General features: G+C 64.3%; 57 protein-coding genes (2 of these 57 cut by a window edge). 36 read left to right on the forward strand and 21 right to left on the reverse strand.

The features are described from left to right. The 16 genes from IEW19_RS04995 to IEW19_RS05070 form a co-directional block, all read left to right on the forward strand. Nucleotides 1-818, forward strand: partial view of a tRNA (adenine-N1)-methyltransferase gene (locus IEW19_RS04995; RefSeq protein ID WP_229748344.1) — the 3' portion only. 247 nt of this gene lie to the left of the window's left edge; the window shows 818 of its 1065 coding nt (coding positions 248-1065); its start codon lies beyond the left edge, outside the window; its stop codon occupies nt 816-818. 82 nt (nt 819-900) lie between these two features. Then, entirely contained in the window at nt 901-2652 is a 1752-nt protein-coding gene (gene arc / locus IEW19_RS05000; RefSeq protein WP_188570571.1) for a proteasome ATPase, read from the forward strand. A gap of 50 nt (nt 2653-2702) precedes the next feature. Next, nucleotides 2703-4322, forward strand: coding sequence for a depupylase/deamidase Dop (dop, locus tag IEW19_RS05005; protein WP_188570733.1), 1620 nt, complete (start codon nt 2703-2705; stop codon nt 4320-4322). An 84-nt stretch (nt 4323-4406) separates the two neighbouring features. Then, nucleotides 4407-4610: a ubiquitin-like protein Pup gene (locus IEW19_RS05010; protein ID WP_015937113.1), complete on the forward strand. Its 204-nt coding sequence runs from the start codon at nt 4407-4409 to the stop codon at nt 4608-4610. A gap of 79 nt (nt 4611-4689) precedes the next feature. Further along, the gene (prcB, locus tag IEW19_RS05015; RefSeq protein WP_188570572.1) at nt 4690-5511 is read left to right on the forward strand and encodes a proteasome subunit beta; all 822 of its coding nucleotides are present in this window, start codon (nt 4690-4692) and stop codon (nt 5509-5511) included. Nucleotide 5512: 1 nt separating this feature from the next. Then, complete coding sequence (prcA, locus tag IEW19_RS05020; RefSeq protein WP_188570573.1) at nt 5513-6223, forward strand: proteasome subunit alpha; 711 nt, start codon at nt 5513-5515, stop codon at nt 6221-6223. 9 nt (nt 6224-6232) lie between these two features. Then, entirely contained in the window at nt 6233-7597 is a 1365-nt protein-coding gene (pafA, locus tag IEW19_RS05025; RefSeq protein WP_188570574.1) for a Pup--protein ligase, read from the forward strand. A 114-nt stretch (nt 7598-7711) separates the two neighbouring features. Next, nucleotides 7712-8680 (forward strand): FKBP-type peptidyl-prolyl cis-trans isomerase, encoded by a 969-nt coding sequence (locus IEW19_RS05030; RefSeq protein ID WP_188570575.1) that lies wholly within the window; start codon nt 7712-7714, stop codon nt 8678-8680. A gap of 63 nt (nt 8681-8743) precedes the next feature. Next, nucleotides 8744-9139, forward strand: coding sequence for an FKBP-type peptidyl-prolyl cis-trans isomerase (locus IEW19_RS05035; RefSeq protein WP_188570576.1), 396 nt, complete (start codon nt 8744-8746; stop codon nt 9137-9139). Nucleotides 9140-9235: 96 nt separating this feature from the next. Next, on the forward strand, nt 9236-11221 hold the full coding sequence (locus IEW19_RS05040; protein WP_188570577.1) for a helix-turn-helix transcriptional regulator: 1986 nt from the start codon (nt 9236-9238) through the stop codon (nt 11219-11221). A gap of 10 nt (nt 11222-11231) precedes the next feature. Beyond that, nucleotides 11232-11576, forward strand: a complete 345-nt coding sequence (locus tag IEW19_RS05045; protein WP_188570578.1) for a regulator of G-protein signaling domain-containing protein — start codon at nt 11232-11234, stop codon at nt 11574-11576. 32 nt (nt 11577-11608) lie between these two features. Next, nucleotides 11609-11884 (forward strand): Sec-independent protein translocase subunit TatA, encoded by a 276-nt coding sequence (gene tatA / locus IEW19_RS05050; RefSeq protein WP_188570579.1) that lies wholly within the window; start codon nt 11609-11611, stop codon nt 11882-11884. 48 nt (nt 11885-11932) lie between these two features. Next, nucleotides 11933-12727, forward strand: a complete 795-nt coding sequence (gene tatC, locus IEW19_RS05055) for a twin-arginine translocase subunit TatC (RefSeq protein WP_188570580.1) — start codon at nt 11933-11935, stop codon at nt 12725-12727. Between the two features lie 20 nt (nt 12728-12747). Then, a complete protein-coding gene (locus IEW19_RS05060) occupies nt 12748-15669 on the forward strand; it encodes a DEAD/DEAH box helicase (RefSeq protein WP_188570581.1) in 2922 nt (973 codons plus the stop codon). 62 nt (nt 15670-15731) lie between these two features. Then, on the forward strand, nt 15732-17381 hold the full coding sequence (locus tag IEW19_RS05065) for an amidohydrolase (RefSeq protein WP_188570582.1): 1650 nt from the start codon (nt 15732-15734) through the stop codon (nt 17379-17381). 95 nt (nt 17382-17476) lie between these two features. Beyond that, a complete protein-coding gene (locus IEW19_RS05070) occupies nt 17477-18220 on the forward strand; it encodes a polyprenol monophosphomannose synthase (RefSeq protein ID WP_188570583.1) in 744 nt (247 codons plus the stop codon). A 93-nt stretch (nt 18221-18313) separates the two neighbouring features. Here IEW19_RS05070 and IEW19_RS05075 read toward each other — a convergent pair whose 3' ends face one another. The 5 genes from IEW19_RS05075 to IEW19_RS05095 form a co-directional block, all read right to left on the reverse strand. Further along, nucleotides 18314-18661, reverse strand: a complete 348-nt coding sequence (locus tag IEW19_RS05075) for an RNA polymerase-binding protein RbpA (protein WP_026266052.1) — start codon at nt 18659-18661, stop codon at nt 18314-18316. Between the two features lie 241 nt (nt 18662-18902). After that, nucleotides 18903-19847 (reverse strand): SPFH domain-containing protein, encoded by a 945-nt coding sequence (locus tag IEW19_RS05080; protein ID WP_188570584.1) that lies wholly within the window; start codon nt 19845-19847, stop codon nt 18903-18905. A gap of 22 nt (nt 19848-19869) precedes the next feature. Further along, nucleotides 19870-20343: an NfeD family protein gene (locus IEW19_RS05085; protein WP_188570585.1), complete on the reverse strand. Its 474-nt coding sequence runs from the start codon at nt 20341-20343 to the stop codon at nt 19870-19872. A 129-nt stretch (nt 20344-20472) separates the two neighbouring features. Further along, on the reverse strand, nt 20473-21354 hold the full coding sequence (locus IEW19_RS05090; protein ID WP_188570586.1) for a putative RNA methyltransferase: 882 nt from the start codon (nt 21352-21354) through the stop codon (nt 20473-20475). 70 nt (nt 21355-21424) lie between these two features. Next, the gene (locus IEW19_RS05095; protein ID WP_188570587.1) at nt 21425-22105 is read right to left on the reverse strand and encodes a peptide deformylase; all 681 of its coding nucleotides are present in this window, start codon (nt 22103-22105) and stop codon (nt 21425-21427) included. A gap of 55 nt (nt 22106-22160) precedes the next feature. Between IEW19_RS05095 and IEW19_RS05100 the strand changes: the two genes are divergently transcribed. Then, nucleotides 22161-22574, forward strand: a complete 414-nt coding sequence (locus IEW19_RS05100) for a nuclear transport factor 2 family protein (RefSeq protein ID WP_188570588.1) — start codon at nt 22161-22163, stop codon at nt 22572-22574. 23 nt (nt 22575-22597) lie between these two features. Here IEW19_RS05100 and IEW19_RS05105 read toward each other — a convergent pair whose 3' ends face one another. From IEW19_RS05105 to IEW19_RS05115, 3 genes are read right to left on the reverse strand one after another with little or no spacing between them, the layout of a single operon-like run. Then, a complete protein-coding gene (locus IEW19_RS05105; protein WP_188570589.1) occupies nt 22598-23746 on the reverse strand; it encodes an FAD-dependent oxidoreductase in 1149 nt (382 codons plus the stop codon). A gap of 1 nt (nt 23747) precedes the next feature. Continuing rightward, nucleotides 23748-24443 (reverse strand): class I SAM-dependent methyltransferase, encoded by a 696-nt coding sequence (locus IEW19_RS05110; RefSeq protein ID WP_188570590.1) that lies wholly within the window; start codon nt 24441-24443, stop codon nt 23748-23750. Nucleotides 24444-24456: 13 nt separating this feature from the next. Beyond that, complete coding sequence (locus tag IEW19_RS05115; protein WP_188570591.1) at nt 24457-25695, reverse strand: type III polyketide synthase; 1239 nt, start codon at nt 25693-25695, stop codon at nt 24457-24459. Between the two features lie 579 nt (nt 25696-26274). Here IEW19_RS05115 and IEW19_RS05120 point away from each other — a divergent pair. From IEW19_RS05120 to IEW19_RS05135, 4 genes are all read left to right on the forward strand, one after another. Beyond that, complete coding sequence (locus IEW19_RS05120) at nt 26275-27213, forward strand: tyrosine-type recombinase/integrase (protein WP_229748345.1); 939 nt, start codon at nt 26275-26277, stop codon at nt 27211-27213. Further along, nucleotides 27210-27545: a helix-turn-helix domain-containing protein gene (locus IEW19_RS05125; protein WP_041653706.1), complete on the forward strand. Its 336-nt coding sequence runs from the start codon at nt 27210-27212 to the stop codon at nt 27543-27545. Before IEW19_RS05120 ends, IEW19_RS05125 begins: the two co-directional genes overlap by 4 nt. Then, on the forward strand, nt 27535-29052 hold the full coding sequence (locus IEW19_RS05130; protein WP_188570592.1) for a site-specific integrase: 1518 nt from the start codon (nt 27535-27537) through the stop codon (nt 29050-29052). Before IEW19_RS05125 ends, IEW19_RS05130 begins: the two co-directional genes overlap by 11 nt. 353 nt (nt 29053-29405) lie before the next feature. Continuing rightward, nucleotides 29406-29801 carry a hypothetical protein gene (locus IEW19_RS05135; protein WP_188570593.1) on the forward strand — a complete coding sequence of 132 codons (396 nt, stop codon included), beginning with the start codon at nt 29406-29408 and terminating at the stop codon, nt 29799-29801. 69 nt (nt 29802-29870) lie between these two features. On the opposite strand, the gene IEW19_RS05140 is transcribed toward IEW19_RS05135, so the two are convergent. Then, nucleotides 29871-30146: a hypothetical protein gene (locus IEW19_RS05140; RefSeq protein ID WP_188570594.1), complete on the reverse strand. Its 276-nt coding sequence runs from the start codon at nt 30144-30146 to the stop codon at nt 29871-29873. Nucleotides 30147-30442: 296 nt separating this feature from the next. Between IEW19_RS05140 and IEW19_RS05145 the strand changes: the two genes are divergently transcribed. The 7 genes from IEW19_RS05145 (at nt 30443) to IEW19_RS05170 (ending at nt 35126) form a co-directional block, all read left to right on the forward strand. Beyond that, the gene (locus tag IEW19_RS05145; protein ID WP_188570595.1) at nt 30443-31018 is read left to right on the forward strand and encodes a hypothetical protein; all 576 of its coding nucleotides are present in this window, start codon (nt 30443-30445) and stop codon (nt 31016-31018) included. Then, on the forward strand, nt 31015-31212 hold the full coding sequence (locus IEW19_RS05150; protein WP_188570740.1) for a hypothetical protein: 198 nt from the start codon (nt 31015-31017) through the stop codon (nt 31210-31212). Before IEW19_RS05145 ends, IEW19_RS05150 begins: the two co-directional genes overlap by 4 nt. Before the next feature lie 535 nt (nt 31213-31747). Beyond that, entirely contained in the window at nt 31748-32173 is a 426-nt protein-coding gene (locus IEW19_RS05155) for a hypothetical protein (protein ID WP_188570596.1), read from the forward strand. A 101-nt stretch (nt 32174-32274) separates the two neighbouring features. Beyond that, the gene (locus tag IEW19_RS05160; RefSeq protein ID WP_188570597.1) at nt 32275-32616 is read left to right on the forward strand and encodes a hypothetical protein; all 342 of its coding nucleotides are present in this window, start codon (nt 32275-32277) and stop codon (nt 32614-32616) included. A 1435-nt stretch (nt 32617-34051) separates the two neighbouring features. After that, nucleotides 34052-34312, forward strand: coding sequence for a hypothetical protein (locus tag IEW19_RS24410; protein WP_505592651.1), 261 nt, complete (start codon nt 34052-34054; stop codon nt 34310-34312). Nucleotides 34313-34322: 10 nt separating this feature from the next. Further along, entirely contained in the window at nt 34323-34724 is a 402-nt protein-coding gene (locus IEW19_RS05165) for a DUF3054 domain-containing protein (protein WP_188570598.1), read from the forward strand. A 120-nt stretch (nt 34725-34844) separates the two neighbouring features. Continuing rightward, a complete protein-coding gene (locus IEW19_RS05170) occupies nt 34845-35126 on the forward strand; it encodes an Lrp/AsnC family transcriptional regulator (protein ID WP_188570599.1) in 282 nt (93 codons plus the stop codon). A gap of 14 nt (nt 35127-35140) precedes the next feature. Here the strand turns inward: IEW19_RS05170 and trpD are convergent, their stop codons facing one another. Beyond that, complete coding sequence (gene trpD, locus IEW19_RS05175) at nt 35141-36196, reverse strand: anthranilate phosphoribosyltransferase (protein WP_188570600.1); 1056 nt, start codon at nt 36194-36196, stop codon at nt 35141-35143. A gap of 148 nt (nt 36197-36344) precedes the next feature. On the opposite strand from trpD, the gene ctaE reads away from it, so the two are divergent. The 4 genes from ctaE (at nt 36345) to qcrB (ending at nt 40709) form a co-directional block, all read left to right on the forward strand. Continuing rightward, entirely contained in the window at nt 36345-36983 is a 639-nt protein-coding gene (gene ctaE, locus IEW19_RS05180; RefSeq protein WP_175318541.1) for an aa3-type cytochrome oxidase subunit III, read from the forward strand. An 86-nt stretch (nt 36984-37069) separates the two neighbouring features. Then, complete coding sequence (qcrC, locus tag IEW19_RS05185) at nt 37070-37858, forward strand: cytochrome bc1 complex diheme cytochrome c subunit (RefSeq protein ID WP_188570601.1); 789 nt, start codon at nt 37070-37072, stop codon at nt 37856-37858. Nucleotides 37859-37957: 99 nt separating this feature from the next. After that, on the forward strand, nt 37958-39028 hold the full coding sequence (gene qcrA, locus IEW19_RS05190) for a cytochrome bc1 complex Rieske iron-sulfur subunit (protein WP_188570602.1): 1071 nt from the start codon (nt 37958-37960) through the stop codon (nt 39026-39028). Beyond that, nucleotides 39006-40709, forward strand: a complete 1704-nt coding sequence (gene qcrB, locus IEW19_RS05195; protein WP_188570603.1) for a cytochrome bc1 complex cytochrome b subunit — start codon at nt 39006-39008, stop codon at nt 40707-40709. Before qcrA ends, qcrB begins: the two co-directional genes overlap by 23 nt. A gap of 131 nt (nt 40710-40840) precedes the next feature. On the opposite strand, the gene IEW19_RS05200 is transcribed toward qcrB, so the two are convergent. Further along, on the reverse strand, nt 40841-41611 hold the full coding sequence (locus tag IEW19_RS05200) for a GntR family transcriptional regulator (RefSeq protein WP_188570604.1): 771 nt from the start codon (nt 41609-41611) through the stop codon (nt 40841-40843). Between the two features lie 160 nt (nt 41612-41771). On the opposite strand from IEW19_RS05200, the gene IEW19_RS05205 reads away from it, so the two are divergent. Continuing rightward, a complete protein-coding gene (locus IEW19_RS05205) occupies nt 41772-42065 on the forward strand; it encodes an HPr family phosphocarrier protein (RefSeq protein ID WP_188570605.1) in 294 nt (97 codons plus the stop codon). A gap of 77 nt (nt 42066-42142) precedes the next feature. Here the strand turns inward: IEW19_RS05205 and IEW19_RS05210 are convergent, their stop codons facing one another. The 5 genes from IEW19_RS05210 to IEW19_RS05230 all read right to left on the reverse strand — a co-directional run bounded on the left by IEW19_RS05210 (nt 42143) and on the right by IEW19_RS05230 (nt 47366). Continuing rightward, nucleotides 42143-42544: a cytochrome c oxidase subunit 4 gene (locus IEW19_RS05210; RefSeq protein ID WP_188570606.1), complete on the reverse strand. Its 402-nt coding sequence runs from the start codon at nt 42542-42544 to the stop codon at nt 42143-42145. Then, nucleotides 42541-44268 (reverse strand): aa3-type cytochrome oxidase subunit I, encoded by a 1728-nt coding sequence (gene ctaD / locus IEW19_RS05215; protein WP_188570607.1) that lies wholly within the window; start codon nt 44266-44268, stop codon nt 42541-42543. The genes IEW19_RS05210 and ctaD overlap by 4 nt, the downstream gene beginning before the upstream one ends. 10 nt (nt 44269-44278) lie before the next feature. Beyond that, entirely contained in the window at nt 44279-45151 is an 873-nt protein-coding gene (gene ctaC / locus IEW19_RS05220) for an aa3-type cytochrome oxidase subunit II (protein WP_188570608.1), read from the reverse strand. Between the two features lie 186 nt (nt 45152-45337). Further along, nucleotides 45338-45727, reverse strand: coding sequence for a HesB/IscA family protein (locus IEW19_RS05225; RefSeq protein WP_188570609.1), 390 nt, complete (start codon nt 45725-45727; stop codon nt 45338-45340). Nucleotides 45728-45911: 184 nt separating this feature from the next. Continuing rightward, the gene (locus IEW19_RS05230; RefSeq protein WP_188570610.1) at nt 45912-47366 is read right to left on the reverse strand and encodes a dipeptidase; all 1455 of its coding nucleotides are present in this window, start codon (nt 47364-47366) and stop codon (nt 45912-45914) included. A gap of 92 nt (nt 47367-47458) precedes the next feature. Between IEW19_RS05230 and IEW19_RS05235 the strand changes: the two genes are divergently transcribed. Next, nucleotides 47459-48061, forward strand: coding sequence for a DUF3043 domain-containing protein (locus tag IEW19_RS05235; RefSeq protein WP_188570611.1), 603 nt, complete (start codon nt 47459-47461; stop codon nt 48059-48061). A 103-nt stretch (nt 48062-48164) separates the two neighbouring features. Here IEW19_RS05235 and IEW19_RS05240 read toward each other — a convergent pair whose 3' ends face one another. Then, nucleotides 48165-49235: a quinone-dependent dihydroorotate dehydrogenase gene (locus tag IEW19_RS05240; RefSeq protein ID WP_188570612.1), complete on the reverse strand. Its 1071-nt coding sequence runs from the start codon at nt 49233-49235 to the stop codon at nt 48165-48167. 95 nt (nt 49236-49330) lie between these two features. Between IEW19_RS05240 and IEW19_RS05245 the strand changes: the two genes are divergently transcribed. Further along, a complete protein-coding gene (locus tag IEW19_RS05245; RefSeq protein ID WP_188570613.1) occupies nt 49331-50290 on the forward strand; it encodes an alpha/beta hydrolase in 960 nt (319 codons plus the stop codon). 2 nt (nt 50291-50292) lie between these two features. On the opposite strand, the gene IEW19_RS05250 is transcribed toward IEW19_RS05245, so the two are convergent. The 3 genes from IEW19_RS05250 to leuA form a co-directional block, all read right to left on the reverse strand. After that, a complete protein-coding gene (locus tag IEW19_RS05250; protein ID WP_188570614.1) occupies nt 50293-51144 on the reverse strand; it encodes an isoprenyl transferase in 852 nt (283 codons plus the stop codon). Between the two features lie 2 nt (nt 51145-51146). Beyond that, nucleotides 51147-51899 carry a DNA repair protein RecO gene (recO, locus tag IEW19_RS05255; protein ID WP_188570615.1) on the reverse strand — a complete coding sequence of 251 codons (753 nt, stop codon included), beginning with the start codon at nt 51897-51899 and terminating at the stop codon, nt 51147-51149. A gap of 85 nt (nt 51900-51984) precedes the next feature. Further along, nucleotides 51985-53724, reverse strand: a complete 1740-nt coding sequence (gene leuA, locus IEW19_RS05260) for a 2-isopropylmalate synthase (RefSeq protein WP_188570616.1) — start codon at nt 53722-53724, stop codon at nt 51985-51987. A gap of 254 nt (nt 53725-53978) precedes the next feature. Between leuA and IEW19_RS05265 the strand changes: the two genes are divergently transcribed. Beyond that, entirely contained in the window at nt 53979-55931 is a 1953-nt protein-coding gene (locus tag IEW19_RS05265) for a M13 family metallopeptidase (protein ID WP_308419981.1), read from the forward strand. Nucleotides 55932-56022: 91 nt separating this feature from the next. On the opposite strand, the gene IEW19_RS05270 is transcribed toward IEW19_RS05265, so the two are convergent. Further along, on the reverse strand, nt 56023-57028 hold the 3' portion of the coding sequence (locus IEW19_RS05270; RefSeq protein WP_188570618.1) for an LCP family protein. Its footprint extends 581 nt past the window's final position; only the last 1006 of its 1587 coding nucleotides appear in the window; its start codon lies beyond the right edge, outside the window; it ends in the stop codon at nt 56023-56025.

Below are 57028 nucleotides of genomic sequence, written 5' to 3' on the forward strand. Positions count from 1 at the left end.
TGAACAACGTGGGCCAGCAGTACCAGACCCTCCGACCCCTGCTCTCCGACTTCGTGCTGTCCATGCCGCGGGGTGCCGCCGTCGTCTATCCCAAGGACGCCGGCCAGATCGTTACCATGGCTGACATCTTTCCCGGCGCACGCGTTGTGGAGGCCGGCGTCGGCTCGGGTGCCCTGTCCATCTCCCTGCTCCGCGCCGTAGGGGACAACGGCTACCTCCATTCCTTTGAACGGCGGGAGGAGTTCGCGGACATCGCGCGCGGAAACGTCGAGACCATCTTCGGCGGGCCGCACCCCGCCTGGCAGATTTCCCTCGGCGACTTCCAGGAGGAAGTAGTCAAGGCCGAAGAGCCTGGCTCCGTGGACCGCGTGGTCCTGGACATGCTGGCACCCTGGGAGTGCCTGGATGCGGTGGCCACCGTCCTGGCACCCGGCGGTGTCTGGATCAATTACGTTGCCACCGTCACCCAGCTCTCCCGCACGGCGGAAGCCATCCGGGCAGACGGCCGCTTCACCGAACCGGACGCCTGGGAGTCGATGGTCCGCGGCTGGCACCTTGAAGGGCTCGCGGTACGTCCCGACCACCGCATGGTGGCCCACACCGGATTCCTTCTCGTCACCCGGCGGCTTGCCGACGGCGTCACCGGCATCTCCGTCAAGCGCCGCCCGTCCAAGACCGAGTTCGACGCCGAGGACGTCAACGCCTGGACCCCGGGCGCAGTGGGAGAGCGGGCAGTGTCAGACAAGAAACTGCGGCGCGCCGCCCGTGACGCCATCGCCGGAACGAATGTCGTGGACACTCCGGAGGTCACGAACTAGTCCAGATTTTGGGAGTCTCCATCCCTACCCGGCCTCTTGGGACTAATGTCTTAAGAGAAGCGCAGGAAGGGGCTGATACATCATGGAGACACCAAACCAGGACTCCGGACGTACATCGGCAGAGCAGTCTGCCGCCAACGACCTCTCGGTTGCTGACCGCCAGGTCAACATACTTCGGGACAAGCTCAGGCACATTGACCGCCAGCTGGCAGCGGCAACGCAGAACAACTCCAAGCTGGTCAGCATGCTTGAGACCGCGAAGGCAGAGATCCTGCGGCTGAAAAACGCCCTGGACCAGGAAGGGCAGCCGCCCTACAGCTTCGGCACCATCCTCCAGATCAATCCGAAGCGGCAGCCCGCACCGGGCAACAGCGGCCAGGCCGCCACTGAAGAGTCGGTGGACATCTTCAACGCCGGACGGAAGATGCGTGTGGGCATCAGCCCGCTGGTGAACGTCAACCAACTGGCGGTGGGGCAGGAAGTGCTGCTGAACGAAGCACTGCTGATCGTGGCTGGACTCGGCTACGAGCGCGCCGGTGAACTCGCCACCCTGAAGGAGATGCTGGGACGCGACCGGGCCCTGGTGGTGGGCCGGGCTGACGAAGAGCGCGTGGTGCGGCTGTCCGGCGCCCTCCTGTCCGAGAAACTTCGGGTCGGCGACGCTCTTTCCGTCGATTCGCGGACCGGCTACGCCCTGGAAAAGGTGCCCCGCTCCGAGGTTGAAAACCTGGTCCTCGAGGAAGTTCCGGACATCACGTACGAGGACATCGGCGGCCTTGGACCGCAGATCGAGCAGATCCGGGACGCCGTCGAACTGCCGTTCCTGCACCCGGACCTCTACCGCGAGCACGGCCTGAAGGCCCCCAAGGGTATCCTCTTGTACGGTCCGCCGGGCTGCGGCAAGACCTTGATTGCCAAAGCCGTTGCCAACTCCCTCGCCGCCCGCGCGGCGGAACGGTCCGGGAACGTGGACCTGAAGAGCTACTTCCTGAACATCAAGGGCCCGGAACTCCTTGACAAGTACGTAGGTGAAACGGAGCGGCACATCCGTCTGATCTTCTCCCGCGCCCGGGAAAAGGCGTCCGATGGCAGCCCCGTAGTGGTGTTCTTCGACGAAATGGACTCGCTGTTCCGGACCCGCGGCACGGGCATTTCGTCCGACGTCGAAACCACCATCGTGCCCCAGCTCCTCAGTGAGATCGACGGCGTGGAACGCCTCGACAATGTCATTGTCATCGGCGCCTCCAACCGCGAGGACATGATCGACCCCGCCATCCTCCGGCCTGGCAGGCTGGACGTGAAGGTCAAGATCCAGCGGCCCGACGCTGAAGCAGCCGCCGACATCTTCAACAAATACATCACGCCGGACCTGCCGTTCCATGAATCGGACCTCGCCGAACACAACGGTGACGTCCAGGCCACCGTTGACGCAATGGTCCAGCGCACCGTGGAAGCCATGTACTCCACCGACAAGTCCAACGAGTTCCTGGAGGTCACCTATGCCAACGGTGACACCGAGATGCTGTACTTCAAGGATTTCAACTCAGGTGCGGTGGTGCAGAACGTGGTGGACCGGGCCAAGAAGTACGCCATCAAGGACCTGCTGACCTCACACCAGAAGGGGCTCCGGATCGAGCACCTGCTGCGCGCCGTGGTGGACGAATTCCGCGAACACGAGGACATGCCCAACACCACCAACCCTGACGATTGGGCACGCATCTCCGGTAAGAAGGGCGAACGGATCACCTATATCCGCACCATCGTCCAGGGCAAGGCCGGGCAGGAGCCCGGTAAGTCCATTGAAACCATGCCAACCACAGGACAGTATCTGTGACGGGTGCACAGGGAGCCGCCGACGGGGAAGCCCTCCCCGTCGGCGGAGCCATGCGGGTCATGGGGGCGGAAACCGAATACGGGATCCACGCTCCCTCCGCGCCCTCGGCCAACGCCACCATGATGAGTGCACGCGTGGTCCAGGCCTACGCTCAGGTCACGCGGCAGCGCGCAGCCGGCGGAGCCGAGACCCGCTGGGATTACACGGATGAAGAGCCGCTGCACGATGCCCGGGGCTGGACCGTCGACCGGGGTGCTGCACACCCCACCCAACTGACCGACCAGCCGCCGGTACTTGACGCAGAGGCGGTGGCCCTGGCCTACGGCCGCGAGGAGTTGGAACTCGACGGGCAGGACGAGTCCGGGACCCTCCTGATGAACATGGTCCTTGGCAACGGAGCGCGGCTGTATGTTGACCATGCCCATCCCGAATACTCAAGTCCCGAGGTCACCAACCCGCGGGACGCGGTGGCCTGGGATGCTGCCGGCGACCTGGTGGGGCTGGCCGCCGTACGCCGGCTGGCCGCAGACCCGACCCTCCCGCCGGTCAACCTCTACAAGAACAACACGGACAACAAGTCCGTTTCGTACGGTTCGCACGAGAACTACCTCATGCCCAGGTCCGTGCCATTTGGGGACATCGTGCGCGGACTGACACCGTTTTTCGTCAGCCGCCAGGTGGTTTGCGGAGCCGGCCGGCTGGGGATCGGGCAGGACAGTTCTGCCCCCGGCTTCCAGATCAGCCAGCGCGCTGATTTCTTCGAAGCCGAGGTGGGTCTGGAAACCACCATCCGCAGGCCGATCATCAACACCAGGGATGAACCCCACGCTACCGCCGACAAATACCGGCGCCTGCACGTGATCATCGGGGACGCAAACCTCAGCCAGGTGTCCAACTACCTCAAATTCGGCACCACAGCCTTGGTCCTCAGCCTCATCGAGGCGGGGCTGGCGCCCAAAATCGAGGTCTACGAACCCGTCGCAGCACTCAAGACGGTCAGCCACGATACCTCGCTGACGGCAAAGCTGCGCCTGCTGGACGGCAGGCGCGTCACTGCTCTGGATCTTCAGTGGATTTACCACGAGGCTGCCGCCAAACTCGCCCAGGACACAGGTGTGGGTGACACGGTGGACGGCGACGGGCACACCCACGAGGTCTTGGAGCGGTGGGCATCCGTTCTCACCCAGCTCGACAGTGACAGGGCGGCTGCTGCAACCTCGGTGGAGTGGCTGGCCAAACTTTCCCTGCTGGATGGCTACCGCCAGCGCGACGGCCTGGAATGGAATGACGCCCGGCTGGGGCTGGTGGATCTCCAGTGGGCCGATATCAGGCCCGAGAAGGGCCTCTACTACCGTCTGCTGTCCAGGAACCGGATGCAGCGCGTGGTTGATGATTCCGCCATCGCCGCTGCGGTGGCGCACCCTCCGGCCGATACCCGCGCCTTCTTCCGCGGGAAGTGCATCAGCAGTTTTGGCAAGGACGTGGTCGGGGCAAGCTGGGATTCCGTCATCTTCGACGTGCCGGGCTACGGGCGGCTTCAGCGGGTGCCCACCAGGGAGCCCCTGCGGGGAACCAAAGCCCTGACCGGAGCGTTGTTCGAGCGCTACCGGGAAGCGGCACCGTTCCTCGGGGAACTGCTGGGACACAACAGCACTCCGCCTGCGGCGTAAACCGCGCCGGAGCGCCCGTCCCGTGGCAGGATGGGCATATCGGTGGATCCGCCGGATCCACCGAAGGAAGAAGGAGGGAATCCAATGGCAGGCCAGGAGCAGCAGCAGCCGCAGTCACGCGACAGCCAGGTCGACGAAGACATCCCCGAGGCACCACCGGCGCCACCCGAGGCACAGGCATCGGCATCGACCGAAGGCGTGGATGACCTGCTCGACGAAATCGACGGTGTCCTGGAATCCAACGCCGAAGAGTTCGTCCGGGCATTCGTCCAAAAGGGCGGCCAGTAACCCGGACCGGTAGGTGGCGGAAGCCGCGGACGGCCGGAATCTGTACCGACGTTGAAGTACCACGTTCAAGGAGTGATGAGTGCAGGAATCAACCGCCAACCAGGTAGCCGCCAACGCCACCTCGTCCTTTACCGAGCACCTTCTGCGGGACCGGCCTGAGCTACTGCCCTTCAACCGGTCCCTCCAGGGTGGTGCGTCCGCGGCCGCCCCGATCCAGGTTCCACACGCCACCACCATCGTTGCCATGAGTTACGGTGGCGGTGTCCTGATGGCGGGCGACAGGCGGGCCACCATGGGAAACGTCATTGCCAGCAGGCACATCGAGAAAGTCTTTCCAGCCGACCACTTCTCCGTCCTTGGCATAGCAGGAACTGCCGGCATAGCTATCGACCTCACCCGGCTCTTCCAGGTTGAACTCGAACACTACGAAAAAATTGAAGGAACCCAGCTCAGCCTCGAAGGCAAGGCCAACCGGCTGGGGGCCATGATCAGGGGCAACCTCCCCATGGCCCTGCAGGGCCTGGCAGTAGTGCCCCTGTTCGCAGGTTTCGACACCAGCGCAGGAGTCGGCCGGTTGTTCTCCTATGACGTCACCGGCGGCAGGTACGAGGAACACGAACACCACACCGTGGGTTCCGGTTCCGTTTTTGCACGCGGGGCCCTGAAGAAGCTTTGGCGGCCCAACCTCACCGCTGCCGAGGCCCTGTCCGTTGCCGTCGAATCGCTCTATGACGCCGCCGACGACGATTCGGCGACGGGTGGCCCGGATACGGTCCGGCAGTTATGGCCAGTGGTCTATACGGTGGACAGGACCGGAGCCCGGCGGGTTCCCGAGGCTGAACTCGCCGCTGCCTCGCGCAACGTGATCGAAGCGCGCACCGTCGCCGGACGGGAGGCCTGACATGACCCAGCAGTTCTACGTCTCACCCGAACAGTTAATGAAGGACCGCGCGGATTTCGCGCGGAAAGGCATCGCCCGCGGCCGCTCCGTGGTTGTCATCAGCTGCGCGGACGGCATCGCACTGGTCGCCGAGAACCCCTCGCCGTCACTGCACAAGATCGGCGAAATCTATGACAAGATCGCCTTCGCCGCTGTCGGCAAGTACAACGAATTCGAAAGCCTCCGCCAGGCGGGAGTCCGCTATGCCGATGTCCGCGGATACTCGTACGACCGCGAGGACGTGACCGCCCGCGGTTTGGCAAGCGTGTACGCGCAAAGCCTGGGCGCGGTCTTCACCGCCGAGCAGAAGCCCTTTGAGGTGGAACTTGCCGTCGCGGAAGTAGGCTCCACCCAGGCCGAAGACCACCTGTACCGGCTGACATTTGACGGCTCCATCGCCGATGAGCACAGTTTCGTGGTGATGGGCGGCCAGGCAGAGAAGGTGTCATCGGCCATCGATGCCGGATGGCAGGCTTCACTGGGCTTCGCCGACGCTGTGCGGCTGGCACTGAAGGGACTCACGCCGGCCCGGGAGGGGGACCAGCCGGCACCAGCGCTGCCGCCGAGCGCCCTCGAAGTGGCCGTCCTGGACAGGCTTTCCGAAAGCGCCCGCGGCTCCCGGCGCGCCTTCCGAAGGCTGAACGACGCGGACATTACAGCACTGCTGGCCTAGGAGGACCACATGGACAAGAGAATCTTCGGCATCGAAACCGAGTTCGGGATCTCTTACTCGAGCCCTGACTCGCGGCCTCTTGCTCCGGAGGAGGTGGCGCGGTACCTGTTCCGCAAAGTGGTCAGCTGGGGGCGCTCATCCAACGTGTTCCTCACCAACGGTTCCCGGCTGTACCTCGACGTCGGGTCGCACCCCGAGTACGCAACGGCCGAATGCGACGACCTGGCCCAGCTGATCGCCCACGACCGTGCCGGTGAGCTGATCCTCGATGACCTGGTGGACGAGGCCCAGGCTCGGCTGGCCGCCGAAGGTTTCAACGGCACCGTGTACCTGTTCAAGAACAACACCGATTCCGCGGGCAATTCCTACGGGAGCCACGAAAACTACCTGATTCCCCGCCGCGGCGAGTTTTCCCGCCTGGCCGAGATCCTGATTCCGTTCCTCGTCACCCGCCAGCTGATCGCCGGGGCCGGGAAGATCCTGAAGACGCCCCACGGGGCTACTTATGCCTTCTCCCAGCGTGCGGACCACATCTGGGAGGGTGTCTCGTCCGCCACCACCCGTTCCCGGCCCATTATCAACACCAGGGATGAGCCGCACGCGGATGCAGAGTTCTACCGGCGGCTGCACGTCATCGTCGGTGACTCGAATATGTCCGAGGCGACGGCCCTGATGAAAGTCGGCACCGTGGACCTGGTCCTTCGGATGATCGAGGCCGGCGTGATCATGCGCGACATGCGGATGGAGAACCCCATCCGCAGCATCCGGGAGATCTCCCATGACCTCAGCGGCCGCGCGCTGGTCCGCCTGGCCAACGGACGCCAGCTCACCGCCCTTGAAATCCAGCAGGAGTACCTGACCAAGGTCACGGCCTTCGTCAAGGAACACGGCGCCCACAACCCACACGTTCCCCTGATCCTTGACCTGTGGGAGCGCACGCTCCATGCGATCGAATCCGGTGATACCAGGGGCATTGACACGGAAATCGACTGGGCCATCAAGAAGAAGCTGATGGACAACTACCGCGAACGCCACGGGCTGGGCCTGGAGGCACCACGGATCGCCCAGCTCGATCTCACCTACCACGACATTTCCCGCAGCCGGGGACTTTTCTATCTACTGCAGTCCCGTGGTGCCGTGCGCCGGATCGTTGACGACACCGTCATCAAAGGTGCCGTGGACGCGCCGCCACAAACCACCCGCGCCAAGCTGCGCGGCGACTTTGTCCGCCGTGCCCAGGAACTGGGGCGTGACTACACAGTGGACTGGGTGCACTTGAAACTGAACGACCGTGCACACCAGACGATTCTCTGCAAGGACCCGTTCCGCAGCGTTGATGAGCGCGTGGACGCCCTTCTCGACTCTATGGGCTGACGTCCAGCTTCAGGGTCTATTCTGGATAGGGTCCTTTTAACGGGACCCTCCACGGCACTGTCCGCCGCCAAGCGGAATGTCGTATCCACCCTGCCCCGACGAAAGTTTTCCTACGTGCGCCGACTACTCGCAATACTTCTTCCCGGCCTGCTGCTTTTGACGGCCTGCGGAGGTACCGCCTCTCAGCCCGAGCCCAGCAGCCAGTCCGCAGGGGAGACTGCAAAGTTCGACTCCCTCAAACTGACCGACAACGGGGACAAAAAGGCCCCGGGTGTGGACTTCGATAAGCCGTTGGCCGTCACCGAACCAACGATCAAGGTAGTTTCCCAAGGCAACGGCGACGCCGTCAAGGCAAACCAGGTAGCCAAGATCTCCATCCTCGCCCTGAACGGCACGGATGGTTCCCAGCTGGAGGATACGTTCCCCAACGAGCCTGAAAGCCTCGAGCTGAATGATGAGCTCAAGACGGGCAGCGCCGTCATCTACAACGCTTTCGTAGGTGCCAAAGTGGGATCCAGCCTGGCCCTGGCCGTCCCTGCCCAGCAGAGTGCACCGTCGGCCAGCCCGAGCCCGTCCGACGGCGCCAGCCCCAGCCCGAGCGCCGCGGCTGGACCCACTCAGCTGCTGATCATCAAGGTACTGTCCGCCTCGGACCCCACTCCTGTACTGGACAAGCCCCAGGGTGAGACCGTGACCCCGCCTGCCGGCCTGCCGACTGTGACGGAAAAAGACGGAAAGCCGGAAATCAACGTCGCAGGTGCGGCTGCCCCCACTGCACTCGTGTCCCAGGACCTGATCAAGGGCACGGGCGCCGCCGTGAAGGAATCCGACACGCTGACGGTGAACTATGTTGGCGTGAACCTCTCCGATGGCACCAAGTTCGATTCCAGCTTTGACCGCGGCCAGCCAGCCACCTTCCCGCTCTCCGGTGTCATCAAGGGCTGGACCCAGGGCCTCGCCGGTAAGACGGTAGGGTCCCGCGTCCTGCTGGTCATCCCGAAGGACCTGGCCTACGGAGACGCCGGGCAGGGCCAGGCAAAGGGCGACCTCGTCTTCGTAGTGGACATCCTCGGGGTCAAGTAGCAAGACTTACAGGGACGCCGTGTCCACCGCGGCACCAACAACCTCTCACGCATAGGAGCAAGCATGTCGTTTGGACAGCGGGAATTCGACCGCCAGAAGCCCGAGATCGACTTCCCTGAAGGCGACGTCCCCACCGAACTCGTCATCACGGACCTCATCGAGGGTGACGGCAGGGAAGCCCAGGCTGGGGACACTGTCTCCACCCACTATGTGGGCGTCGCCTGGTCGACTGGGGAAGAATTCGACGCCTCATGGGGCCGCGGCGCACCGCTGGACTTCCGTGTGGGCGTGGGTCAGGTCATCCAGGGCTGGGACCAGGGCCTCCTTGGCATGAAGGTGGGCGGCCGCCGTCGTCTGGAAATCCCCTCCGAGCTGGCCTACGGCTCGCGCGGTGCCGGCGGAGCCATTGCCCCCAACGAGGCACTGATCTTCGTCGTGGACCTGGTCGGCGTCCGCTGACGAAGTCCACAACCCGGAGCGCGGCAGTACGGAGGATAATCCTCCGTACTGCCGCGCTTTCTGCTTTCACGGGTGGAGTTTAGTAACGTAACAAAGGTGTCTGTATCCCGCACTGAACGCCTCCTCAACCTGCTGTTTGCGCTGCTCAACACCCGCTACGGACTGCGCCGCAGCGAGCTGCGGGACAAGGTCTACCGCGACACGTCCGGCAGTGACGTCGCTTTCGGGCGGATGTTTGAGCGGGACAAGAATGACCTCCGGGCGATGGGCTTCGACGTCGAGACGCTGACGGACCTGGGTTGGAGCGAGGATGACCCGGCCACCACCAGGTACCGGATCGGCAAGGAATCCAACCGGCTCCCGGACCTCCAGCTGGGACCGGAGGAATGGACCGTACTCCTGTTGGCCTCCCAGCTCTGGGAGCGCGCCGCACTGGGGACTGCAGCCCAGAGTGCACTGCGCAAACTCCAGGCGTCAGGGCGGCTGGCGGAGGTGGAGCTGCCGGCCGGGGTCCAGCCACGGATCAAACCGGCCGGCCAGGCCTTCGATGACATCGTCGCTGCCATGCATGCCCGGCATCCCGTCGCTTTCACGTACCTTGCCGGCAGTACCGGCAAGGAGGAAGAACGGACTGTGGAGCCCTGGGGCCTGGGCAGCCGATTCGGCCAGTGGTACCTCATGGGCTACGACCGGGCCCGAAAAGCGGCCCGGCATTTCCGTCTCTCCCGCCTCACCAGTGCCGTGACCACCCTGGCAAGGGAGCAGTACGAGCCGCCGGCCGACTTCAGCATCCGGGCGGCACTCGACCGGCTGCCTGAACTGCCGCTGCGCGCCGCCGTCGTCCATGTCAGGCAGGGGCGATTACTGGCCCTGCGCCGCCGGTCCGTTGAAGGCGCCCGGCACCCGGGTCCCGGCCAACCCGCTGACGGCTACGACCGGCTCGTCCTCGAGTACCGGGACCCGGAGGTGCTCGCCGAAGAGCTGGCCTCCTATGGACCCGATGCCGTGGCAGTGGAACCCGTCGAACTTGCTGGGGCAGTCCGGCGCCGCATGCAGGCCGCGGCCGACTTCAGCGCCGCACCTGTCCCGGCCTATGCCTTCACGGACGCCCGCACTCGGACCGCCCGGAAAGGGACCTCTGAGGACCAGCTCAAGCGAATGCTGCAACTGGTCCCGTTCCTGGTCCACAACCAGGGCCTCCACATCCAGGACGTCGCCCACCACTTCGGCGTCACCCGGGAAGAACTTGAGGCAGACCTGCGGATCCTCATCTGCTCCGGACTGCCGGAAGGTTATCCGGACGACCTCCTCGATATCCAGTGGGAAGACGACCACGTCTTCATCACCCAGGACCTCGACCTGAAGAAGCCGGTCCGGTTCACAGTGGCGGAGGCATGCGCCCTGCTGACCGGGCTGGAGACCCTCAATGGCCTGCCGGATCTGCCAGGCGGCGGGGCCTTGGAATCGGTCACCTTGAAGCTCCTGGCCGCAGCCGGTGAAGAAGGACTCCGCGCTGCCTCCATCGCCGGGCCCCAGGTGGCTCCGGCGGACGCCGCAACCCATGCCACGGTACGCCAGGCCATCGAGTCCCGCTCCCAGCTCCGTTTGACCTACCTCTCACCCCAGCGCGATGCAGTTACTGAGCGCGACGTCGACCCGCTGCGGCTGTACTCCTTGGACAACACCTGGTACTTCGAGGCCTGGTGCCACATGGTGGACGGCCTGCGGAATTTTCGCCTGGACCGCATACAGGACGTGCGCCCCAACGGGGCGCCGTCCGGGTTGCACGGTTCAGCGGAGGGCGGGGTGCCGGCCAAACTTTTCACCGCGAACGACGACGACACAACAGTTACGGTCCAGCTCACCCGGCAGGGGAGGGGGCTGGCGGAGGACTATTACGCTGAGCGCACCGCTGAGCTGCCCGACGGGGGCCTGGTAGCCCAGATCCGGTTCGGCAACACGGCGTGGCTGCCGATGTTCGTGGCACAGCACGGCGGCGCCGCCAGGATCCTGGCGCCTTCAGAGGTGGCTGACGCCGCGCGGGACTGGCTGGCGGCATCGCTGGACAGATACGCCGGATAGACTACTCAGCATGCCTTGGTGGTCCTGGATTCTCATATGGGTGGCGCTTGTCGCGGTATCCCTGCTGTTCTATGTCCTGCTGGGCATCCGTCTTTTCCGCCAGTTCATGGCGACTGTGAAGGACCTCAGCGCCGCGGGCGAGAAGCTGGGACACCTGAACCCGGTCGAGATGCAGGAGTCCGCGGCGCCGGAACGGGCCCTGTCCGGGTCGGCTGTTTTTGCCTCACCCGCTGTCATGCGACATGATTACGAGGCATCCAAAACGGCATGGCGCGAAGAACGCCGCCGCCGGCGAGTGCAGCGCAAAAAGGACCGGGGCCAGCCGCAGGCGCTCGGAGATCTCGACTTCACATAGAAGTAGGATGTACTTAGAGGAAAGGAATTCCCGTGGGAAGACTCTTTGATGGCCCCTGGCCAATCGTAATTATCATCGTTGTTGCTTTGCTTCTCTTTGCTGCCCCCAAGCTTCCGGCCATGGCCCGCAGCCTGGGACAGTCCATGCGGATCATCAAGTCCGAGGTCAAGGAAATGAAGAATGACGGCAAAGCCGACTCCACCACTGAGGCCAGCGGTCCGGTGGAAGGCACCATCGTGAACCACCCCAAGGCGCAGACCGGTGAGCCGAAAGACGGCACTGACGTTCCGCCGTCGACCCGCGCCTGACCTCCCGTGGCACTGTCGCGGGCCCGTAAAGCCAATCCCGAGGGGCGGATGTCGCTTTGGGAGCACCTCAAGGAGCTGAAGAACCGGCTGATCAAGTCCGCCATCGGCGTCGTCATCGGCGGCATTGGCGGCTGGATACTTTACGATCCGCTATTGAAGGCCCTGGCCGCACCGGTGAACCGGATTTCGAATGAGACCGGAGGCCTTGCGGCCATCAACTTCGGCACCATCGCGTCGCCCTTTGACTTCAAGCTCCAGATGTCCCTCGTGATAGGGGCGGTCATTTCGAGCCCCATTTGGATCTACCAGCTCTGGGCCTTCATTACCCCGGGGCTGACATCCAGGGAGCGGCACTACACCCTTGGCTACATGGCGGCTGCCATTCCCCTGTTCCTTGCCGGAATCTGGGTGGGCTGGCTTGTGGTTCCACAGGTGGTGCACGCGCTGACCCAGTTCACCCCTGAAGGTTCCTCCAGCGTCATCGATGCCAGGACCTACATCGAATTTGTCACCCGCATGGTCCTGATGCTGGGCCTGGCCTTCCTGGTCCCTGTGGTGCTGGTTGGGGTCAACATGGCGGGCATCATTTCAGGCCGCACCATCCTGAAGGCCTGGCGCATCACCGTCTTCCTGGTCTTCGTCCTGGCCGCGATGGCAGCGCCCGGTGCCGATGCCATTTCGATGTTCATGCTGGCCGGACCGCTGTTGGCGCTCTTCTTTGCGGCCATTGGCATCTGCATCATGAATGACAAGCGGCGCGACCGCCGGCAGGCCCGGCAGGTCGAGGAGACCGAGGCCACAGCGGACATCGCTACCCCGGGCAGTGATCTCAAGAAGCTGTAGCCTGCCGTTAGGCTTGGGGTATGTCCTCCACCACCGGGCCCTTCTCCACCGGCCCCGTTGATCCTGAAGAACTTTCGCCGGCCGAGAGATACCGTGCCAGCGCTGAGCGGCGGGCAGAGGCCGCCACCTACCTCGGGGCGTTCATCCGGACCTTGGACTTCGAGCTTGATGACTTCCAACGGCAGGCGTGCAGCTCGCTCCAGGAAGGCAGGGGCGTCCTGGTGGCGGCCCCTACCGGAGCAGGGAAGACCATCGTGGGGGAGTTCGCCATTTACCTCGCGCTGCAGCGAGGCCTGAAAGCCTTCTACACCACACCTATCAAGGCGCTCAGCAACCAGAAGTTCAGCGAACTTAGCGAGAAGTACGGTGCAGGCAACGTGGGCCTCCTGACCGGTGACACCAGCATCAACGGTGACGCGCAGGTCGTGGTGATGACCACCGAAGTTCTCCGGAACATGCTTTACGCGGATTCCGCCACCCTGGGCGACTTGGGCTACGTGGTGATGGACGAGGTCCACTACCTCGCCGACCGGTTCCGCGGGGCGGTGTGGGAAGAAGTCATCATCCACCTGCCCAGCGAGGTGCAGGTTGCCTCGCTGAGTGCAACTGTCTCGAACGCTGAGGAATTCGGCGCCTGGCTGGACACCGTGCGTGGGGACACCGACATCATCGTCTCCGAGCACCGGCCGGTGCCGCTCTGGCAGCACGTCATGGTGGGCCGGCAGATCATGGATCTGTTCGCGGGAGAAACCACGTTCGATGAGTTCGCCCCGCCTGTCGAGGAAGGCGGCCAGCAGGCGGCCAGGTCCGGCAAGTCCGCGGACATCGCCAAGGGGCGCGGCTTCGACGTCAACCCGGAGCTGCTCACCGTCGCGCGCAGCGAAAGCCAGCAAAGCTTCCGCAGCCGTCCCGGTCCCGGCGGACGCGGCCAGCGCGGCCGCCGGGGAAATGATCGTCCGGGCAGGGGCGAGCCAACCGGAGTGCGGGCCGCCAGCCGTCCCCAGGTGATCGCCAGCCTGGACCGGATGGACCTGCTGCCTGCCATCACCTTCATCTTTTCCCGCGCCGGTTGTGAGGCGGCCGTGGCCCAGTGCGTTGGGTCCGGGCTGTGGCTCACCACGGAGAAGGAGCAGCGGAACATTGCCCAGCGGGTTGACGAGGCCGGGCAGGATATCCCGCCGGACGACCTCGACGTCCTGGACTTTTGGACCTGGCGGGACGGACTGCTCCGGGGCTTTGCCGCCCACCACGCCGGGATGCTGCCCACTTTCAAGGAGGTCGTGGAGAAACTCTTCGTCGACGGCCTGGTCAAGGCAGTCTTCGCCACGGAGACCCTCGCCCTGGGTGTCAACATGCCGGCCCGTTCGGTGGTTCTGGAGAAGCTGGACAAGTTCAATGGCGAAGCCCATGTGGACATCACCGCAGGCGAGTACACCCAGCTGACCGGCCGGGCAGGCCGGCGCGGCATTGATATCGAGGGCCACGCCGTGGTGCTTTGGCAGCCGGGAACGGACCCGACGGCGGTGGCCGGCCTGGCGTCCCGGCGCACCTACCCCCTGAACTCAAGTTTCCGGCCCACATACAACATGAGCATCAACCTCCTGGCGCAGTTCGGCCGGGCCAGGGCCCGCGAAATCCTGGAATCCTCCTTTGCCCAGTTCCAGGCAGACCGCTCCGTGGTAGGTCTTGCCAGGCAGGTGCGAAGCCGAGAGGAATCCCTTGCCGGCTACGCCAAGTCCATGACCTGCCACCTGGGCGATTTCACGGAGTACGCCCGGCTGCGCAGGGAACTTTCGGATGCCGAGAACGCCACGTCCCGCACCAAGTCCCGCGTCCGGAAGTCGCTCAGCGACGACTCGTTGGCCCGGCTCCTGCCGGGGGACGTGGTCAATGTTCCCGGCGGCCGCGCCCCAGGTCCCGCCGTCGTCCTTAGCTCCGACCACGGCAGCCGCGAACCCCGGCCTGCCGTGCTCACACTGGATAGCCAGCTGCGCCGGATCGGCACGGACGACCTCGAAGGCCCCATCGCCCCGGTCACCCGCATCCGCATCCCCAAGTCGTTCAATGCCAAGCTGCCCAAATCGCGGCGCGACCTTGCTTCCTCTGCACGGAACGCGCTGCGGGAGAACCGGCCGCCGGCTCCAGGCCAGAACCGCAACCACGATTTCGGCCGCGCCGCGGCGTTGCCCAACCAGGAGAAGCGCATTGCAGATCTGCGGCGCGCCCTGAAGGCACACCCTTGCCACGGCTGCAGTGAACGCGAAGACCACGCACGGTGGTCGGAACGCTGGTGGAAGCTGCGGCGTGAAACGGACGGCCTGGTCCGCCAGATCCAGGGCCGCACCAACACGATCGCCAAAACCTTCGACCGGGTCTGCGACGTCCTGTCCGCCTACGGCTACCTCGAAGACGTTGGGGACGGCCGCCTCAATATCAGCCCGGACGGCCAGCGGCTGCGCAGGATCTATGGCGAGAAGGACCTGCTGATTTCCCAGTCCCTGCGGCTGGGTGCGTTCGATGACCTCGACGCGGCGGAAGTGGCCGCTCTGGCCAGCGTGCTGGTGTACCAGGCCAAACGCGAGGACCGGGGCCTGCGGCCGCGCATGCCCAGCGTCTCCCTGGAGTCTTCCGTGGACATCGTGGTCAAGGAATGGTCTGTCCTCGAAGACGTGGAAGAGGAGAACAAGCTTCCGCTCACAGGTGAGCCGGAACTCGGCCTTGTCTGGCCCCTGTACAAGTGGGCCCGCGGGCGCCACCTGCAGGATGTCCTCAGCGGCACCGACCTTGCCGCCGGCGACTTTGTCCGCTGGGTCAAACAGGTCGTGGACCTGCTGGACCAGCTCGCCAAGATCCCTGGCCTCGATCCTCGCCTCGCACGGCTGTGCGCCGAAGCGATCAACCTTATCCGCCGCGGCGTCGTGGCGTACTCCTCCGTTCTCTGACTCGTCTTTACACACCTGCCGGTTACCGCCGGCCCGCCAACATCCCAGGAGTCCTGCCAACCATGCCCCGACCCGATGCCACTTCCCGTCCCGCCCCGGTGCTCTACCGCAATGGGTCCGTTTACACCGCGGCGGACCCGTTCGCAACGGCCATGCTGGTGGACGGTGACACCGTTGCCTGGGTCGGATCGGAACAGGCTGCATCGTCCATCGCGGACAGTTCCATGGACATCATTGACCTCCGTGGCGCCCTGGTGGCACCGGGCTTCGTTGATTCGCACGTACACCTGACCGAAACCGGGATCGCCTTGGAATCGCTGCAGCTTGGGGCAGTCACGTCGGCCCGCGCACTGTTGGACGCAGTGGCCGGGGCCGGCGGGGAAGGGCCGGTGCTCGGCCACGGCTGGGACGAGACCACGTGGGCGGACGCCAACTTGCCCAGTGCGGAAGAGCTGGAACGGGCGGCCGGCGGCAGGCCGGTCTATCTCTCCCGTGTGGACGTGCACTCGGCGCTGGTATCGACGTCGCTGGCACAGTCCGCGGGCCTCCACGGCAAAGACGGGTACGACGGCGGCGCCCGGGTGACGCGCGCGGCGCACGAAACAGCCCGGCTGGCAACCCGCCGGATGCCCCCGGCGTCGCTGAAGCGGCACCAAGCCCGGGCCATGGCTGAGGCTGCCGCCAACGGCTACGTTGCCCTGGCTGAGATGGGTGCGCCCCATATCGGCGGCGCCGACGATCTCAGGCTTGCTGCGGCATGGAACGCCGCTGAAGAAGATGCGCCGCAATTTCCCGAGGTGCTGCCCTACTGGGGCGAACTGGTTTCGTCCGAGGAAGAGGCACGCTCACTGGTTGCACAGTTGGGGGCCGGCGTCCGGGGGCTTGCCGGGGACCTGAATATTGACGGTTCCCTGGGCTCCCGCACGGCCGCCCTGCGCGCCGGCTACACCGATGCCGGTGACGAGCGGGGAACCCTCTACCTTAGCGTCGACCAGGCGGCAGCCCACCTTGCCGCGTGTTCCCTGGCAGGCATCCAAGGCGGGTTCCACGTCATCGGCGACGCCGGGCTGGACGCTGCCCTTGAGGCGCTTGACCTGGCGGCCAGGGAGGTCGGGGAGCAGCGGGTGCGGGCCGCAGGCCACCGCTTTGAGCATGTGGAGATGGCTGACGCCGCGGCTGTGGCGAAGTTGGCGCACTACGCCGTGACCGTCAGCGCCCAACCGTCCTTCGATGCCGCCTGGGGCGGCACCGGGGGCCTTTACGAGCGGAGGCTGGGGGAGCGGAGCCGGTCCATGAATCCGTTCGCTGCTTTCTACTCCGCAGGAGTTCCTGTCTGCTTCGGCAGCGACAGCCCGGTCACGCCCCTGCGTCCCTGGTCCAGTGTCCGCGCGTGTGTGGAACACCACAACCCGGAGGAACGCATTTCCGCACGGGCAGCCTTCCTGGGGCACACCCGTGCCGGGTGGAGGGCAGCGCGGCATGCCAACCCCATGGCCGGCCAGTTGGTGCCCGGGGCGCCGGCCAGCTTTGCGGTGTGGGAGGTGGAGGAATTGATGGTCCAGGTGGCTGACGGGCGGGTGCAGTCCTGGAGCACCGATCCGCGGGCCAGGACCCCCCTCCTGCCGGCCCTGGACACAGGCTCGGACCCGGTTTGCCTGCAAACCGTGAAGGACGGCGCCGAACTGTTCGCCAGCCCGGCCCTGCGTTCCTGACGGGGAAGGCACCGCCCTATAATGGGGAGTTGCGCCCGCCGTCGACTATTTTCGGTATCTGGTGCTCCGACCACTTCCTCCAGGAAAGGCCCTTTGTGCGCGTCCTTACGATCATTCCCACTTACAACGAACTGGAATCGCTGCCCAAGACGCTCCAGCGCCTTCGGAAGGCCGTTCCGGCGTCGGACGTGCTGGTGGTCGATGACAACAGCCCTGACGGCACGGGCCAACTGGCCGACGGTTTCGCTGCCGACGATTCCCAGGTCCACGTCCTGCACCGCCAGGGCAAGGAAGGCCTGGGCGCTGCCTACATCGCCGGTTTCAAGTGGGGCCTGGAGGCCGGCTACGACGTCCTGGTGGAAATGGACGCCGACGGATCCCACCGGCCCGAACAGCTTCCCCAACTGCTTGACGCCGTGGACCAGGGCGCAGACCTGGCCATGGGCTCGCGCTGGGTTCCCGGGGGCAGCGTGGTCAACTGGCCCCTCTACCGCCAGGCGATCTCGCGGGTGGGCAGCACCTACGCGCGGCTGATGCTGGCCCTGCCGATCAAGGACGTGACCGGCGGTTACCGCGCATTCCGCAGGACCACGCTCGAGAAACTCAACCTGGACCAGGTGGACTCGGTAGGCTACGGCTTCCAGGTGGACCTGGCCTGGCGGGTCGCCAAGCTGGGCCTGCGCATCGAGGAATGCCCCATCACCTTCGTCGAGCGAGAACTGGGTGCCTCGAAAATGAGCGGCAACATCGTCATCGAAGCCATGATCAACGTCACCAAATGGGGCCTCACCGCCCGCTGGAACACGCTGACCGGCAAGCTGAAGAACAAGCAGGCCTAGTTCTTCCCGGGTCGCCGCCTGCGGTGCCCGGAAGCACAAAAAAGGGGGTGGCCCCGCACAATGGTGCGGGACCGCCCCCTTTTTCGGCTTGCCTTAGGCCGAGCGGCGCTCTCCACGGCGTTCGCGCAGGATGGTCAGGCGGTCCTCGAGGATCTGTTCGAGTTCAGGCAGGGAGCGGCGTTCCAGCAGCATGTCCCAGTGGGTGCGGACTGCCTTGTCATTGCTGGTGTCCGGCTTTTCACCATCGACCAGGAGCGCTTCCTTGCCGGTCTTGGAGACCCACACCGGAGGGATTTCCGCCTCGGAGGAGAACGTGACGAAGACCTGCTCGCCATCTGCGCAACGGTACTCGACCCGCTGGCGCGGAGCCGGCTCAACTCCGGACTCGGTCTCCATGCTCTGCGCACCAAGGCGCATGCCCCGCAGGCTGCGATCGCTCATGTTTTCTCCCTCTGGTCGGTTCGCGGATTAAATCTCCGCGCTAGCCGGTGGCGACGTGGCCGCCGGACTACTGTGTGCACTGTGCTGCATCATAGGATTCAACGCATTGCGAAGCTTGGTTGTTCCAGCTGGTATTCTCCTGCCGGACAAATACCCAATTATACGGGGCTTATCCCATCTGGACCAAAAAAGGGAGGGTTCCGCGACGAACTGCGGAACCCTCCCTGCGTTTGTAGGGCGCCTACGGCTGGCTGCGCCCGGAGGGCTCCTCATCGAAAAGCCCACCCGCGGCGGAATCCGTGCCGGTGCCACCGAGGGCGTTGCCGATTCCCTTGAGGGCCTCGCCAACTTCACTTGGGATGATCCACAGCTTGTTGGCCGACCCCTCGGCCAGCTTGGGAAGGGTCTGCAGGTATTGGTAGGCCAGCAGTTTCTGGTCCGGGTTGCCCTTGTGGATGGCGTCGAAGACCTTCTGGATGGCCTGGGACTCGCCGTCCGCGCGGAGGATGGCTGCTTTCGCGTCACCTTCGGCCTTGAGGATGGCCGCCTGCCGCTGGCCCTCCGCCGTGAGGATGGCTGATTGCTTGGTTCCCTCGGCCGTGAGGATGGCCGCACGGCGATCCCGTTCGGCGCGCATCTGCTTCTCCATCGAGTCCTGGATGGAGTGGGGCGGATCGATGGCCTTCAGCTCCACCCGTGAGACACGGATGCCCCAACGGCCCGTGGCCTCGTCCAGGACTCCCCGGAGCTGTCCGTTGATCTGGTCGCGGGATGTAAGGGCTTCCTCAAGGTTCAGCCCGCCCACCACGTTGCGCAGGGTGGTGGTGGTCAGCTGCTCCACGGCCTGGATGTAGTTGGCGATCTCATAGGTCGCAGCCCGCGGATCCGTCACCTGGAAATACACCACCGTGTCGATGGAGACCACCAGGTTGTCCTCGGTGATGACGGGCTGCGGCGGAAAGGACACCACCTGTTCGCGCAGGTCCAGGAGCGGCAGGAGCCGGTCCACAAAAGGAATCAGGATCGTCAGGCCGGGGTTGAGCGTCCGCTGGTACTTGCCGAGCCGTTCAACGACGCCGGCGCGGGCCTGCGGGATGATCCGGACGGACCGGACCAAAACTATGATGACAAAGACGATCAGAACCACCAGCACAATGGCCAGTGCGGTTCCACCTGCGTTTTCCATACAACTCCTTGTTCCCCAATTGTCAGGCTGTATCCGGGCCGGCAACCGCCGTTGGCGGTACCGAAACCACTGCTGTTGCGCCGTCGATGGCCGCCACCACCACCTTCTGGCCCGCGGGGAGCACCCCCGCTGCGGAGCGTGCGCTCCAAATGTCGCCGCCGATCTTCACCAGGCCTCCATCGGAGGTCACGGCCTCCATCACCACGGCCGGTTCACCGATCAGCCGGTCCACGTTGGTCCGCTGCTCGGCTGGCCCCTTCTTCAGGTGCGAAAGCGCCACTGGCCGCACAAAGGCGACCATGAGCAGGGACACGACGCAGAAGATGACCACCTGGAGCCAGGGCTCGGCGCCGGCGAAGTCGGCCACCAGTGCGGCAAGCGATCCGCCGCCAAGCATGATGAAAAACAGGTCAAGCGTGATCATCTCGATCACCGCAAACGCCAGGAAAGCTGTGAGCCACAGTGCCCACCAGTTTTCGCCAAGCCACTCGAACATCCCTGTTTCCCCCTTCGCCACGGGGGCGCCGCATGCGCGGATCCGCCAGTAACTGTCTTTTTATCCTAGTCCGCGGACCTGGTATGTGGGCCGGTTCATACCGGCTGCCGGGGGATAGTGGCCAAGTCGTTACGGGGTTTCCTGCGTCCTCGGCCGGAACACGAAGAGCCTGAACTTTGCGTCGGCTTTGACCGGCTCCGGGGAGTCTTCGAGCCGGGCGGCGATTTCGTCCCGGTCCAGGTGGTGGCCGGCCGGTCCCATGAACGCAAGGTCGGCGGCAGCGGCGCGGGTCAACTCCAGTGGTATGTCGACGTCGAAGGTATTTACCGGCTCGAAATGCCCGTACATCGCCTCCGCCAGGCGCTCATCCTTGCCCTCTTCGATACCGAGCATCCCGGCGACGGCGGCGATGGCCGCAAGGTGTCCGGTCCGCGGCGCCACCACCACCAGCACGCCCGTCGGGCGCAGGACACGGGCAAACTCAGCGGGGTTGCGCGGAGCAAAGACCACGGTGACCGCGTCCACCGAGTTGCTCGCGACCGGCAGCGGCTGCCAGATGTCCCAGACCATGTTCACAGCGTCGGGATTGAGCCGGGCAGCGCGGCGAAGGGCAAATTTGGAGATGTCCAGGCCGATGGCGGATGCCGCCCGGCCGCCGGCAACTGCTGCGTCGAGGATCTCCCTCAGGTAGTGGCCGGTCCCCGTCCCGGAGTCCAGCACCGCTGCGCCCTCGTCCGACAGGTAGGGGACGACGGCGTTGGCCAGCGCCTGTGCCAGCGGCCGGTAGTGTCCGTCCCCCAGGAAGGTAAAACGTGCGGCCACCATCGCGGCGGTGTCCGGTTCGAAGGGGGTGCCCTTGCCCACCAGCAGGTTGAAGTAGCCTTGCCGGGCGGCGTCAAAGCTGTGGCCGTTCCGGCAAGCCAGGCGGGGTTGGCGCGGGGCTTCCGCCGCCAGGTACTCCAGTGGATGTGAGCAGACGGGGCACAGGAGGGGGAGATCCGCGGAAGGCATGGGAACCATTTTAGGGCGGCCGGCCTTTCCCGCCCCTCGCGCGTCCTGCCTTCCTGAGGGTCGTTGGAGGTCAGCCAAGGGATATGCCGGCGGGCCCGTCGTCGAAACCCAAGCCGTCCCGCGCCGTGCTGATGCCCGCCTCTGCCCAGTGCGCTGCATATTCTGCGTTGCTGCTCAGGGACCGAAGCTGGGCGCGGTCAATGTAAAGGATGCCGTTAAGGTGGTCCGTCTCGTGCTGCACGATGCGCGCCTGCCACCCCGAGAACTCGCGCCGCTCGGCCGCGCCGTCGGGTGTCACGTACTCCAGCAGCACGGCGTCCGGACGCGCCACCACGGCCTGCAGCCCGTTTAGGGAAAGGCACCCCTCGTAGAAGGACGCATGTCCGGAATCCAGGGGCGTGTACCGCGGATTGAGGATGGCCAGGAACTCCAGCGGGCTCCGGTTCCGCAGTGCTGCAGCCTCCGGGTCGACGTCGTACTGGTCCTCCAGGACAGCGAGTTGGAGGGGGATGCCCAACTGCGGGGCGGCAAGGCCCACGCCCGGTGCCTCATGCATGACGTGGCGCATGATCCCGACCAGGCGGCCCAGCTGGTCCTGGGACAACTGGCCGTCGAATGCGGCGGCACGCTGGCGCAGCGCCGGGTGGCCCGCCTGGACGATGGGCGGAAGGGATTCGGCGGACAGGAGGCGCTCCACAGCCTCACGGATCTCGTCGGCGCCGGCGGTTGCCTGGGGAACAGTCTGGGTCATGGGGAACAGCCTACTGGCGGACGCGGTGCAGGATCCTTCGGTTATGGTCTAACGCATGGCTGATGATTCCTTCCCGCCGGCATCCCCGGTGGAGCACGTCCTTGAATTTATCCGGGTCCTTCGGGCGGGCGGAGGGGCCGCAGACCTGCGGCCGTTCCTGTCGGAATCATTCGTGCTGACGGAGGCCCCGCACTTGCTGGCCCCCGAGGGTTCAACCCGGACGCTGGCCGCCGTGCTGGCAGGTGCTGACCAAAGCCGCGAGGTGGTGAAGGACCAAGAGTTCACGGTACAGCGGACCACCTGTGCAGGCGGCCGGGTGGTGGTGGAGGCTGACTGGTGCGCCACCGTACTGATGGACCTCCGGTACTGGGACAGCGGTGAGACGATCCGGGCCAGGACATGCTCGATCTTTGAGGTGCGCAATGGCGTCATCATGAGCCAGGACAGCTACGACTGCTATTTCCGCTGATCCCGGGCCCGTTGGTCAAGGCCCTACTGCATGGTGAAGCGCATTGCGGCCCACTGGTTCACGGCGGGAACTGCCGCGGCGGCGCCGAGTGCGGCGGTGCGGATCCGGAGGAGCGGTTGGGGCAGCGGCCTGCCCAGCATCATGTTCATTTCAGCCTGCCGCCTGGCCAGGACCGCGGCCCGACGCCGGCTTTCCTCGAACTCCCTGAGCCGCCTGCCCGTGGGTTTGCCCGACAGTGCAGCGCAGACCACCGGCACCAGGTCCCTGGCATCAAGCCAGCCCAGGTTCATGCCCTGGCCGCCGATAGGACTGATCTCGTGGGCGGCGTCTCCCAGCAGCACTGCACGTCCGGCAACAGTCCGCCGGGCGATTGTGGACCGGACGCTGAAGGCACTCAGCATGGAGTTGGTGGCCGGATCAAGGCGGAACCCGGTCCGCCGGTGCACCATCTCAGCCAGTTCGGCCGGTCCCGCCGCCGGGGCGGCTGGCCTTGCCAGCCGGACCACCCAGCGGCGGACGCCGCCCGGCAACGGGAACGACTCGACAATTCCCTCCGGCTCAAGGAACAGGACGGCCCTGTCCCCGTAGTCCGTGCCGTCGTCGAAATCCCCCATGAGGTAGTGGTCCGGGTATGACTTGCGGACCACCGCCACACCGAGCGCACCACGCAGCTGCGACCGGGCTCCGTCGGCCGCGACCAGCAAAGCTGCGGTGGCGCTGCCGTTATGCTGCGTGGCACCCGCCCGCTCAACCGCCACGGCGACCTCCCCGCCGTCGTCCCTGACACCGGCGACGGTGGCACCCCTGACCAACGCCGCGGGGTCCAGGGCACGGACGCGGTCTTCAAGGAGTTGCTCTGTCCTGAACTGTGGGAGTGCCAGCACGAACGGAAAGTCTCCTGACACGGCGTCGAACGCCATGGTTCCCACTGTTTTCCCGCCGCTGACAGCCATGCCGGCCCTGATGCGGACACCCTCCCGCACCATGCTCGACGCCACCTGGATCCCGGCGAGTGCCTCCAGGGCGGGAGGGTGCACGCCGATGGCGCGCGAGTGCGGGTTCCGCGCCTGCCGTTGCTCAAAAACTTTTACCGTCACGCCTTCCTGCAGGAGCGCGGCAGCCAGGTACAGGCCGACGGGACCGCCGCCGGCAATGAGCACATCGGCGTCCACCTCAGCCCTGCCGGTAGGTCAGGACCTGGTGGAAGGCCCAGGAGTGCTGCACGGACCAGCCCGGGGGAGCGGCGGCTGCCAGCTCCGCGGGCCTGTAGCTGCGGCGGATGGAGGTGAGGCCGTCCTCCCGGATGAAGGAATGCCGGAACGGCAGCGCGGCGACGCTGAAGAGGGCAAACGCGGCCGGGCTGCGGATGAGGTCGTTGTGCAGCGCTTTCCGGGCCGCCAGGAGTTCCGAGTCCGCCAGCAGCTGCCGGAGCTCGTCGGGCGCAAGGTGGTGGAGCACGTGGTTGGAGATCACGACGTCGAACGACGCGCCTTCCCGGACCAGGTCGCTGCTGTGCGCCTCGCGGAATTCGACGTCGGGAATGGACCCCCGTTGCCGGGCGAAACGGGCCGCGCGGGGATCAGGATCGATGCCCGTGACATGCATCGCCTTGCCGTCCCGTGCGGCCCAGCGGGCCAGCATGACGGCGAGGTCACCGCCCCCGGACCCGATGTCCAGCACGGTCAGGGGGCGCTGGTCCGGGTTGGTGGTGGTCCGCAGCTCCCCCACGTACAGCTTCCGCCAGCCCGACAAGACCCGGTTGATGACACCAAACTGCCGGTAGGTGTTGTCCAGGAGCCGGGCGTCACAGTCAGGCCTGTCCATTTCTTCGACGTCCCCGGTGGCCCGCCGGCGCAGCAGGATTCCCATGCCGGAACCCCTGTCAGGCCACCGGCGCTTCCGCGGGCAACTGGTTGTGGCGGACCCCCAGGTCGTCCTCGGCGGCGCCGCCCACGTGGCCGTGGCTCATGGTGTCGGCGGCGGCTTGCCGGAGTTTCGTGAACAGGCCGGTCTCCACGGTCAGGCCCGGGCCAAAGGCCATGGAACAGATCCGTCCGTCCCCGGGCGTCCCTTCCTGCAGGGGTTGTTCCAGGATGTTTTTAAGGACGAACAGCACCGTGGCGCTGCTCATGTTGCCGTAATTGCGAAGGATCTCCCGCGCGGGAACCAGCTGCGCGTCGCTGAGGCCGAGTCGGGACTGCACCTTGTCCAGGATGCTGCGGCCGCCGGGGTGGATGGCCCAGTGGGGAATGGCAGTGTAGGGGAGTGCAGCCAGTTCCGGCTCCCTGGCCAGAAGGGGCTGCAGTGCATCCACAATGTGGTCATCGATGATGTGGGGCACGTAGTTGCCCAGCACCATCTCAAAGCCGTGGTCGCCAATGTTCCATGCCATGGAGTCCTCACCGACCGGCGTCAGGACCGTTTCGAAGTGGTCCAGCGTCAGCAGTGCCGTTTCCTCCGTGCCCGGCCGGGCCGTGACGACGGCGGCTGCGGCACCGTCGGCGAACAATGCCGAACCCATGATGGTGTCGGGGTCGTTGGATGTACGCACATGCAGCGAGCACAGTTCGGCGCAGACAACCAGGACGACGGCGTTCGGGTCCGCCTCGCAGAACGATTTTGCGGCGCGCAGCGCGGGAAAGGCCGCGTAGCAGCCCATAAAGCCCAGGTGGTAGCGCTGGACGGCAGGGCTCAGGCCAAGCTCACGCACCACCTTGTAGTCAGGGCCTGGATTGAAGAATCCTGTACAGGAAACTGTCACCAAATGAGTTATGTCAAGTAATTCCACGTCCGGGGCGGCCTGCAGGGCAGCGCGGGCGGCCGCCACGAACAGCTTCGTCGCCTCCCGGGCGAAGATATCGTTGCGGACCTTGGTGCTTGGGTTCAGCAGCAGGCCGGATTCCTGGTCGTAGAACTGGGGGTTTTCCGCACGGCTCGTGTTGGTGAGTTCCTGGACGGCGGTGAACCTGGTGTCGATGGCTGCACCGTCAAAGCACGTATTGACCAGCCGCGAACCCAAACGGGACAAACCCGGCTGCGCCGCAAACACGTCGCGGGCTTCGGACTGAATCAGCTTTGTTGCCGGAACTGCAGTTTCAAGTGAACGCACGTAGACCGTCATTGGTTCATTCTTGACGGGCGCTTGGATAAAGACAATGGCCTTCCGGTTTGACCAGCGCATTTGGGCGCAGACTTAGCGGCATCGGGCTTGTGACGGAGCCCCGATCGGCCTCTCGCCGGGACGCCGATAATCTACATTATGTCAACCTGTACTCTGCGTATTGCATCAGATGAATCAATCGTCCCGATCCCCCGCAGCCGCAAGAAGTTCTCACACTTCGTTGAGATTCCGCGGAAATTGCGGTCTGACAGCTGGGATGTGCCGCTGTTCAGGTGTCGTCTGACGGCTGCACCGCCGAACCTGGAAACGGTTGAGGTAGGCGTCTGACCTGCAGTTTTGTGCTAGTGATGCATTTAATGAATCATTGATTCAGGTAATGAATGCGTCTAAGGCCGATTTGGGGGCAAGTTATGGCAGTTGATGGATCCGGGCGCGTGCTACAGCTGAGTGCCGTTTCATTGCTGCATCCCGAGGAACAAACGCTGGAGGACATGTTCACGGGCTGGCGTAACCAGCAGCTCTCCCGGAACCTGCAGTTCGACACGATTGATAAGGGCATCGGGTGCGTGCGGCGGTTTCGTGGACCATGTGAACGAGTTCCCGTGGAACTGGTTGCCGGAGCATGTGGAGGAGTATTTCGGGGATCTGCGCTCGATCCATCAGCTCAAGCACTCCACCATCCGTGGTTACCAGTCAACCCTCCGCCGCTTTTCGTCTTACGTGTCGAACCCGGACTATGGCTGGGACAGGGTCTGTGAGCAGCGTTTCGGGACGCACCCGTCCCAGGTCTTCTTTGACTGGAACACCGCCTCCCACTCGCAGGAGTACGAGGGACGCGCCTCCAAGCGGCCCTTCACCAAGGCCGAACTGCAGATGCTGTTCGATCACGCCGACGACCAGGTCGAACTCATGGCAGCCACGGGCAGAAAGGGTTGGAAAGCTGCCTACCGGGACGCTGTCATGCTGAAAGTGACCTACTCGTACGGGCTGAGGTTCAATGAGCTCAGGCACCTGCAAACCGTCGATTTCGCGACCAACCCGCAGGCGCGCAGGTTCGGGAAAGCAGGTGTCTGCAAGGTCCGTTTTGGCAAGTCCCGCAAGGGCTCCCCCTTCAAACCCCGCAGCGTCCTGACGGTCTTCGACTGGACTGGCGGTGTCATCGAGGACTGGCTCGCCAACGGGCGCGGTACGCTCGAAACACTGGACCTGTTTCCCAGCGAACGCGGCGGCCTGATCTGTGAATCGACCCTGCTGCGCCGGCTCCGGCGTTACCTGGCCGAGTTGGGATTGCCGATGGATGGCCTGGACCTGCATTCCCTGCGACGATCTTATGCGACGCATCTGCTGGAGGACGGGTGGGATCCTAGATTCGTGCAATATCAAATGGGCCACGAACACGCCTCCACCACCGGGATCTACCAGTTCGTCAGCGACGACTTCCGGAACTCCACCCTGCGGGCGGCGCTGGACCGCACCATGGATGAAGTCCTGGGCGTGCAGATGAGAGGCCAATGGTGAGACGCGAAGTCGAATACAAATGGCGCCTTTCTGAGCTCATGGCAGCACGGGGTCTCCACAACACCACCGATCTCATCCCGTTGCTAGCCGAGCGCGGCATTACCTTGTCCCGGCCCCAGGTCTACCGGCTCGTCAACCAGAAACCGGAACGGGTCGCACTGCAGGTTATCGCCGCGATCTGCGACATCTTCTCCTGTGGACCCGAGGACCTCATCACCGTCACCGCAGCCGATGCCCGAGCGCGCAAAACAGGCACCAGCGCCCCCAACGTCGTCGACCTGAACCGCACCGTCCGCCCGCGCCGGGCACGCATCATCGACGATGACCACTGACCAGCCCCACGGTCTCAGCCCACGAAGCACCAGCCGCGGCCGGCCACGCACCACCGGAACGGCAACCTGCGCACGCTGCGGTCGAACTGCCGGCCGAACACGCGCCACCTGGCCCGAAGGCCGAATCTGCGGCCCCTGCTTCACCACCGCCACCCGCACCCGCGGGACCTGCCCGGAATGCGGCCAGCACAGACTTCTACCCGGGCCACCGGACATCAGCGGAGGGCCCCGCTGCGCGCCCTGCGCCGGCATCCTCCATGACTTCCACTGCAGCCGCTGCAATGTTGAAGGTGAGTTCTACCGGCGCGGTATCTGCGCCCGCTGCGCCCTCCGGGAGGACCTCAACGAACTACTGCTCACGCACCCTGCCGACCCGGAGACTGCCGGCAAGATCGTCGATGTCCTCTGCAAAGCAGACCGGCCCGAAAGCATCATCACGTGGAAGCGCTCCCTCAAAGTCCAAGCCCTCCTGACTTCTCTGTCATGCGGGGAAACTCCCTTGACGCACGAAGGACTCGCTGCCGCGGCTGAGTCAGCGAACCGCGAAGCCAGTCACCTGCGCGCCCTGTTCATTCATCATGGGCTCCTCCCCTACCAAGACCCGTATCTGGCCCGGTTCGAGACTTGGATTGAGAACAAGCTCCGCGACTTGCCCGAGGAGGTCACCAAACCCGTCGCACAGTTCGCCACCTGGCATCACCTCCGGCGCATCCGGTCCATGACAACACCGGAGAAGAGCGCTCAGGCCCCGGTGCACTCTGCCAAACAGGAGATCACGGAAACCGTCAAGTTCCTGGACTGGCTCTGGGATACCCACCAGCGGACCGCGGCGAACTGCACCCAGCAAGACATCGAAACCTGGCTCGCCACCGGCCCTACGACCAGAAAAGCCATCCGCACCTTCATCGTCTTCATCAAGAACACCGGAACAAATTACCGCGTGGAAATGGGCCACTACATAGCCAAAAGCCGCCCCGCAATTACCCAGAACCAGCGCGTGGCCTGGCTCCGAGAACTACTCACCGGCGCGAGCGAGTCCATCCCCTACAGAGTCGCCGGCATCCTGCTGCTTCTCTACGCCCAACCGCTCGTGCGGGTCGCTAAACTCCGGACCAATGCCGTCGAAATCAATGAGACCACGGGCAACATGCGGATCACCTTCGGCGCACGCCCAGTGCCCGTTCCCGAGCCCTTCGCCGCATTGCTTCGAGAGCACCTTGAAAGCCGTCCGAACCTCAGAACAGGATCAGACACCCAAAGCCCTTGGCTCTTCCCCGGAACCCGAGCCGGACAACCCCTACACCCCAACGGCATCATGGACAGGCTCCGTAGCCTGGGCATCGACCTGCGTGGCGCACGAAACACTGCCTTGGACGAACATTTGTTAGTCTCACCGCCGCCACTGGTCGCCGACGCCCTCGGCTATAGCCACCAAGTCGCTTTCCTCCACGCCGACGCGGCAGGCGACGCCTGGTCCCGGTACGTCAACCTTCGCATCAAGCCCTGACCCTTGATCTAGGTTCACAGCCGAGGTTCTCAAAGCTACCCGGCCCAGCCAAGTGTCATTAGAAAGCAGCGATAGCGGCTTCCCATGGCCCTTTATCCTCACTGAAACTATGCTCACGTCATGGACACCGGCGGGTTTCAACTGGGCGAGATCTTCATAGCAACGAGTACAAGATCGCCTCGATTTATCGAGCCGCGATGACCAGCCTGCCCCGATCCCAGGGAGTCCGGCCCGGTGTCATCGGATTGATTTCTCTTATTGCGGTTTGTCTCGCCGGGATCGCATACGTGACGTCGCAACTGTTAGTCCGACCCAACGGATGGGCTGGGATTCCCTTCCTCATCCTGTTAACCATGGGAATCGTCAGCTTTGTGCGAGGACTCGTGACGAGAATTAGGACCCTCACCGCGGTGAACAAGGGCGACTACGCAATTCAGAAAACTCTTTCACTGACCGAGGCCTTCGTTAACCTGCACGGAATGTCTCCCCAGGAGGCGCTTCACCGTTGCTTTGATGAGATGGATGCCGCGAACGGCTACGAGGGCCGCGTTATGGAAGCCAACCGATTGACTGCGCTCCTGAAGCGGACTTTTGCTCGTAGCCATGTTCGATGTTCGGTTTCCGTCGTAGAGAACAGCCTCAGAATCAGCTTCGAACTGGTGGAGGGCGGCGCAATCTGGGCAGATGGCGGAAGATTCGAACGTGAAATTCATCGGCTGGCCCGACGACTTCACTCACGGGCTCAGTAACTCGTCCGGGGACGGCGCCCGACAGAACCTACTTCTCACGACCGGCTGTCGGATACTTGGAAGCCGGCGTCAACGGACAAATACGCCCACATGCAATCCGCAGGGATGCCAGTAAACCTGATTCAATTGCAGAATCTGCAGATTAGGGCCCAGTGACACGCACTCCCCGGTTTCGGTTGCCTGAACGTCGAAGCCCGCCGCGAACTCATGGTACGGAACGGCCTGCGCAACACCCGCGAACTCGTCGAACGGGAACGACGTCACAGCCGTCGACTCGGGAGTCCGCTGCGGGATGAAGACAGGCCGTCCATGCCAGCGGCAATCGAACGCCATCGGCGTCGCCACTATCTGCAAATCCTCCGGTACCGACGGCGACTACAAATATGCTCAGCGTAGCCAGCCCTGACCCGAATGAACCTCGGACCGTTCAAGACCATCCAGGCGGCGTCCGCTGCCCTGAGCCGCAGAACAAGGCGGCAATTCCATTCAGTAACCGTGGGGGTAATGCTGTGCGGGCAAAATCACCGTTCCATCCTCGGCCACCGCTCCCCCGCCTTCCCGACCGACGCGACCACTGCCCGCGTGCTGTCCCTCGACGATGTTCTCACCGGGATCGCCCTGGCTGCAGCTAGGGTGGTCCCGTGAACCCGTCGCCAAGCCCGATCCCCGTCACCGTGGTGGCTCCGCCGCCGGAGTGGTGGCAAATCGTTGCCGCGCTCAGCCCCTTCGCGGTCCTGGTCGGTGCTGTCGTCGCAGGGATCATCGGCTTCAACCAGATCAAACAGAAGCGCGAGGCGGACAACCGCGCCGAATGGTGGAAGCGGGCCCAGTGGGCCCTGGACGCCGCGTACTCCGGGGACCCGAAGCGCGGAACCGTCGGCCTCAAGGTCCTCACGGCACTGGCCGAAAGCGATCTGGCAGGCAAAGGTGAACTCGATGTCCTGGAGGCCGCCTGGGAGAACCCTCTCTCTGAGGCAGAGAGGCAGCAAGCTGAAAGCACGGCCGAAATGATGACGCCCCCGAAGTTCTTTCCCGGCAGGCCGGGACCAAGGACGGTGCAGCGCACTGACGGCGCAATGGACGAAGGTGGAGTTCTCCGCGATGGGGAATTCCCCATCGATGCGATCGGCGGCCGTGTCGTTGGGGTGGACGATGAGCCTGGGGCGCGGGACAATGAGGAAGACAGGCCACAACCGACCGGAGGAGGATCACGATGAGCACAGCTACCCATCCCACCCGCCACGGTGCCCACGCGGCCGGACAAGGCTCTGGCGAGGTCCCGGACGACACCCGCTCCATGCAGATCGCCGCAGCCCAGCTCCGGCTCGTCACTGACCGGCGCCTGGGCAAGCAGACCCCGGAGTGGGTCAAGCAGCTCGCGGCCGAGAAGCCGCATTCCCGCCCATCCTGACGGAGCGCTCCCAGCCAATAACGACGAGCCAGCCCCACGCGAACGGGGCAGGCTCTTTGTTTGTGGGAAGCATCGACCTCGTTCCCGAGTCGATAGAAAGCGCGCCCGCATCCGTATCCGTTTCCCTGACGTTCCGTATCAGGTCTCGTCACTCAGCGCCCTCGGGCTGGCCGAGGGCAGCGTTGATGACGTGCTGGCATGGTATTCGCTCATTCATCTGGCCCCAGCAGAGTTGCCGCGTCAAAGCCACGGCAACCAACCGCACGCTGCTATCGGCGCGATTACCCGATGATGGCCGGAGGAATAGTTTCAATACGAATAATCACGGCACCAGCAGTAGTCCGCGTACCTCATCGAATGAAGCAATCTATTCCGGGCCGCGCATCGACGGCGTCCTAGACCGGCTCCGCATCCGCCTCGGCACCCCCGGTCGAACAAAAGCCTGTGGAAGGCCCGGCGCCCCGGTCCAAAGACCCTGTTACAGCTCTTTTGTCGGCCCTAGTCTGTCGTCATCCATCACCACGAGGAGGCGGCCATGCGCACAGCAACAACGACTGAGGGCAAGCTCCATCTTCGCTCCGGAAACCCTGTGAGCCAGCTGGCCATGGGAAGGGAGTGGGCCACGCCCGGGGTCCAGGCCGCGCTCCAAAGAGCGGTTGCCGCGCTGGATACAGGCATTGAAACCGCCTCCCCGCGCCTCCAGGACCTATTGCGTCGGTTGACCAATGAGCTTGGCGGGGATATGGAGGCGCTCACTCCCCGGCTTCATAAACAGCTGAAGCGGGTCGGACCGAAGACTTTTGCCGCGCGAACGCGGTCCAATCCTGTCCGGGCTGGACGGCCGGCATCGAGGACGCTGTGGTGGATCGTTGGGCTCGTAGCCCTGGCAGCCGGGGCAGCAGTGTGGCGCTCCGCGCAGGCGTCCAAGGAAGGACCAGCCCCTTCACTCGGCGAGCAGTAAGCCCGTCGCACGGATCCCAACGTCGACGCAGACCTGACCTGACCTCGGGGCGTATGTAGGGCGAACACAGCGGTTGCATACGGGTAAGGAGGGAGGCCGACATGCAGTGGGATCCCGGGCTTCTCGGGCTCGCCGTTCTCGCAGCGATGTCTCTCGTCTTTGGCGTGCTTGTCCAGCTGATTCTGGGAAAGGCCGGTCCGCGCTGGACATGGCTGATTTCGGCCTGCTTGTATTTCGTTTCCGGACTCGTGGTGAGCGAGGTGTGGTTCGGATGGGCAACTGAAGCGGAACTTCAGCCGAACATAGACGGTTTGTCGTTCGACGAGGTACAACTGGTGACGCTCTTCGGCCTTATCGCGGCAGTCATTCTCCGGCTTGTGCTGCGCAGGCAGCATGCCCGCCCTAGCGCGGCTGGCAACCCGAGAGAACCTGACAACCCCTGACAACGCCCAGGCGCGGCCAATGACACAGTCTTAGCCCGGCGTCGCCAGCGAGCATGAAAGAGGCAAACGGAGCGGGAAAATTCCTCGCCCTGCGCCCGGCTAGTGCCGCCTTTGCATCGAGGCGCCGACCACCGCTCCCACCCCGAGTCCCAGTGCACTGCCCCAAAAAGGTGAGTGGAACAACGCCAGCCCTAAGCTGATCCCCAGGGCAGCACCAACCAGGCTGCAAATCCACAAAGCTTTATTCACTGTGTCTCCAGTACGGCTGGACGGACCTCGATTTCCTGCTGCGACCTTACTGCACGCCTGCCCCCATGCGTTTATTCGGGGGGCGTCCCCAAAATTGGGTAGCTACCACCCATGCGCGCCGGCCAGTGGGCGTCCTAACCTTTTGGACATGGCGGCAGGCCGGCCGGGTCTGCCGCGGGCGCGCGATGGAGGCGGCCTTACCGGCCCCTCCCTTGTTCATGCAGACGGCGGCGGCGCCCGGTTCTCCTGACAATAACAAGGACGCCCCGTGCGCGAATTCCTCCGCCCCGAACCCTGTATCCATTCCATGGGCACTTGCCCCGGATGCCGCTCGCAGATGCGGGAGGAAGCCCTGCAGCACGCTCCGGGCAGGCCGATCGTCCTGCTGGGCCCTGCACCTATCAGGGTCCGGTCCATTCACGGCAACGCCGTGGCCTACACCGTGACGGACGTCCTTGTTGAATGGGACGGAGACGCCGGATACCACCTCCGCTGGGTGGCGAGTTGGCTTGTCCGCAGGTGTCCATCTCAGGAAAGAACGGCTGCTTAGGCATTCGCCAAATTCACCGCCCCCGCCACTAGGGGGACAGGATGCGATGCCTTATATAGGTAACACCTAATGGGGCACTCGGATATCCCTTACGCGTGTTTGGCCCCCAACTCGAAACCTATCCTCATGCCAGGACGAAGCTCACCACGCTGTCGTCGCTGGTCGCTACGGAGGTCAGGTCCCTGGGCACGGGCAGGACGGTCCGCATCCTTGCTGCAGCTCGAGGAACGGCCGGCCGCCCCTTGCGGGGCGATTCCGTCGCTTTGCAGGTTTCCACGACGAGGCCCAATAGAGATCCTCTCCCCCGTTCACCAGCTGTCCACCGCCCGTGTTTTTCGACGCCACCGGAAACCGGTGGAACCGAATCCTGAACGCCCTGCTCGCGGCAGTGCTGTCCGTCATTTTGGTACTCGGCGCCCGTGTTGCCCGCAGCAACTGCGCCCCTTCAACAGGTCCCCCTGAATCAGTCCCCTGACTATCCCCGCCAGCTGCTCGCGGAACAGGACGTGAAAGATACCCCGAGGGTCGGCTATGAACAGGGCAACGAAATCTTCCACCGCATTGCGCTTGTGGAGCGACGGGAGGGCCTGGATTACTTGAGGGATCCCTTCAGCAGCGAAAGGCGTCCCCGCAACCCTGCATAAAGCAGCCGGCGGTGCGGGGACGTATGCCGATCCGGTGACCATCGCCGTCGGACATTCCCGTAAAAGCGGCCAGGACGTCCTTGATATCCCTGCAGGCACCCGGATCGACCATCCGGACGTTCGCCGCTACTTCATCGTGGAGGATACCTGCGGGGACGGGCCGAAACCGGAGGAAGGCCGGCCATGCCGGCCCCGTAGCCTCAAAGTGACTGCGGCGGGACTCTTAAAGAGGAGGCACGGAGCGGGCCGCTAAGCTCGAAACCATGAGTTCCTTGAAATCGAAGCCGACAAACACGGCGTCCACGAAAGTGGTACTGGCGGCGGCAGCGGTCGACGTCGTGCTGATTCTTGCCTTCGCCGCAATAGGCCGGGATGCACACCACCGCGAGGAGCCAATCCTGGGTGTGCTGCTGACTGCGTGGCCCTTCCTCGCCGGCGCTGCCGCGGGATGGGTAATCGCCCGGGCATGGCGGGCACCCTTTTCCGTCCTCCGGGCGGGCGTTCCGGTCTGGCTTGGCAGCCTGGTGGGGGGCATGCTCCTGAGGGCGCTGACCGCCCAGACCGTTGTCGTTCCCTTCGTCATCGTTGCCACGCTGGCCCTTGCCGTGTTCCTGGTGGGCTACCGCCTCCTGATTGCCGGCGCTGCGAGACTCCGCAGCAGGTAAGGGGAAGCGTACGGGCACCGCGGGTGGCCGACGGCGAATCGTCCCCCGTGTAATAGGCTGACTCCAGAGGAAAAACCTGCCGGGCGCTGCTGCGGCGGAACTGATTGAAGGGGTACAAGCGTGGTTACCGCATTTGTTCTGATCAAGACTGACGCCGCCCGAATTCCCGAGACCGCGGAGGAGATCTCAGCCATCGAAGGCATCAGTGAGGTCTATTCGGTCACCGGAGAATGGGACCTGATTGCGGTGGCAAGGGTGCCCCGGCACGAGGACCTTGCGGATGTCATCGCCGACCGGCTCTCCAAAGTCCCCGCAGTGGTGCACACCACCACCCACATCGCATTCCGGGCCTACTCACAACACGACCTGGACGCTGCCTTTTCCTTGGGTTTCGAACAGTAACCGCAAAGCCGTTTTCAGGCGCGGGACAAGGACACCCAGCGGTCCAGAACGCCGGCGGCCGCGCCTGTGTCGATGGATTGGGCGGCCCGTGCGAAAGCCTTTTGCATCCGTGCGAGGAACGGCCCTTCCGCTTCAAGGTCGAATGCAACCAGGCCGGCCGCGGCGTTTACCAGGACTGCGTCCCGGGCCGGGCCCTCCTTGCCGGCAAGCACATCGCGGACAACGCCGGCATTGGCCACTGCGTCGCCGCCACGAAGCTGTTCAACGGTAGCCAGGCTGATACCGAGGTCCTGCGGTGAGAAGTGCACTTCATTGACAGCGCCGTTGCGTATCTCCCATACGGTGGAAGGGCCGGTTGTGGTGAGTTCGTCCAGCCCGTCATCTCCACGGAACACCAGCCCCCTGCTCCCCCGGCGGGCCAGGACGCCCGCCACGAGGGGCGCCATCCGTGCGTTCGCGACACCCACGGCCGAAGCCTGCACGTTCGCAGGGTTGGTGAGCGGTCCCAGGAAGTTGAATGCAGTGGGTACTGCCAGCTCGCGGCGGGGCACGGCGGTATGGCGGAATGACGGGTGGAAAACCTGCGCGAAACAGAACGTGATACCCGCCTCTTCGGCGTTCCTTGCCACCTGCGCAATGGACAGGTCAAGACGGACGCCGAGCGCTTCGAGCACGTCCGCGGACCCGGACGACGACGACGCGGCCCGGTTGCCATGCTTCACCACTTTTGCGCCGGCCCCGGCAGCAACCAATGCGGCCATGGTGGAGATGTTGACGGTGTTGAGTTGGTCACCCCCGGTCCCGACGATGTCGAGTTTTTCCCCGGAGATCGACACCGGGTTGGCGTGGGCAAGCATCGCCTCAACCAAGCCGGAAAGCTCGTCCACTGTCTCGCCCTTGGCACTGAGGGCCACCAGGAATCCGGCGATCTGCGCCGGCGTGGCTTCGCCGGACATGATGGTGTCCATGGCCCAGGACGTGTTCTCCGCCGTGAGGTCGGTGCCCTTGATCAGTGCGGAGATCAGGCGGGGCCAGGTGTTGCCGGACGCTGCAGATGCCAGTGAAGTCACCTGCTGATGCTATCGAGCGATGGCAGGCGCTGACCAATGTGAACGGTGGCGGGAACTTTTCCAGGCAATTTCGCGTCTTTGTAGAAAAAGTCCTCCCAAAAGGCGGTTTGCGTTGGGCAGCACGGACTTTTACAGACATAATGTCTATGTGACATCTGCGACCCATGCCCCCAGTACCCCGGCGCACCCCACGCTGAACCGCCCCAATATGGTTTCTGTCGGAACCGTTGTGTGGCTGTCCAGCGAGTTGATGTTCTTCGCCGGTCTCTTCGCCATGTACTTCACGCTGCGCTCCACGAGTGGCCAGATGTGGGCGGAAGAGACGGCCAAGCTCAACTTCCCCTTTGCGCTCGTTAACACGATCGTCCTTGTGGCCAGTTCCTTTACCTGCCAGATGGGCGTCTTCGCCGCAGAGCGGCTGCAGCCCCGGCGTACCGGCGGCGCACTGCAGTTCGCCCGCTGGGGAATGAACGAATGGTTCACCCTGACGTTCCTCATGGGTGCGTTCTTCGTTGCGGGCCAGACCACCGAATACGCGATGCTGGTCTCGGAGCACGTCTCGCTCTCCTCCAACGCCTACGGCTCAGCCTTCTATATGACTACCGGCTTCCACGGCCTCCACGTCATCGGCGGCCTCATCGCGTTCCTGCTCATCATGGGCCGGTCCTTCGCCGCGAAGAAGTTCGGACATTTCGAAGCAACGTCCGCGATCGTCACCTCTTACTACTGGCACTTCGTGGACGTTGTGTGGATCGGCCTCTTCCTGGTCATCTACGTACTCAAGTAGCCAGCTTTGATTCTTTTTCTACAAGAGGCAGAATTTCAGGTAGCGGCTCCCGGAGCCGGCGCAGGATCGAATAAAGGAACCACCACGTGAAGGCACTCTCACAAAAGCGGCGTCACCCACTTGCAGCAATAGCGCTGCTTCTGATGGGGCTCCTCATCACTGGTGGGCTGTACGCCGTGGCAACCTCCATGAACGAGGCCAAGGCGAGCACCACCACCGCAAGCGCCAGTGACGCCGAAGAGGGCGGCAAGCTTTTCGCCGCCAACTGCGCCACCTGCCACGGTATGGGTGCCAGTGGCTCCAAGGATGGCCCTTCGCTGGTGGGTGTCGGCGCCGCAGCCGTCGACTTCCAGGTGGGCACCGGACGCATGCCGATGCAGATGAACGGTCCGCAGGCCATGAAGAAGCCCGTCCAGTTCAATGACGAACAGACCCACCAGCTTGCAGCCTATGTCGCTTCCCTGGGAGCCGGCCCGGCAATCCCTGCGGAAGACCTGACCAACGGCGGCGGCGACGCGGCCGCAGGTGGCGAACTGTTCCGCACCAACTGCGCCATGTGCCACAACGCCGCTGCAGCAGGTGGAGCACTGACCCAGGGCAAGTTCGCCCCGGCCCTGGCCGATGTAAGCGGCAAGCACATCTACGAGGCCATGGTCACCGGGCCGCAGAACATGCCGGTATTCAACGACGCGAACATCACGCCGGAAGGCAAGAAGGACGTCATCACCTTCCTGAAGCAGATCGAAACCTCCGGTTCGCCGGGTGGCGCGGACCTTGGCTCCCTTGGTCCGGTCGCGGAAGGCCTGTTCGTTTGGGTGGCCGGTCTTGGCGTCATTATCGCATTCACCATCTGGTTGACCTCCAGGACCTCCTGACTTTCCTCAGGACGCACACAACTTCTGCTGCCCTGTCAGCAGCTTGAAATTAGAAACTAACCCGGCGATCGCCGGGACGAGAGAAGGATGAGGCGAATTATGGGCAACCATAGTGACGGCAGTCCGAACCACTCGGGCACCGTAGCTACGGCTGGTCAGAATGAGGTGGAGAGGTTCCAGGATCCTGGAATTCCCCCGCATCGTTTGCGCCTGGCTGACACGGACCCGAAGGCCGCAAAGCGGGCAGAACGGCAGGTCGCCTTACTGTTTGGCATTTCTGTTGTTGGAACCCTGATCTTCCTGGTGACGTACTTCGCCATCGATCTGGGTGACGACTCCAGCATCGCCACAATTCGGCTCCAGAACGCCCTGCTCGGCATTGGCACAGCCTTCGCCATGCTGGGCATAGGTACCGGCATCGTGCACTGGGCCAAAGCCCTGATGCCCGATCACGAAGTCTCCGAGGAACGCCACGCGATCCGCTATGAAGAGGACCGCCAGGCTGCAGTCCGCATCGTCGACGACATCGTTGAAGAGACCGGCATCAAGCGGCGTCCGCTGATCCGCAACACCCTGCTCGGTGCCGTGGCGCTTGCCCCGCTTCCCGCAATCGCCATCTTTGGGGACCTCGGACCCCGCCCTGACGACAAGCTTGCACACACCATGTGGGCGCCCCAGGACGGCAAGCGCAAGCGGCTTACCCGCGACCCCGATGGAACTCCCATCAAGGCCTCGGACGTCACCATCGGCTCCGCCTTCCACGTGATTCCCGAAGGGCTGAACGAACTCCAGGAAGGCAAGCTCAACGAAAAGGCAAAGGCCGTTGTGCTTCTTATGCGCCTTGATCCCGCTTCGCTGAACCCCTCCAAGGGCCGCGAGGAATGGGGTTACAACGGCATCGTTGCCTACTCGAAGATCTGCACCCACGTTGGCTGCCCCGTTGCTCTGTACGAGCAGCAGACGCACCACCTGCTGTGCCCGTGCCACCAGTCCACCTTCGACCTCACCCAAGAGTGCAAGGTGATCTTCGGACCCGCCAGCCGTCCTCTCCCCCAGCTGCCTATTGCAGTTGATGACGAGGGCTACCTCGTCGCTACCAGCGACTTCCATGAACCCGTAGGACCAAGTTACTGGGAGCGTGATTCGCATGAGCGCAGCGTCAACAGCTGAGCCGGCTTTCGTCGCCAAAACCAAGACAGGCCGGATCACCGACTTCGTCGACTCACGAGTCGGCGGATCCGGGATCCTCCGCGAGTTCGGCCGCAAGGTCTTCCCCGATCACTGGTCGTTCATGTTCGGTGAAGTTGCGCTGTACTCGTTCGTTATCCTGTTGCTTTCCGGCACCTTCCTGACGTTCTTCTTCGATCCGTCCATGGCTGAAACCCACTACGACGGCGGCTACGTGCCCCTGAAGGGTGTGGAGATGTCGGTGGCCTACAGCTCATCGCTGAATATCTCCTTCGACATCCGCGGCGGCCTGTTCATGCGCCAGGTACACCACTGGGCGGCCCTGCTGTTCGTAGCCTCCGTGGCTGTCCACATGCTCAGGGTCTTCTTCACCGGTGCTTTCCGCAGGCCGCGTGAAATGAACTGGGTTGTGGGCTGCGTACTCCTGATCCTGGCCATGGCTGCAGGCTTCACGGGTTACTCGCTGCCCGATGACCTGCTGTCCGGTAACGGCCTGCGCATCATCGACGGCGTCATCAAGTCCATCCCGGTCATCGGAACGTACATCTCGTTCTTCCTGTTCGGTGGAGAGTTCCCCGGTACGGCCATCATCAGCCGTCTCTACATGCTGCACATCCTCCTGGTACCGGCCCTGATCCTGCTGATGATTGTCATGCACCTCTTCATGGTGGTCGTCCACAAGCACACCCAGTACCCCGGTCCCGGACGCAACGACAACAACGTTGTCGGCTACCCCCTTGGTCCCGTTTACGCAGCCAAGGCCGGTGGATTCTTCTTCATCGTCTTCGGCGTCATTGCACTCATGGCAGCGTTCTTCACGATCAACCCGATCTGGAACTACGGCCCCTACGACCCCTCCCCCGTCTCTGCCGGTACCCAGCCTGACTGGTACATCGGCTTCGTTGACGGCGCCCTCCGCTTGATGCCGGGCAACCCGTACGGCTGGCACGTCGAACAGGTCTGGTTCGGCCACGTGTTCACGTTCAATGTGCTCCTGCCGGCACTCGTTCCTGCAGGCATCCTGTTCACAGTGATGTTCACCTACCCCTGGATCGAGCGTTGGATCACCAAGGATGACCGGGAGCACCACGTCCTTGACCGTCCGCGGAACGCCCCGACCCGCACGGCGATTGGCGTAGCCGGTTTCGTCTGGTACTCCGTGATGTGGGCAGCTGCAGGTTCGGACCTCATCGCCACGCACTTCCACGTCTCCCTGAACGATGTCACGTACTGGCTGCGCGCCCTGTTCTTCATAGGGCCCGTCATCGGCTTCATCGTTGCCAAGCGTGTGGCCCTGGCGCTGCAGCGCAAGGACCGCGAGATCGCCCTGCATGGCCGCGAAACCGGGCGCATCGTCAGGCTCCCGCACGGTGAGTTCATCGAAGTCCACGCGCCCCTGGATGAGTACAAGCGCTACAAGCTGGTTGGTTTCGAGTCGCCGCAGGTCCTTCCGGCGGTGCCCAACGAGCACGGCGTCGTGACCCGCAAGGAGAAGCGCCGCGCGTTCCTCTCCCGCTGGTTCTTCGAGGACCGAGTCGCTCCCGCCACGCCTGCTGAGCTCGAAGCAGCACATGGCCACGGCCACGAGGCTGTCGAAGCAGCACATGGCCACGGCCACGAGGCTGTCGAAGCGGCAGAGGGGTCCAAGAGCCTCACACACTAGGCTTCAGTCCCCAACATGAAAGGCCCGATCCATTCTGGATCGGGCCTTTCAGCGTTCCAGGTTGGCTTCCCTGCAATGGCCCGTGATAACAACCAGGACCTGTGGGCTCAGGAGCTTTGGGAGCGACCCAGTTAGTGGTTCCGGGCCCGCCTGGCGCCTGGCCGTTGCAGGGGTACCCACAGCTTGTACCGGTCGGCCCGGTAGTAGGACACCGAGTAGTCAACCATTGCCCTGGCCACAAAGGCGTGCCGCTGGATCTTGAGCAATGGTGCCCCCACTTCCACATTGAGCAGGCGCGCTGTGGAAGGTGAAGCCGCCGTCGCCTCGATCATGTCCTCCCCCCACTCCATGACCAGGCCAAACTGTTCGCTGAGGACGTTGTAGAGCGAGGTGGGCGGTTCGCCGTCCAGCAGGCCAGGAACCCGATGCGCCGGGATGAAGTTCTCATCGACGCTCATGGGCTCACCGTCCGCCAGAAGCAGCCGGCGGAACCGGACCAGCGGCGTGCCCTCATCCAGCTGCAGTTCCCGGGCCAGGAAAGCGCTGGCGCCAATCTGTTCGAAACTCAGCACCTTTGCGGCTGGCACCATGCCGCGCCGCTGCATCTCTTCGCTGTAGGAGGTGAGCTTCACCTGCAGGTCGAGTTTCGGCCGCCGGACGAATGTTCCCAGGCCCACCACGCGCTCGATGACCTCCTCCCCCACCAACGCGTCAATGGCCTGCCGCACCGTCATCCGTGCCAGCCCAAACCTCTCGGCCAGGTCCCGTTCCGACGGCAGCGCCGAACCGGGCGGACACGACTGCGCGATATACGCGCGCAGGATCTCGCGAAGTTGGACGTAGATGGCGGTCCCGCTGGTGCGGTCTATGTCCCCCTTGATTGCCGTGGCGCCAGCTGCCATGATCTCTCTCCTGCCGTTGGGTCTCCGTTCAATCTTAGAACGGTCTAGACCACTCGCCGAACCCGTTCCGGCCTTCGCGCCGCAGGTCCGCGGACCGCTATATTTGGTCTGGAAATTTGCCAACAGACGGATGGGGCCGTCTTTCCAAGAAGGAGTCCCTTTGCCAACACAGAAGGCCGTGGTGGCAGCGCCGGCGGGCCTGCATGCACGTTCGGCCGCGGTATTCGTCCGCGCCGTCACCGACACGGGGCTGCCGGTAACCATCAGCAGGGCCGGTACCGAAAAGGTGGACGCCCGTTCCCTGCTCCAGGTGATGACCGCCGACTTCCCGCAAGGCTGCGAGGTGGAACTGGCGATCCGCGAGAGCGACCTGGAGGGCGCCCCGGGTCGCCAGAAAGCGGAGGACGCACTCCGGGAGCTTCGCACGCTCCTGGAGTCACAGGGAGCCGTTTAGGCGGCCTTTGGAAAGCACAAAACGACGTCGGGCCCCACCAGTTTGGTGGGGCCCGACGTCGTTATTCTTTTGCTTGCCTAGTGCGCGTGGTCTCCACGGCTGTATTCATACACCCAGCCAACGAGGGCCACAACGGCGATGCCGCCAGCGATGAATGTGATCCACATGCCTACGGCCAGGCCCAGGAAGCCAGTGGCGCAGGCGATGCCCAGAACCAGGGGCCACCAGCTCCAGGGGCTGAAATGGCCCTGCTCGCCGGCGCCTTCGTGAATTTCTGCATCACTGCGGTCCTCGGGGCGCAAGCCTACGCGCCGGCCGGTGAAGCCGAGGTAGGCGCCAATCATGCCGGCCAGCCCGCCAACGAGGAGGATGCCGAGGATGCCGACCCATTCACTCCAACCGGTCAGGAACCCATAGATGATCGAGACGGGAAAAAAGAAGAAGACTCCAGAGCCAAAAATCCAGGATTCGATTTTCACAGTGCGGTGTCCTTCTGGTCGGCGTTGCCGAGAACCGCTGCTGCGGGAGCCGGCGACTCAGCGGTGTGGACCTGGCGGAGTTCCGGGTGGTGCAGGTCCAGGGCGGGACGCTCCGAACGGATCCGGGGCAGGGACGTGAAGTTGTGGCGCGGCGGCGGGCAGGACGTGGCCCACTCCAGCGAAGCACCAAAGCCCCACGGATCATCAACCTCGACCCTCTTACCACTGCGCCAAGTGATGTAGACGTTCCAGAAGAACGGTATCAGCGACGCGCCCAGGACAAAGGACGAGATGGTGGAGAACTGGTTCATCCAGGTGAAGTTGTCCTCGGGCAGGTAGTCGGCGTAGCGGCGGGGCATGCCCATAACTCCCAGCCAGTGCTGGATCAGGAACGTGCCGTGGAAGCCCAGGAACAGGAGCCAGAAGTGGATCTTGCCCAGGCGCTCGTTGAGCATCTTGCCGGTCCACTTGGGCCACCAGAAGTAGAACCCGGCGAACATGGCGAACACCACGGTGCCAAACACCACGTAGTGGAAGTGCGCCACCACGAAGTAGGAGTCAGAGACGTGGAAGTCCAGCGGCGGGGACGCCAGGATGATGCCGGTCAGACCACCGAAGAGGAACGTGATGAGGAAGCCGATGCTCCACAGCATGGGCGTCTCGAACGTCAGCGACCCCCGCCACATGGTGCCGATCCAGTTGAAGAACTTCACGCCGGTGGGCACCGCGATGAGCATGGTCATGAAGGAGAAGAACGGCAGCAGGACCGCGCCGGTGACGTACATGTGGTGGGCCCACACCGTCACCGAAAGGGCTGCGATGGCGATGGTGGCGTACACGATGCCCTTGTAACCGAAGATCGGCTTGCGGCTGAACACCGGGAAAATCTCGGAGACGATGCCGAAGAACGGCAGCGCAATGATGTACACCTCGGGGTGGCCGAAGAACCAGAACAGGTGCTGCCAGAGAATCGCTCCGCCGTTGGCTGGATCGAAGATATGGGCACCGAACTTCCGGTCCGCGCCAAGGGCGAACAGGGCGGCGGCCAGCGGCGGGAACGCCATGAGCACCAGGATGGCGGTGATCAACGTGTTCCACGTGAAGATGGGCATCCGCCACATGGTCATGCCCGGAGCGCGCATGCAGATGATAGTGGTGATGAAGTTGACCGCACCGAGGATGGTACCGAAGCCGGACAGCGCCAGGCCGAAGACCCACAGGTCACCGCCGATGCCGGGGGTGAATGTGGTGTTGGACAGCGGCGCGTAGGCGAACCAGCCAAAGGACGCCGCGCCCTGCGGGGTGATGAAGCCGGACACCGCAATGGTGGAACCGAACAGGAAGAACCAGAACGCCAGGGCGTTAAGTCGGGGGAACGCCACGTCGGGGGCACCGATCTGCAGCGGCATGATCACGTTGGCGAACCCGGCGAACAGCGGGGTGGCGAACATCAGCAGCATCACGGTGCCGTGCATGGTGAACAGCTGGTTGTACTGTTCCTTGGTCTGCAGGATCTGCATGCCGGGCTCAAACAGCTCGGCGCGGATCAGCAGCGCCATCACACCGCCCAGGCAGAAGAACACGAACGACGCAATCAGGTACATGTACCCGATGGTCTTGTGGTCAGTGGAGGTGATCCAGTTGACGACGATGCGTCCCTTGGATTTCGGTACCACGGGAGCCGTCAGGACTCCCGCGGGTGCGGATTGGGTGTACGTAGCCACGTCGCTCCCCTTACTTGGTTTCGTTCAGGTTCGGGTTGCGGTCGTACTCCACGCCGAGCAGGCCGGTGTTGCCCCCAGCCTTGAGCTGGTCCATATGGGCCTGGAATTCGGATTCCGACACCACCTTGACACGGAACAGCATTTCGGAGTGGTACTCGCCGCAGAGTTCGGCACACTTGCCGTCGTAGGTGCCCTCTTTAGTGGGGGTGAACCGGATGTAGTTGGTCTTGCCGGGAATCATGTCGCGCTTCTGCAGGAAGGCGGGAACCCAGAAGGAGTGGATGACATCACGGGAGTTGAGTTCGAGGTCGACGGATTTGTTCACCGGCAAGTACAAGGTGGGGAGCTGTTCCTTGTCGATGGTGTTGCCGGTGAGGTGAGCCTGGACGCCGGCCTCGTGCAGGTCTTCCTGGATGACGTTGCCGGACTTGTAGTTGAAGTCCCAGGCCCACTGCTTGCCGCGGACGTCCACTACGACGTCGGCCGGCTGCGAACGGTCATCGATTGCCTGCTGGTCACGGTCCGTGAAGTAAAAGAACACCAGGACCATGAAGATCGGGATGGTGAGGTAGAAGACTTCCAGCGGAAGGTTGAAGCTGGTCTGCCGGGGGAAGCCGACCGTTCCCCTGCGGCGGCGGTAGGCGACCAGGCACCAGATGATCAGGCCCCACGTAATGGTGCCCACCACGAGCGCAGCAATCCATGAGTTGACCCAGAGGTCCATGATGCGGTCGGTGTTGCTGGTGGTGCCACGTTCAGTGGGCATCCACCCTTTCTCTACCTCTGGCGAACATCCGGTCAAAACCAACGCGCCGGCAATAGCCAAGCTTGAGATCGTGGTGATCGTTTTGCGTCGGCTGCCGGTTCGGTTCTGCGAACTCACAGACGGCCCTTCCTACTTGTTGCTGTTGTCCGGGCAGCCATCGGCGCTCCGGGCACAAAAAAGTTTTACTACTCGGTGTAGAGCTTACCCGCTCCCCCGGGCGTTTCGCCCACATGTCGGCGCCGAGCCCCCGTGCCGTTTTGGACGGCAGGGAGCCCGGCGCGGACATCAGGCGAAATAACCGGCTTAGTGGAATGAATCGCCGCAGGCGCAGGAGCCGCCGGCGTTCGGATTGTCGATGGTGAAGCCCTGCTTCGAGATGGTGTCTTCGAAGTCGATGCTGGCGCCGCTGAGGTACGGGACGCTCATTTTGTCGACGACGACCTCCACTCCGTCATAGTCGCGCACGGCGTCACCCTCAAGGAGCCGTTCGTCGAAATAGAGCTGGTAAATCAGCCCGGAGCAGCCGCCAGGCTGCACGGCCACGCGCAGACGCAGGTCCGTGCGGCCTTCCTGCTCAAGGAGGCTGCGTACCTTGCCTGCAGCGACATCGGTCAGGTTGACCTCGTGAACGGGCAGTTCGTCGCTGGCCACACTGATGGCGGCGGTGCTGTTTTCATTGGTTGCGGTGCTCATTGGCCTACCTTCTTAGGACGGTCTGGCGGCGTCGCCGTAACGGCGCCTGCCCCTACGGATACGGTATGGGCTATAGCTACATGCTACGCGCGGCAGTCCTGTAGCTCTAACTCCTGGCGTAACCGTCAAAGTACGCCAGTTGTTCCCTGGAAGCAGGAAGGGCTGGGCGCGAACTGGATGGCCCTCACTCCCCGGCTGGAAGGCCTTCACTGTTCAACCGGGTGAGCATGAGGGCCTCTGCCAGGATGGCGTTGCGGAAGTCCCCGATATGCAGGGACTCGTTGGCACTGTGCGCACGTGAATCAGGGTCCTCCACCCCTGTGACCAGGATCTGCGCCTGGGGGTACAGCTCCGTCAGGTCGGCAATGAAGGGGATGGAACCGCCGATGCCGGTTTCCACGGCAGGAACGCCCCATGCCTCCCCCAGCGCCCACATCGCGATAGTCGCGGCAGCAGAGGACGTGTCGGTCTGGAAGGGGTTGCCGGCCTCCCCCGGGGTGAAAACGACCTTCGCCCCAAAGGGCGCATTGGCCTCCACGTGCCGGCGTACCGCGTCCATGGCCTCCGCGGGAACCTGTCCGGGTGCCAGCCGAAGGCTGAACTTTGCCCGTGCTCGTGGCAGGAGGGTATTGGACGCCACGTCCACGGCGGGCGCGTCGAAGCCGATGATCGACAGTGCCGGCTTGGTCCAGAGCCGCGAGGCGATGCTGCCCGTCCCGGCCAGCCGGACGCCGTCGAGCACTGACGCGTCGGCGCGGTAGTCCGCTTCCGGCACGTCCACGGCGGCGGTATCAGTGGCCACCAGGCCCTCGATGGCTACGTTCCCGTCGGCGTCGTGGAGCGTGGCGATCAGGCGGGAGAGCAGGGTGGGCGCATCCAGGACCGGACCGCCGTACATTCCGGAGTGCACAGCGTGTTCGAGGACCTGCACCTCGATGGTGCCGTCGACCAGGCCGCGCAGGCTGGTGGTCAGGGCCGGTACGCCGACCTTCCAGTTGCTGGAGTCGGCAACCACGATGGCGTCGGCCCGCAGCCGCTCACGGTTTGCCTCCAGGAATGCCCGGAACGTGGGAGACCCGGCTTCTTCCTCCCCTTCAATGAAGAAGGTCACGCCCAGCCCCAGGGAATCGGCGAGGACCTCCGAAACAGCCGCGTAGGCTGCAACGTGAGTCATGATGCCGGCTTTGTCGTCAGCGGCGCCCCGTCCATAGAGCCGTCCGTCCTTCTCGACGGCGGTGAAAGGCCGGGTTTCCCACAGGGACTCGTCGCCCACGGGCTGGACGTCATGGTGGGCATAGAGCAGGATGGTTGGTTTTCCTTCGCCGGCAGGACGGCGGGCGACGACGGCCGGCCCGCCTGGAGTGCCATCGGCCTTGTTAACGGACAGCACCTGGACATCACCAATCCCGGCACCCCGAAGGAGTTCCGCGACGGCCTCGGCGCTGCGTTCCAGGGGCGCGCGCCCAAAGCTGGGCCACGCGATTCCCGGGATGGCAACGAGTTCCTTGAGCCTCGCCAGCGTTTGGTCGAAGGAACGGTCTACGGCCGAACGGAGATCTTCCGTCCTGCCGGTAACCTCAGGGCCCGGTCCTGACGTGGTGATGGTGCTGTGCGGGGTGGCCGCGGGTGATGAAGTCATGGCAAAAACATTACCCCCGTCACATTCGGCTGCCGGCCAGTGCATCTGCGGGAGCAGGCAGCGGGCGGTCCGCTGCAAGGTATTCTGTTGAGGTGTTCGGACGTAGAAAAGAAGCGCCCTTGGCGCAGGAAACAATAGACCAGCAGGCAGCGGAGACAGCGGCGCGGCAGGACAGCACGGTGGGCAAGGGTGCGCCCACCCCCACCCGCAGGGCCCAGGAAGCCGCCCGCAAGCGCCCGCTGGTGCCCGAGGACCGCAAGGCGTCCAAGGCCGCCGAACGCCAGGCCGTCCAGGACCAGCGACTGAAGATGCGCCGCGCCCTGGACACCGGTGACGAGAAGTTCCTGCCGCTGCGTGACAAGGGTCCGCAGAAACGTTTTGCCCGTGACTTTGTGGACGCGCGCTTCAACCTTGGCGAGTACTTGATGTTCGGTGCGCTGGTCTTCGTCCTGGTGTCCCTGGTGGTCCCAGCCTCCAGCGACATGATGATCTACGTCCTTGGCGCGTTCTGGGTAATGTTCCTGGCAGTCTTCGTGGACGTCTTCATTCTCTCCCGCAAGCTCCGCAAGCGCCTGGCGGAGAAATTCGGCGAGGTGGAGCGCGGTACGGTCTGGTACGGTTCCATGCGGTCCCTGCAGTTCCGCAAACTGCGGCTGCCCAAGCCCCAGGTCCATCGCGGTCAGTATCCCGCCTGACCACTCATCGACCTTAAACATCAGAAACCCCGGCGGGATACCGCCGGGGTTTCTGATGTTGTAAGCGGGCACCGCACTTGCCGGGCGGTGAACCGCCGAAGCGTCAGGAGCGCCGGTTTTTTGCCAGCTGCCTGTTGATCCGTGCTGCCCAGAACGGTCCTTCATACAGGAAGGCGGTATAGCCCTGCACCAAGGTTGCGCCGGCGTCGAGCCTTGCCTGCACATCCTGGGCGGTTTCCACGCCGCCTACTGCCACCAGGGCCAGGGCGTCCCCGGTGACCTCCTTGAGCCGCTTCAGCACCTCAAGGGAACGCTGTTTGAGAGGGGCGCCGGACAGTCCGCCTGCACCACAGGCCTCCACCTTTTCCGCCGGTGAGGACAGTCCCGTCCGGGCGATAGTGGTGTTGGTGGCGATGATGCCGTCCAGTTTCAGGTCCAGCGCAAGGCGCGCGACGTCGTCGATGTCCTCGTCGCTGAGGTCGGGGGCGATCTTTACCAGGAGGGGTACGTGCCGTCCGGCTGCACGGTCAGCTTCCTGTCCCACGGCGGTCAGGAGCGGGCGGAGCGTTTCGACGTCCTGGAGCAGCCGCAGCCCCGGAGTGTTGGGGGAACTGACGTTTACCACCAGGTAGTCCGCGGCGGGTGCCAGGCTGCGGGCACTCACCAGGTAGTCGTCCACGGCGTCGGCAAGCTCCACCACCTTGGTTTTGCCGATGTTAACGCCGATGACCGGACGCACCGCCGGATAGCGTCGCTGAAGCGCGGCCCGCGCAGCCTTCAGCCGCGGCGCAACGGCCGAGGCGCCGTCGTTATTGAATCCCATCCGGTTGATGACGGCGCGATCCTGGACCAGGCGGAACAGCCGCGGCTTTTCATTGCCCGGCTGGGCCTGGCCGGTGATGGTGCCCACTTCGATGTGCCCAAACCCAAGGTCGGTGAGGGCCTCGATGCCGTGCCCCTCCTTATCGAAGCCGGCTGCCAGGCCGAACGGCGACGGAAAAGTAACGCCGAAGGCGGTGGTCTGCAGCGACGGAGCCGGAGCGGTCAGTTTCTGCAGGACCCTCCCTGCACCCGAAGCATGCGCGAGCCGAATGCCTTTGAATCCGATCTTGTGGGCGCGCTCGGCGTCCATCCATGAAAAGGCCAGCCTGAAGAAAGTGGGATATACGCGCATGCCTCCAGTTTCCCGTCTCCGGGGGCACCGAACCAAAACGGAGAAGCTGTTGAACCGAACGGGCGCACCCTGGCGTGCCGGTTTAGCATGGGGGCATGCAGTGGGAGGAGGACATCCTGGGCGGGGACTTCGAGTCCCACACCTACGCGGCCGCCGGATCCGACGGAGTGGAGCGGACCGCAACCCTGATACGCCTCCGGCCGAACCTGGACGCCGTCGGGGCCAACGACCGCCGCAAGGCTGTGCTCTTCCTGCACGGCTGGAGTGATTATTTCTTCAATGTGGACCTGGCGCGGTTCTGGGCCTCGGCCGGGTATGACTTCTTCGCCCTGGACATGCACAACCACGGACGGAGCCTCCGGCCCGAATCACCCGGCGGATATGTGGCCGACCTCGCCGCCTACGACGCCGAAATCGAAGAAGCATGCCGCGTCATCCGCGGGGCCGGTGCGTCAGGGCCGCTGGCGCTGATGGGCCATTCCACCGGAGGCCTCGTGGCAGCCCTGTGGACGAGCCGGCATCCACAGACTGTTTCACTGCTGATCCTCAACAGTCCCTGGCTGGAGATGCACGGGAGCTCGCTGGTGCGGCGGGCGGCGTCCAGCATGGTGCGGCCCGTGGCCCGGTTCCGGCCCCAGGCAATTCTCCGCCTCCCGGAGCGTGGCCACTACTGGCGCACCATCAGCAGCGCTGCCGACGGCGAGTGGCCGCTTGATGAGCGCTACCGCCCCCGCATGGCTTTCCCCGTGCGCGCGGGCTGGCTGAGGGCAGTGCTCGCCGGGCATGCCCGGGTTGCCCGCGGCCTGGAGATCGAAGCGCCGGTCTTGGTGCTGCTCTCCAAGGGCAGCGCGAACGGGCTTCTTTGGTCCGAGGAAATGCGCCGCACCGATGCCGTCCTGGACGTCAATACCATCAGCGCCCGGGCACTCACCCTGGGCCGCACGGTAACCGTGGAGAGGATCGATGGCGCCCTGCACGACGTCTTCCTCTCGCCAGAGCCGATTCGGGCCGATGCCTACTCACGGCTGGCCCGTTGGCTGCGGGCCTACGGGTGAGGCTACCTGTCGCGGGGATCTGCCGGAGCTTCAACCGAGGCAGCGGCGGCATCCACGGCGCCGCCGTACCGGCGGTCCCGCCGGGCATATTCCTCGACGGCGGCCCAGAGGGTCCGCCGGTCCACGTCCGGCCACAGGGTGTCCATGAAGACGAATTCTGCGTAGGCGGACTGCCAAAGCAGGAAGTTGGACAGCCGCTGCTCCCCTGAACTGCGCAGGAAAAGGTCCACATCAGGCAGATCGGGCTCGTCGAGGTATTTCTGGATGGTCCGCTCGGTAATGGCGCCAGGCTTCAGCTTGCCTGCCGCTACGTCGGCGGCAATAGCGGAAACGGCATCGGTAATTTCGGCGCGGCCGCCGTAATTAACACACATGGTCAAATTACAGGTGGCATTTGCGGCCGTGAACTCCTCGGCCTCCTCCAGCTCGCGGATGACCGAACCCCAGAGCCGTGGACGGCGGCCTGCCCAACGGATCCGCACTCCCCAGTCGTCCAGCTGGTTCCGCTGCCTTCGCAGCACGTCCTTGTTAAATCCCATGAGGAAGCGGACTTCCTCTGGTGACCTGCGCCAGTTCTCGGTGGAGAAGGCGTACACGCTGACATACTCGATTCCCAGCTCGATGGCACCTGCCATGACATCGAGTAGCGCGGGCTCCCCAGCCTTGTGCCCCTCAATCCGTGGCAGTCCCCGCTGGTTTGCCCAGCGGCCGTTACCGTCCATCACGATGGCAACATGCCGGGGAATGAACTCAGCCGGGATGGACGGTGCCACCGCACCGGAGGGGTGCGGGTAGGGTGCCAGCACCGGATGGGTGCGCCTGCGGGCCACGTTGTTCTTTTTTCCCAGGGCCACTGTCAGCTACGCTCCACATGTTTGAGGGATTTCAATACTCGTTCCAAATGCCACTGCAGGTACGCCGCCACCAGGCCCGCTGCTTCCTTGCGGTGCTGCGGCAAGGACGCGTCCGCCGTCGTCCAGTCCCCGGTCAGCAGGGCCGCCAACAGGACGACGGTACCGGCATCCGGGGCGGGTGACCCGGGCGGCCGGCACCGTGCACAGACCATGCCGCCCAGGGGCGCGGAGAAGGCCGTGTGCGGGCCCGGCATGCCGCAGCGGGAACAGTCGGTGAAGCTGGGCGCCCAGCCGCCGGTGGCCAGGGCACGCAGCAGGTAAGAATCCAGGATGAGGCCCGCGGCATGTTCGTCCCGGCTCAGCGCAGCGAGGGCTCCCACCAGCAGGTTGTACTGCGCGGTGCCGGCCTCGCCGTCGACGTCCGTCAGTTTCTCGGCCGTCTCGGTCATGGCGGCGGCAACCGTGTACCTGGCATAGTCCGCGGCGATGCTGCCGCCGTAGGCACCTTTTGCGACGGCCTGGGTAACGATATCCAGGGTACGGCCTGACACCAGCTGGAGGTCCGCCACCATGAAGGGCTCAAGCCGGGCACCGAATCGGCTGCTGGTGCGGCGCACCCCTTTGGCGACGGCGCGGACCTGTCCGTGGTGTTTTGTCAGGAGGGTGATGATCCTGTCCGCCTCGCCCAGCTTATGGGTACGGAGCACCACGGCGTCATCCCGGTACGCCCGGGAGGCAAAAGACTGTTGGACCACACTTTATCTTCCCATCCCGCCCGGCCGAACGCAGCCAGGCCGCGGTGGTGGCGCCGGTTGGACCCGGCGCCACCACCTGCAAATATCAGGCCTGGGCGTCCCGGATGGCACGGTTGACCGCTGAAATCACGGCCTTGAGCGATGACATGCTGGTGTTGGCATCAATGCCGACACCCCACAGGACCCGCTCCCCTACGGCGCATTCAACGTAGGCGGCGGCCGCTGCGTTGCCGCCTTCGGACAGCGCGTGCTCGCTGTAGTCCAGCACGCGGACGTCCACGCCGTCCTCGTGGAGGATGTTCAGCAGGGCCGCAATGGGACCGTTGCCGGTGCCGGTCCGGCTTACCTGGGCACCGTCTATGGTGAGCGAGGCGTGAAGCGTCATGCCGCCGTCGGCGTCTGTTTCAGTCTTGACCCCGCCCAGCGAGTAGCGTCCCCACTGCCCGTCGGACTGACCGGACGGCAGGTACTCGTCCTGGAAAATCTGCCAGAGCTGCGCGCCGCTGACCTCCCCGCCCACGGTGTCGGTGCGGCGCTGGATGACCCCGGAGAACTCGATCTGTGCGCGGCGCGGCAGGTCCAGGCTGTGCTCGTTCTTCAGCAGGTACGCCACACCGCCCTTGCCGGACTGGGAGTTCACGCGGATGACGGCCTCGTAGCTGCGGCCCAGGTCCTTGGGGTCAACAGGGAGGTATGGCACCTGCCAGGTGAAGTCGTCCACAGCCTTGCCGGCCGCGCCGGCATCCCGTTCCAGCGCTTCGAAGCCCTTCTTGATGGCGTCCTGGTGGGAACCCGAGAAAGCGGTGAACACCAGGTCGCCGCCGTACGGCGAACGTTCCGGAACCGGCAGCTGGTTGCAGTACTCCACGGTCCGGCGGACATCGTCGATATCGGAGAAGTCGATCATGGGGTCGATGCCCTGGACGAACAGGTTCAGGCCCAGGGTCACCAGGTCCACGTTTCCGGTACGCTCACCGTTGCCGAAGAGGCAGCCCTCGATGCGGTCCGCCCCGGCCATGTAGCCCAGTTCTGCGGCCGCAACCCCGGTTCCGCGGTCATTGTGCGGGTGCAGCGACAGGAGGATGCCTTCACGCGGGTGCAGGTGCCGGCTCATCCACTCGATGGAATCCGCGTAGACGTTGGGGGTAGCCATTTCCACCGTGGCGGGGAGGTTGATGATCACCTGGCGGTCCGCGGAAGCTTCGAAGACGTCAGCGACGGCATTGCACACCCGGACGGCGTACTCGAGCTCGGTGCCGGTAAAGGACTCCGGTGAGTACTCGTAGGTCACGTGCGTGTCCGCGAGGGTTTCCTCGTACTTCCTGCACAGGCGGGCGCCCTGCAGGGCGATGTCCAGGATGCCGTCTTCGTCCTGGTTGAAGACCACACGGCGCTGCAGTACGGAGGTGGAGTTGTAGAGGTGGACGATGGCCTGCTTGGCACCCACCAGGGACTCATAGGTCCGTTCAATCAGGTGTTCGCGTGCCTGCGTCAGGACCTGGATGGTGACGTCGTCCGGGATGTGGTTGCCCTCGATGAGCTGGCGGACGAAGTCGAAGTCCGTCTGTGAGGCGGACGGGAATCCCACCTCAATCTCCTTGTAGCCCATGCGGACCAGCAGGTCGAACATCTTCATTTTGCGGGCCGGGCTCATGGGGTCGATCAGGGCCTGGTTGCCGTCGCGCAGGTCCACCGCGCACCAGCGCGGGGCCTTGGTGATGACCTTGTCCGGCCAGGTGCGGTCTGGCAGCTCAACCTTGATCTGGTCCTGGAAGGGCGTGTACCGGTGGGCAGGCATTCCTGAGGGCTTTTGTGCGTTTCGCATGACGTTCGTGGCCTTTTCTATCGATCTTCATTGAAAGGGTGGCCGGGCAACACAAACTCCGCAGCGAGGGTGGGCCGTGCGCTAGATAGCGTCTGTGGCCTCGCCGCGGCAGCTAAGGAGAAGGAGCTCTGCACGCACTCTTTGAGGGTAACACGGGTGCGTAAGATGAAAGGGCACTACCGTCCGTAAAGTCCAGCATGCAGACGTCTCCGGTGTTCAGCCCGGCAGCGGCGTCCCAGCAAAAAGGAGTTGCAGTGCCCATTTCGGGGATCGATCTGACCACCATTGACCACACAGTCCGGCCGCAGGATGATCTTTACCAGCATGTCAACGGTGCGTGGCTGAAAGCCACTGAGATTCCCGATGACCGGCCCCTGGAGGGAACCTTCACCGCCCTTCGCGACGGGTCCGAGATCGCTGTCCGGGACATCATCGAGGAAGCGGCGGCCAAAGGCGAAGAAGCCAGCGGGATCGAACGGAAGATCGGGGACCTCTACAACAGCTTCATGGACGAAGCCACCGTTGAAGGCAAAGGGATGGAGCCCATCCGGGCGCGTCTCGCCGAGGTTTTCGCCACAGGATCGACCACGGAACTCATTGCCCTGGCGGGCCGCTTGTTCCGCGCGGACGTTGGTGGCCTCTTCTACATCTACCCAGCTCCCGATGCGGGCAACCCTGACCGGGTCCTGCTCTACACCGGGCAGGGCGGCCTTGGCCTTCCGGACGAGTCCTACTACCGGGACGAGAAGTTCGCCCCCATCGTGTCGGCCTACACGGAGCACGTGGAGAAGATGTTTGAACTGGCCGGGGTAGCCGATCCGCATGGTGCCGCGGCGCGGGTGGTGCAGCTCGAGACAAATCTCGCGTCCCACCACTGGGACAATGTCACGCTCCGGGATCCGCAAAAGACCTACAACCTGAAGACGGCGGATGAAGCCGCCGCGCTCTTCCCACTCCTGGCCACATGGTTCGAAGCCGCCGGAATCGACTCGGACAAGCGCGCGGAAATCGTGGTGAGCACCCCTGACTTCTTTACCGGTGCTGCTGGGCTCCTGGCTGAAGTCCCGCTGGACACCTGGCAGGAGTGGCTGGCCATGCGCGTCGTCAGCGCGGCCGCGCCTTACCTGTCCGCCGCATTCGTGGACACCAACTTCGCGTTCTACGGCACCGCCATCAGCGGCACTCCCCGCAACAAGGACCGGTGGAAGCGCGGCGTGGCCGTCGTCGAGGCCGGCCTCGGTGAAGCCGTGGGGCAGATCTACGTGGCACGGCATTTCCCTGAATCGCACAAGGCACGGATGCAGACCCTGGTGGCGAACCTCATCGAGGCGTACCGCCGCAGCATCAATGATGTGGTCTGGATGGGCGGGGACACCAAAGCCGAGGCCCTGCGCAAGCTGGAGGCCTTCCGCGCGAAGATCGGCTACCCGGACGAGTGGATTGACTACTCGGCCGTGGTTATCGACCCCGAAGATCTCCTGGGCAACGTCGAACGGGCGCACAATGCCGACGTCGACAGGCACCTGGATGAGGTGGGCAAGCCCGTGGACCGGAACAAGTGGCTGATGACGCCGCAGACCGTCAACGCCTACTACCACCCGATGATGAATGAGATTGTGTTCCCCGCAGCCATCCTGCAGCCGCCGTTCTTCACCGCCGATGCCGACGACGCCGTCAACTACGGCGGCATCGGTGCGGTGATCGGCCACGAGATTGGCCACGGTTTTGATGACCAGGGCTCACAGTTCGACGGCGGCGGAGCCCTTCGCAACTGGTGGACGGACCAGGACCGGCAGGCCTTCGAGGCGCTGACGGCTCGTCTCGTGGCGCAGTACGAGGCCCTCTCCCCCACGGCCGCGCCGGGTCACCACGTCAACGGCCGCCTCACTCTTGGGGAAAACATCGGCGACCTCGCAGGCCTCACCATTGCCTATAAGGCGTACCAGATAAGCCTCGATGGCGACGAGCCGGAGGTCCTGGACGGGCTGACCGGGCGGCAGCGTTTCTTCGCTTCCTGGGCTGCCGGTTGGCGCCAGGTCATCCGGCAGGAGGAGGCCATCCGGCGGCTTGCCACGGATCCCCACTCCCCCAATGAGTTCCGGACCAACGCCATCGCCAAGAACCTGGACTCATTCCACGAGGCATTCGATGTCACGGCGGAGGACGGCATGTGGATGCCGGCCGCGGAGCGGGTCACCATCTGGTAACTGGACAGCGAAATGGGCCCCGCATTTTGAAGGCGGGGCCCATCTTTCCTGCTGTCGCGGCGTTCACCCGCGGCGGGAAGCCATGCCGCTACTACCGCACGATAAGATCGGGATTAGCCTGCTGGCACACTTTGTCCCCTGCGGTCTGGTTGACAATGTCACTGGGCAAAGCGGCGGCAGCCCCGCCTCCGGCCCCGTAAGCAGTGCCGCTGGTGAAGTCGCTGCCGACGTAGACCTGCACACCAGTAACGGCCGGAGCCGGGATCATGAGGGTGGCAGGAACCCCCAGCAGCGCGGCGACATCGGCAGCAACATCTCCAAAGCCGTTGCCGTAATACACTGCCGTCTTGGCCACCGGCTGGGCGAGGAACTGACCGGTTTGCGTGAATCCCCCGGCAACCAACGCCTGGACGAGCTCCTGGGCACGGCCGTTGACACCACTTCCGTTGGCGACCGTTACGGGCTGGATGGCCTTGTTGTATTTCGGCACCGGCGGGGCCGTCTCCGTGGGGGCCGCCGACGGCGTTGCCGTTTCGCTGGGCGACGGCGTGGCGGGCGCGGTGGGATCAGTCAGGTCCACGTTCTTCCGCAGCGCCGAAAATAGCTGGGCACCCGCAGGTTCGGCGATGACCAGCCGGTTGGGGTCGACCGGCGCCGGCGTGGTGGGCACCGCCACAAACGCCACCTTGCTGATGTCGATGTCCTTGAGCCGGTTGCCGATGGTCAGCAGTGCGGGCACTGAAGCAAGCCCGTCATCCACTGTCAGGTTCTGGGTCACGACGTCGGCGATCTTCAACATCTTCGCGGGGTCGGACAACGTCCCCTCGTCCTTGATCTTGCGGGTCAGCGAGGACAGGAAGCTCTGCTGGGCCTTGATCCGGCCCAAGTCGCCGCCGTCGGCATACGCGTGGCGGGCTCGGAGGAAGGCAAGAGCCATTTCTCCCTGGACGGATGACGTTCCGGCGGGCAGCCGCAGGCGGGAATCCGGATCGTAAACGGCGTCGCTGATGCAGACGTCCACTCCCCCCACGGCATTGGACAGTTCCTTCACGGCGTTGAAGTCGGCCATCATGAAGTGGTCCACCTGCATGCCGGTG

This window comes from Arthrobacter liuii, from assembly GCF_014639275.1.
GTDB classification, from domain to species: Bacteria; Actinomycetota; Actinomycetes; order Actinomycetales; family Micrococcaceae; genus Arthrobacter; species Arthrobacter liuii.

Excerpts from the sequence above, each read along its gene's own strand:
- arc (WP_188570571.1), top strand. The coding sequence starts at position 901 with ATGGAGACACCAAACCAGGACTCCGGACGTACATCGGCAGAGCAGTCT.
- dop (WP_188570733.1), top strand. The coding sequence starts at position 2,703 with ATGCGGGTCATGGGGGCGGAAACCGAATACGGGATCCACGCTCCCTCC.
- IEW19_RS05010 (WP_015937113.1), top strand. The coding sequence starts at position 4,407 with ATGGCAGGCCAGGAGCAGCAGCAGCCGCAGTCACGCGACAGCCAGGTC.
- prcA (WP_188570573.1), top strand. The coding sequence starts at position 5,513 with ATGACCCAGCAGTTCTACGTCTCACCCGAACAGTTAATGAAGGACCGC.
- pafA (WP_188570574.1), top strand. The coding sequence starts at position 6,233 with ATGGACAAGAGAATCTTCGGCATCGAAACCGAGTTCGGGATCTCTTAC.
- IEW19_RS05035 (WP_188570576.1), top strand. The coding sequence starts at position 8,744 with ATGTCGTTTGGACAGCGGGAATTCGACCGCCAGAAGCCCGAGATCGAC.
- IEW19_RS05045 (WP_188570578.1), top strand. The coding sequence starts at position 11,232 with ATGCCTTGGTGGTCCTGGATTCTCATATGGGTGGCGCTTGTCGCGGTA.
- tatC (WP_188570580.1), top strand. The coding sequence starts at position 11,933 with ATGTCGCTTTGGGAGCACCTCAAGGAGCTGAAGAACCGGCTGATCAAG.
- IEW19_RS05060 (WP_188570581.1), top strand. The coding sequence starts at position 12,748 with ATGTCCTCCACCACCGGGCCCTTCTCCACCGGCCCCGTTGATCCTGAA.
- IEW19_RS05065 (WP_188570582.1), top strand. The coding sequence starts at position 15,732 with ATGCCCCGACCCGATGCCACTTCCCGTCCCGCCCCGGTGCTCTACCGC.
- IEW19_RS05075 (WP_026266052.1), bottom strand. The coding sequence starts at position 18,661 with ATGAGCGATCGCAGCCTGCGGGGCATGCGCCTTGGTGCGCAGAGCATG.
- IEW19_RS05080 (WP_188570584.1), bottom strand. The coding sequence starts at position 19,847 with ATGGAAAACGCAGGTGGAACCGCACTGGCCATTGTGCTGGTGGTTCTG.
- IEW19_RS05085 (WP_188570585.1), bottom strand. The coding sequence starts at position 20,343 with ATGTTCGAGTGGCTTGGCGAAAACTGGTGGGCACTGTGGCTCACAGCT.
- IEW19_RS05090 (WP_188570586.1), bottom strand. The coding sequence starts at position 21,354 with ATGCCTTCCGCGGATCTCCCCCTCCTGTGCCCCGTCTGCTCACATCCA.
- IEW19_RS05095 (WP_188570587.1), bottom strand. The coding sequence starts at position 22,105 with ATGACCCAGACTGTTCCCCAGGCAACCGCCGGCGCCGACGAGATCCGT.
- IEW19_RS05100 (WP_188570588.1), top strand. The coding sequence starts at position 22,161 with ATGGCTGATGATTCCTTCCCGCCGGCATCCCCGGTGGAGCACGTCCTT.
- IEW19_RS05110 (WP_188570590.1), bottom strand. The coding sequence starts at position 24,443 with ATGGGAATCCTGCTGCGCCGGCGGGCCACCGGGGACGTCGAAGAAATG.
- IEW19_RS05115 (WP_188570591.1), bottom strand. The coding sequence starts at position 25,695 with ATGACGGTCTACGTGCGTTCACTTGAAACTGCAGTTCCGGCAACAAAG.
- IEW19_RS05130 (WP_188570592.1), top strand. The coding sequence starts at position 27,535 with ATGACCACTGACCAGCCCCACGGTCTCAGCCCACGAAGCACCAGCCGC.
- IEW19_RS05135 (WP_188570593.1), top strand. The coding sequence starts at position 29,406 with ATGGGAATCGTCAGCTTTGTGCGAGGACTCGTGACGAGAATTAGGACC.
- IEW19_RS05150 (WP_188570740.1), top strand. The coding sequence starts at position 31,015 with ATGAGCACAGCTACCCATCCCACCCGCCACGGTGCCCACGCGGCCGGA.
- IEW19_RS05155 (WP_188570596.1), top strand. The coding sequence starts at position 31,748 with ATGCGCACAGCAACAACGACTGAGGGCAAGCTCCATCTTCGCTCCGGA.
- IEW19_RS05160 (WP_188570597.1), top strand. The coding sequence starts at position 32,275 with ATGCAGTGGGATCCCGGGCTTCTCGGGCTCGCCGTTCTCGCAGCGATG.
- IEW19_RS05165 (WP_188570598.1), top strand. The coding sequence starts at position 34,323 with ATGAGTTCCTTGAAATCGAAGCCGACAAACACGGCGTCCACGAAAGTG.
- qcrA (WP_188570602.1), top strand. The coding sequence starts at position 37,958 with ATGGGCAACCATAGTGACGGCAGTCCGAACCACTCGGGCACCGTAGCT.
- qcrB (WP_188570603.1), top strand. The coding sequence starts at position 39,006 with ATGAGCGCAGCGTCAACAGCTGAGCCGGCTTTCGTCGCCAAAACCAAG.
- IEW19_RS05200 (WP_188570604.1), bottom strand. The coding sequence starts at position 41,611 with ATGGCAGCTGGCGCCACGGCAATCAAGGGGGACATAGACCGCACCAGC.
- IEW19_RS05225 (WP_188570609.1), bottom strand. The coding sequence starts at position 45,727 with ATGAGCACCGCAACCAATGAAAACAGCACCGCCGCCATCAGTGTGGCC.
- IEW19_RS05230 (WP_188570610.1), bottom strand. The coding sequence starts at position 47,366 with ATGACTTCATCACCCGCGGCCACCCCGCACAGCACCATCACCACGTCA.
- IEW19_RS05240 (WP_188570612.1), bottom strand. The coding sequence starts at position 49,235 with ATGCGCGTATATCCCACTTTCTTCAGGCTGGCCTTTTCATGGATGGAC.
- IEW19_RS05245 (WP_188570613.1), top strand. The coding sequence starts at position 49,331 with ATGCAGTGGGAGGAGGACATCCTGGGCGGGGACTTCGAGTCCCACACC.
- leuA (WP_188570616.1), bottom strand. The coding sequence starts at position 53,724 with ATGCGAAACGCACAAAAGCCCTCAGGAATGCCTGCCCACCGGTACACG.